This window comes from Amycolatopsis heterodermiae (genome assembly GCF_034929455.1).
GTDB classification, from domain to species: Bacteria; Actinomycetota; Actinomycetes; order Mycobacteriales; family Pseudonocardiaceae; genus Amycolatopsis; species Amycolatopsis heterodermiae.
Genome location: NZ_JAYFSI010000008.1, coordinates 1 through 56,621 on the forward strand (window position 1 = coordinate 1; position 56,621 = coordinate 56,621).

The following is a 56,621-nucleotide window of genomic DNA, read 5'->3' on the forward strand; positions in this document are numbered from 1 at the left end:
ACGGCTCACGGCTCACGGCTCACGGCTCACGGCTCACGGCTCACGGCTCACGGCTCACGGCTCACGGCTCACGGCTCACGGCTCACGGAAGTGGACCACGCGACTCGCCAAACCGACCAGGTGGCGCAAACCGACCTGCGCGGCTTGTCGCGCACCGCGCCAACTTCGCCGTGTGGCTAGCGGGTCTTGGCGAACCGGGCCTTCACGTTCGCTCGCCCGGCCTCCGTCAGGCGGCCGAACAGGCGCAGCCTGGCGAGACCGCCGTCCGGGTAGATGTCCAGGCGAGCTTCCGTCACCTCGGGGCCGTCCGGCAGGGCGAAGCGGTGGCGGGTGTCCGGCTGCAGGCGCGTCTTCGGCAGCAGCTCCACCCACTCTCCGTACGTGTCGCGGCCGCTGATCGAGGCCCAGCCCGGGGCGTTGCCCTTCAAGTTGCTCGTGTCCAGCTCGACAAAACGAACCGTTCCGGCGCCGGCCAGGCGGAGCGTCACCCAGTCGTTGCCGTCGTCGCGGCGGCGGGCTGTCTCCCAGCCCTCGGCCTGATGGGCGGCCAGGCCGGGCGACAACATGTTGTTCGGCGAGGAATAGAACATGTTGCTGCACCCCGTCACCAAGGCGCCGTTCTCCAGGGCCGCCAGGTCCAGGGCGTCGAGATCAAGCAGGTCCGGGTCCGGGATCGGGGCGCCGTGGACGCGCAGGCGGGCGACGCCGCCGTCGGGGTGCTGGGTCAGGCGTACGTGCGTGTACCTGCGGGAACCGTTGACCGTGTAGAAGTTCTCCGTGTGGCCCGCCGCGGGCGCGTGGTCGACCAGGACGTCCCAGTCCGCCGACGTCAGCTCCGCCGCGCTCAGGTAGCCCGGCACCGACGCCGCCTCGACCGAGACGAACGGCGGGTAGTTGCCCTTGAAAAACGCCGTGTCGACGATGACGCCGGTGACCGTGCCCGCCAGGCCGAGGCGCAGGATCGCCTGGTCGTCGCCCGGTTCGCGGTGGCGGCGGGTCTCCCAGCCGTCGTAGACCTGGCCCTTCGGGCCGAACGTCTCGGCGCGGTGCGCCGGCGTCCACGGGTTGACCAGGTTCTCCTTCTCGGCGAACAGCTCGTCGGTCGCCCACATCACGGTCCCGCCGAAGCGGCGTGAGGCGAGGTCGGGCAGCTCTGTCCACTCAGGACGGTCAGACAACACAGCCTCCATTTCAGCAGTTCCCCCGGGTCAGCAACGCGCCAAAGGGCTCGTCACCGGTGATTTCGGTGCCCCGCAGCCAGGTCGAGCGGACCACGCCGGCCAGCGGACGGCGGTCGTAGGCGCTCACCGGGTTGCGGTGCTTCAGTTTCGCGACGTCGACCACGAACGCCTCGTCCGGCGCGAACACGCAGAAGTCGGCGTCGTAGCCCACCGCGAGATGCCCCTTGCGGCGCATTCCCGCCTGTGCGGCCGGGTGCTCGGCCATCCAGCGGACGACGTCGGTGAGCGCGAACCCGCGCTGCCGCGCCTGCGTCCAGATCGCCGGAAGTCCCAGCTGCAGGCTCGAAATCCCGCCCCAGGCCTGACCGAAGTCGCCACTGTCGAAGCGTTTCAGCTCCGGAGTGCACGGCGAATGGTCACTGACGACGCAGTCGATCACACCGTCGGCGAGCCCCTGCCACAGCAGTTCGCGGTTGGCCGCTTCCCGGATCGGCGGGCAGCATTTGAACTGCGTCGCGCCGTCGCGGATCTCCTCGGCGACAAAACTCAGGTAGTGCGGGCAGGTCTCGGCGGTCAGCGCGACGCCGTCGCGGCGGGCTTCCGCCACGAGCGGCAGGGCTTCTGCGGACGACAGGTGCAGGATGTGCGCTCGCGCCGAGTTCCGGCGGGCCGCCTCGATCACGTGCGTCACGGCCAGGTTCTCCGCCGCTCGAGGTCGCGACTGCAGAAAGTCGACATAGCGACCGCCGTGCGGCTCGGGTGCGCCGTCGATTTCGTGCGCGTCTTCGGCGTGAACGATCATCAGCGCGTCCAGGGAACTCAGCTCCCGCAACGCTTCGTCGAGCCCGGCCGGGTCGAGCGGCGGGAACTCGTCGACGCCGGAGTGCAGCAGGAAGCACTTGAACCCGAAGACGCCGGCCTCGTGCAGGCCGCGCAGATCCGAGACGTTGCCGGGGATCGCGCCGCCCCAGAAGCCGACGTCGACGTGCACCCGGCCGGTCGCCGCCTTGCGCTTGACCTCGAGCGCCGCGACGTCGACCGTCGGCGGCAGGCTGTTGAGCGGCATGTCCACGATCGTGGTCACGCCGCCCGCCGCGGCCGCGCGGGTCGCCGTCTCGAAGCCCTCCCACTCGGCGCGACCAGGGTCGTTGACGTGGACGTGCGTGTCGACCAGTCCAGGTAGCAGCACGACGTCGTCGCCGAGTTCGACGACCCGATCGCCGGACAGCTGAGCGCCGCCGGGTTCGACCGCGACGATCCGGCCGCCGTCGACGCCGAGGGTCACCGGGACCTCGCCCTCGGCCGTGACAGCCCGGGCCGCGCGCACCACAAGATCCATCCGAGAACCCTTCGCCGGGAGATTTGTCGCCGCCGATTTCGCAGTACGGAACGACGGTTTCGCACAACGACACTAACCACGGCTCGCGCCGCTCGTCAACGACGGACGTCGCGCGTTACGGTCATCCTCGTGCGGCTTGAAGCGGAGTTCACCAGCGAACCGTTCCACGGCGAGGGTTCGCCGCCCGAGCACGCGCTCGCCGCGCGCGACGCCGCCGAGGAAGCGGGGCTGGACACCGACTTCGGGCCGCTCGGCACCCTCGCCCGCGGTGACGCGAAGGCCCTTCTCGAGGCCTTGCCCGCGATCACGCAAGCGGCGCTCGACGGGGGCGCCACCCAGGTCACGCTGCAGGTGCGCTTGGTGGGCGCCGACGCGGCGACCAAGAGGGAAGATCGACCCGACGGGCCGACCAAAACGACGGTTTCCGCCGGCGAACCGCGCGATCCGACAGGCGCCCGAGCTGCCGAACCACCCACGGCGGGCGATCCGGCAGCCGAACCGCACCCGACGGGCGACTCGGTAGGCGAACCACACAAAAAGGGCGCCCACGCAGGCGAACCACACGACACAAGGCGCCCGGCAGCCGAACGACCCGCGGCAGGCGATCCGGCAGCCGAACCCCACACGTCCGGCAGTCCGGCAGCCGAGTCGCTCACGACCGGAAGCCAGGCGGGAAACCCGCACAGCGCACCGGCCGTCGAACTGAACGATGCGCTTGCCCGGCTCATCGCCGATGTCGAACGTGAACTCGGGGCCGCGCTGGGGGAACTCGACCGTCCTGGGAAGCAGCGCGCAGTGCGATTGCTGCGCGAACGCGGCGCCTTCGGCCTGCGGAAATCCGTCTCCTCGGTGGCCGACGCGCTGGGTGTCACGCGGTTCACCGTCTACAACTACCTCAACCGGGAAGTCGACTGACCAGGGCTTTCAACAAAATGTTGACGGAACTCCGGCGTCGACGTACGGTCAGCGGGACGCCACTCACGAGGAGTTCCCCGTGCCGCTCACCCTCACCGACTTCAACACCGCCGACGCCGGCGACGTACGTCCGGCGCTGACGGCCTGTCTTGCCGTCCCCCGTTGGGCGGACGCGATTCTCGGCCACCGGCCCTACGCAAACCTCGACGCCCTGCGCGCCGCCGCGGACCTGCCGTTGAGCAGTGACGAGATCCGCCAGGCCATGGCCGCGCACCCGCGGATCGGCGAAAAGCCGAAGCAGCAAGGGACCGAGGCCGACTGGTCACGCAGCGAACAGTCCGGCGTGGACAACGCCGACGAGTTCGCCGCCGCGAACGCCCAGTACGAAGCCAAGTTCGGGCACGTCTACCTCGTCTGCGCCAGCGGGCGCAGCGGCGATGAGCTGCTGAAGATCCTTCAGGAGCGGCTCGGCAACGATCCGGCGACCGAACTCGGCGTCGCCGGGCAAGAACTTCTCAAGATCGCCGCACTGCGGCTGGCCAAGGCGGTGACGGCGTGAGCCTGGTGACGACGCACGTGCTCGACACGGCGCAAGGGCGCCCGGCGGCGGGGATCGCCGTCCGGTTCGAGACCGCCGAGGGCAAGCCGATCGCCGACGGGCGCACCGACGACGACGGCCGCATCCGCGAACTCGGCCCCGACACGCTGGAGCCCGGCGTCTACCGGCTCGTCTTCGACACCGGTGCCTATCTCGGCCCGGACAGTTTCTTCCCGGAGGTGGCTCTCACCTTCCGGATCTCCGACGGCACCGCGCACCACCACGTGCCGCTCCTGCTCAGCCCGTTCGCCTATTCGACTTACCGAGGGAGCTGAACCGTGGCCATCACCCTGGGCCCCAACCAGTACGGCAAGGCGGAGGTCCGCCTGGTGACGGTGCGCCGCGACGGCCCCGTCCACCACCTGAAGGACCTCACCGTGTCGACGTCGCTGCGCGGCGAGCTGGCCGCGACGCACCTGACCGGCGACAACGCCGGCGTGCTCGCGACCGACACGCAGAAGAACACCGTGTACGCCTTCGCGAAGGAGGCGCCGGTCGGCGAGATCGAGGACTTCGGCCTGCGCCTCGCCCGGCACTTCACCGGCACGCAGGCCAACATCACCGGCGCCCGGATCAAGATCGACGAGCACGGCTGGGACCGCATCGCCGTCGATGGCGCACCGCACGACCACGCCTTCAGCCGCTCCGGCGACGAGCGGCGCACCACCGCCGTCACGGTCCAGGGCGACCGCGCGTGGGTCGTGTCCGGCATCGACGGCCTGACGCTGCTCAAGTCGACCGGTTCGGAGTTCCACGGCTTCCCCCGCGACGAGTACACGACCCTCGCCGAGACCGACGATCGGATCCTGGCCACCGCCGTCACCGCGCGGTGGCGTTACCAGGGTGAAGGCATCGACTGGGCGGAGAGCCACGGCGAGATCCGGCGCCTGCTGCTGGAGACCTTCGCGACGAAGCACAGCCTTTCCCTGCAGCAGACGCTGTACGCGATGGGCCAGTCGGTGCTCGAGCGGCGGCCCGAGGTCGCCGAGGTGCGGCTGTCGCTGCCGAACAAGCACCACTTCCTGGTGGACCTGAGCCCGTTCGGGCTGAAGAACGACAACGAGGTGTTCTACGCCGCCGACCGCCCGTACGGGCTGATCGAGGGCACGATCCTGCGCGACGACGCCGAGGACCCCGGCCCGGCCTGGGACATCCACTAGTCCAGGTCAAAGAGCAGCCCCCGCCCTCTCCGGGGGACCGGCCCCGCTTCCAGCGTACCGGGGGCCTCCGACGGAAAGCCGGAAAAGGCGGGATTCCGGGCGGCTTGTCCACATCACGGGCAGGGTGTGGACAAGCCGTGTTGATAGAACGCTCTAACGAACGGCGTATCCTCGGATCGTGGCAGGGACCAAGGAACGCATCATGGCCGCCGGCGCCGAGTTGTTCCGGCGCAACGGGTACAGCGGTACCGGGCTCAAGCAGATCGTCGGTGAGGCGAACGCGCCGTTCGGGTCGCTCTACCACTTCTTCCCCGGAGGGAAGGAGCAGCTCGGGACCGAGGTCGTCCGGGAGTCCGGGCTGGCCTACATCCAGCTGTTCGACCTGTTCATCGCTCCCGCACCCGATCTGATCAGCGGGATCGAGGCGTTCTTCGCCGCCGGGATCGCGACGCTCGAGGCCACCGACTACGTCGAGGGCTGCCCGATCGCGACCGTCGCTCTCGAGGTCGCCAGCACGAACGAACCCCTCAGGCAGGCCACCGCGGACGTCTTCACGGCGTGGATTGACGCCGGGACCGAGAAGTTCGCCAAGTTCGGGCTCAGCCAGGAGGCCGCCCGGACGCTCACCATCTCCGTCGTCAACAGCCTCGAAGGCGCCTTCGTGCTCTGCCGGGCGCTGCGGGACACCGAGGCCATGGCCGTCGCGGGGGCAACCAGCGTGGACGTCGCCAAGCGGCTCCAGAGCGAGCAACTTTAGTCGGGAATCCAACAAGAATACTCAACATGGCGCTTGACCGCCCAGCATCGGACATCGAAGCTACGGAGTGGTCTAGTCCTCCTGCCTCAACACCGTCGTTCGGTTGGAGCCGCCATGCGCCGAATCCTCGCCGTCCTCGCCGCCGCCGTAGCCGTCATCGGGATCACCAGCCAGCCCGCGAACGCCCTGGAAAACGGGCTCGCGCGAACCCCGCCGATGGGGTGGAACACCTGGAACACCTTCGAGTGCACCATCAGCGAGACGCTCGTCAAGCAGACCACCGACCTGATGGTCAGCTCCGGGATGCGCGACCGCGGCTACACCTACGTCAACCTCGACGACTGCTGGATGACCAGGAGCCGTGACAGCGCGGGCAACCTCGTCGCCGACCCGGCGAAGTTCCCCAGCGGCCTCAAGGCCCTCGGTGACTACATCCACGCGCGCGGGATGAAGTTCGGCATCTACGAGAGCGCCGGCACCGAGACCTGCCAGCACTACCCCGGCAGCCTCGGCCACGAGCAGGCCGACGCGAACAGCTTCGCGGGCTGGGGCGTCGACTACCTCAAGTACGACAACTGCGGCAGCCCGAGCGGCGAGACCCAGCAGGACTACGTCCGCCGCTACTCCGCGATGCGCGACGCGCTCAAGGCCACCGGCCGCCCGATGGCCTACAGCCTCTGCGAATGGGGCAACTTCTCCCCCTCGACCTGGGCCGCGGACGTCGGCAACCTGTGGCGCACCACCGGGGACATCACCAACAACTGGGGCAGCATCGACTCGATCTACCGCCAGAACGTCGGCCTCGCGTCCGCCGCGAAGCCCGGCGCCTGGAACGACCCGGACATGCTCGAGGTCGGCGACGGCATGGACTTCCAGGAGGACCGCGCGCACTTCACGCTCTGGGCGGCAATGGCCGCGCCGCTGATCGCCGGCGCCGACCTGCGCAGCGCCAGCGTCGCCACCTTCTCGACCTACCTCAACTCGGACGTCATCGGCGTCGACCAGGACCCGCTGGGCAAGCAGGCCACGCGGATCTCGTCGAGCGGCGGGCTGGACGTCCTGAGGAAGCCCCTCCAGGACGGGGACGTCGCCGTCGTGCTGTTCAACGAGAACACCACGACAAAAACCGTCTCGACGACGGCCGCCGCGGCCGGGCTGCCCAGCGCGTCGAACTACCGGCTGACCAACCTGTGGTCGAAGGAACTGACCACCAGCACCGGCACCATCAGCGCGAACGTCCCGTCGCACAGCACCGTGATCTACCGCGTCAAGGCCAACGCGAGTGGCAGCAGCATCAACACCGCCCACCCGCTGCAGGGCGCGTCCTCGTCACGCTGCATCGACATCAACGGCAACGTCACGACACCCGGCACCAAGGTCGACATCTGGGACTGCGACGGCGGGTCCAACCAGTCCTGGACGTTCACCAGCGCCGGTGAGCTCAAGGCCAACGGCCTCTGCCTCGACGCCGACGGCGGCGCCACCGCGGCCGGGACCAAGCTGATCGCCTGGACCTGCCACGGTGGCACCAACCAGCAGTTCAAGCTGAACGCCGACGGCTCCATCACGGGCACGCAATCCGGGCTGTGCGCCGACGTCACCGGCGGCGACCAGCCCGCCGGCAACGTCAACGGCACTCAGCTCGAACTGTGGAACTGCAACGACGACGCCAACCAGAACTGGAGCCTCAAGTAACTCAAGTGCCCGTGAGGTGTTCGGGCCGGACCGGGACGCGCGTGAGCGCGAGCCCGGTCGCGGCCCGGATCGCCGCCACGATCGCCGGGGTCGACGAGATCGTCGGCGGCTCCCCCACCCCGCGCAGGCCGTACGGCGCGTGCGGGTCCGGGCGCTCCAGGACGTCGATGCTCATCGGCGGCATGTCCAGGACGGTCGGGATCAGGTAGTCGGTGAAGGAGGGGTTCCGGATCTTCCCGCCGGAGGTCTGGATCTCCTCCATCACCGCGAGCCCGAGCCCCTGCGCCGAACCGCCCTGGATCTGCCCGAGCACGGCCTGCGGGTTCAGCGCCTTGCCGACGTCCTGGGCGCAGTCCAGTGCGACCACCTTGACCAGGCCCAGCTCGACGTCGACGTCGACAACCGCGCGGTGTGCGGCGAACGCGTACTGCACGTGGGCGGTGCCCTGGCCGGTTTCCGGATCCAGACCGGTGGTGGGCCGGTGCCGCCACTCCACCGTTTCGTCGTAGACGTCGTCGGCGAGGACGTCCACCAGATCGGCGACGACCTGGCCGTCGGCCGCGACGAGCTTGCCGCCAACCACCCGCACTCGCTGGTCGAAGCGGGAAAGCAGCCGCGCGCGCACCGCCGCGCTGGCGGCCTGCACCGCGCCGCCGGTCACGTACGTCTGCCGGGACGCCGACGTCGAGCCGCCGTTGCCGATCGAGGTGTCCATCGGCAGCACCGTCACCTGCTCGACGCCCAGCTCGGTCCGGACGATCTGCTGCATGATCGTCACCAGGCCCTGCCCGACTTCGCAGGCCGCCGTGTGCACGGTCGCCGCGGGCTCGCCGCCGACCAGCCGCAGGCGCACGCGGGCCGTCGAGTAGTCGTCGAAGCCTTCGGAGAAGCAGACGTTCTTGATCCCGACGGCGTACCCGACCCCGCGGACGACCCCTTCGCCGTGCGTCGTGTTGGACACCCCGCCCGGCATGTGCCGCAGGTCGAACGGCCGTTCCGGCGGCATCGGCTTGGCGCGCACCAGGTCCAGCAGCTCGGCGACCGGCGCGGCCGAGTCGACGGCCTGGCCGGTCGGCATCAGCGCGCCTTCGCTCATCGCGTTGCGGACGCGGATCTCGACCGGGTCGAGGCCGCACGCAGCGGCGAGCTTGTCCATCTGCGATTCGTAACCGAACGCCGCCTGCACCGCGCCGAAGCCGCGCATCGCGCCGCACGGCGGGTTGTTCGTGTAGGTGCCCCAGCAGTCGACCGCCACACTGTCCACTGTGTACGGTCCGACGCCGAGCGTGGCGGCGTTTGCGACCACCGCGCCGGTCGAGGACGCGTACGCGCCGCCGTCCAGGAACAACCGCGTCCGGACGTACACCAGACGCCCGTCGCGGGTGGCGCCGTGCTCGTAGTACATCTTCGCCGGGTGACGGTGCACGTGGCCGTAGAAGGACTCTTCGCGGTTGTAGACCATCTTCACCGGCTTGCCGGTGTGCAGGGCCAGCAGGCACGCGTGGACCTGCATCGACAGGTCCTCACGCCCGCCGAACGCTCCCCCGACCCCGCCGAGGGTCAGCCGCACCTTCTCCACGGGCAGGCCCAGGGCGGCGACGATCTGCTGCTGGTCGACGTGCAGCCACTGCGTCGCGACGTACAGGTCGACGCCGCCTTCGGTGTCCGGCACGGCCAGCCCGGACTCCGGCCCGAGGAACGCCTGGTCCTGCATGCCGACTTCGTAAACGCCCGAGACGACGACGTCCGCGGCCAGGTCCTGCGGCCCACGGCGGATCTTCACGTGCCGCACGACGTTGCCGCCTTCGTGCAGCGAAGGGCCTTCGCCCGCGACGGCGGCTTCGGAGTCCGTCACGGGAGAGAGTTCTTCGTAGGAAACGACGATCCGCTTCATCGCGCGGCGCGCGGTCTCCGGGTGATCGGCGGCGACCAGCGCGACCGGCTCCCCCTGGTACCGCACGACGTCGACCGCGAGCACCGGCTGGTCGCTGTGCTCCAGGCCGTAGCGGTTGACGCCGGGGACGTCCTCGTGCGTCAGCACCGCGTAGACCCCGGGCACCTTCAGGGCTTCGGTGAGGTCGATGCCGGTGATCCGCGCGTACGGGTGCGGGCTGCGCAGGGTCACGCCCCACACCATGTCCTCGTGCCACAGGTCCGAGGAGTACGCGAACTCGCCGCGCACCTTGACCGTGCCGTCGGGACGCCGCGGCGAGGTGCCGACGCCGTTGACCGTCTGGGTGCTGACGGAAGTGGTCATCTGTCCTCCCGCAACCGGGCGCTCGCCGCCGCCAGCTCGGACGCGATGTCGGACTCGTCCGCCTCGCGCAAAACCGCGTCCTCGACGACGGCCTTGCCGCCGACGAACAGCCGCCGCACCGGCGGGGTCGTGCCCAGGACCAGCGCCGCGACCGGGTCCGTGATGCCCGCGTAGTTCAGGCCGGTCAGGTCCCAGACCGCGAGGTCGGCGAGCTTGCCGGGCTCGATCGAGCCCAGGTCGTCCGCCCGGCCGAGGCAGCGGGCGCCCCCCATCGTGCCCATCCACAGCGCCTCGCGCGTGGTCAGCCCGCGCGGGCCGCCGCGCTGGCGGGCCTGCAGCAACGCCTGGTGCAGCTCTTCGCCGAGCCCGCCGGACTCGTTGGACGCAGCCCCGTCGGCGCCGAGGCCGACCGCGACCCCCGCGTCGAGCAGGTCGCGGACCGGGGCGATGCCGGCGCCGATGCGGCCGTTGGACGTCGGGCAGTGCGCCGAGCCGGTACCGGTCGCGCCGAAGCGGCGGATCGCGTCGGGCGCCAGGTGGATGGTGTGCGCGAGCCAGACGTCGTCGGCGAGCCAGCCCAGCTTGTCGGCGTACTCGGCGGGCGTGCAGCCCACCTCGGCGAGGCACTGCTGCTCCTCGTCGAGGGTCTCCGCGAGGTGCGTGTGGAGCCGGACGCCTTTGCTGCGGGCCAGTTCGGCCGCGCCCGACATCAGCCGTTCGGTGACAGAGAACGGTGAGCACGGGCCGACGGCGATCTGCAGGTGCGCCCCCGCCGAGTCGTCGTGGAACCGGCCGATCGCCGCTTCGGTGCCGGCCAGCGCGTCTTCGGTCGTCTCGACGAGGTTGTCCGGCGGGAGCCCGCCGTCGGACTCGCTGCGGTCCATCGAGCCGCGCACGACGTGCAGCCGGACACCGATCCGCTGCCGGGCCGAGGCCAGGGCCGCGACCTGGTCGCCGCCGTCGCGGGGGAAGACGTAGTGGTGGTCGGCGACGGTGGTGCAGCCGGTCAGGGCCAGCCGGGCCATCCCGGCGGTGGCGGCGGCGTGCGTGATCTCCGCGTCGAGCCGGCCCCACACCGGGTAGAGCGCGACCAGCCACTGGAAGAGCGTGTGGTCGGCGGCCATCCCGCGTGTGGCCCACTGGTAGAGGTGGTGGTGGGTGTTGATCAGGCCCGGCGTGACCAGGCAGCCCGACGCGTCGACGCGCTCGTCGAACTCGCCGGTGTAGACGCCTTCGCCGACTTCGGCGATCCGGTCGTTCTCGACCACGACGTACCCGTTCGCGTACTCCGCGCCGCTGACGGTCGCGACCGCACCGCCGGTGATGAGCGTCCTCACGCGACCCTGCCCTTCGCCACGGCGCGCACGGCGTCGAGGATCTTCTCGTAACCGGTGCAGCGGCAGAGGTTCCCCGCCAGCGCCTCCCGGATCTCTTCGTCGGACGGATCGGGGACGCGGTTCAGCAGGTCGTGCGCCGCGACGACCAGGCCCGGCGTGCAGAACCCGCACTGGACGGCGCCCTGGTCCACAAAGGACTGCTGGATCGGGTCGAGCTGGTCGCCGTCGGCCAGACCTTCGACCGTGCGTACCACGCGCCCCTCGGCCTGCCCCGCGGCGACCAGGCACGCGCACACCGGGACGCTGTCGAGGTAGACCGTGCAGGAGCCGCATTCGCCCTGCTCACAGGCGTTCTTCGACCCCGGCAGGCCGAGCCGCTCGCGCAGCACGTAGAGCAGGCTCTCCCCCTCCCAGACGTCGTCGGCCTGCCGTTTCTCGCCGTTGATCGTGACGTTCAGGCGCAAACCCGCTCCCCCGTCCGGTGCTCGTCCCAGGCCCACGTCAACGTACGCCGCGCCAGCACCGACAGCGCGTGCTTGCGGTAGGCGGCGCTGCCGCGGACGTCGTCGATCGGTGCCGTCGCCTCGGCCACCAGCTCGCCGAAGCGGCGTTTCAGGGAGTCCGGCAACGCGTCCGACGACCCCCACGGAAGCTCGGCGGCCAGGAACTCCTCGGCTTCACTAGCGCGGCGCGGTGTGGGCGCGGCCGAGCCGATCGCGGCGCCGACCTCGCCGTTTCGCAGGGCCAGCGCGAAGGAGCAGACCGCGATGACCATCGCGTTGCGCGTGCCGACCTTGGCGAACTGCTGCGGCCCGGCGTGCGCGGGCAGATGGACGGCGGTGATCAGCTCGTCGGCTGCCAGCGCGTGGCGTTTCACGCCGACGTAGAACTCCTCCGCCGGGAGGATGCGGGTCCCCCGCACGGAGGCCGCCTCGACGCGCGCGCCGAGGGCCAGCAGCACCGGGTGGGTGTCCCCGGCGGGCGAGGCCGCGCCGAGGTTGCCGCCGACCGTGCCGCGGTTGCGGATCTGCGGCGAGCCGACCGTGCGCGAGGCCATGGCCAGCGCGGGGACGAGTTCACCCACTTCGGCGATGACGCGGGAGTACGGGACGCCGGCGCCGAGCCGGACCGTGCCATCGGATGCGGACCAGTCGGCCAGCTCGCCGATCCGGGTCAGGTCCAGCAGGGCGTCCGGGCGGCGGTGGTCGAAGTTCAGCTCGACCATGACGTCGGTGCCCCCGGCGATGGGCACGGCGTCGGGACGCTCGGCTTTGAGAGCCAGGGCCTCGGCCAGCGTCGCGGGACGCAGGAACTCCACGCTTGCTCCTTCGTGCGGGGCGAATAGACCAGTAGACGCCCAATGGCCGACGGGCGGCAACGGCACGGGCCATGAAACGCACCCGAGCGAACCCCCGGGCGTTTGTGCTTTCCTACAAGCCTGATGACGACCGTGAAAACTCTGCTGGGCCTGCCGGGGCTGCGGCTGCGCCCGCGGGCCGGGACCGACCTGCTCGACCGGCCGGTGACGCGTATCTACGTCACGGAGCTGTCCGACCCCGGACGGTATCTGTCGGCCGGTGAGCTGGTGCTTTCGGGCCTGCTCTGGTGGCGCGAACCGGGGGACGCCGAGCCGTTCGTGGCCGCGCTGGCCCGCTCCGGCGCGGCGGCGCTGGCGGCGTCCGGCGCCGACTCGGACGGCATCCCGGACGACGTCGTCGAGGCCTGCGAGCGGCACCGGATCCCGCTGCTCGAGGTGCCGATCGACCTGTCGTTCTCGGTGGTCACCGAGCAGGTCGTGCTGGCTTTGGCCGCCGCGTCCGACGGGGCCCGCAAACGTTTGCAGGCGGCCGCGGACGCTCCCGTGGAGACGCTGCTGGAGCGCGCGTCGACGGAGCTGGGGCTGCCGTGCTGGGTGCTCTCGGGGCTGGGCCGGGTGGTCGCCGGGGTGACGCCGCTGCCGATGCCCGTCGAGGAGGTCGTCCGGCGGTACGCGGGCCAGGAGCCGGGGCCCCTGACGCTGCTCCCGGTGGAGGGCGGGCACGCGGTGCCGTGGCTGATCGCCGTCGGCGGGGCGCTGAGCACCGCGCAGGCGGAGCTCGCCGAGGAACTAGCGGGACTCGTCGGCGTCACGCGGGCGCGGGCGGCGCGGCCCGAAGGCGAGTTGCCCGGCGAAGTCCGGGTGGTCGCGCTGCGGACCGAAGGCAGCGACGAGAGCCGGGACGTCCTGCGGGAGCTGCTGCCCGGCGGGCTGCTGCTCGAGTCCGCCGGGGAGACCTCGTTCGCGGCGACCGCACACTGGCCAACTGAGGCCGCGACGGAGCTGTCCACTGTGGAACCTTTGCTGCGGGCGAAGCGGATCCTGTGTGGTGTCAGCGCTCCCGCGCCGCGGGACGAGGCGTGGGCGACCGCGCGGTACACGCTGGAGGTGGCGGCCCGGCGCGCGGGCCGCGTCACCGTGGTGCCGTCGAACGAGGTGGACGCCCACACGCTGCTGCTCGCCGGTGCCCCCGCGGGGGTGCGGGCCGCGCTGCGACGGCGGGTCCTCGGGCCCCTGCTGGAGTACGACGCCGAACAGCACACCGACCTGGTGCACACCGTCCGGGTGTTCCTCGAGTGCTCGGGCTCGCCGACGCGGGCGGCGAAGGCCCTGCACGTCCACGTCAACACCCTGCGCTACCGCATCGGCCGGGCCGGCGAGCTGCTCGGCGCGGACCTGACCGAGTTCACCGACCAGCTCGACGTCTACCTGGCGTTGCGCGCGGGAGACCAGCCGGGATGAGCGACGAGATCACTTCGGCCCGGCAGGCGGGGCACGACCCCCGGGTGCCGGCGTTCGGGCGGCGCGCTCTCGAGCAGCAGTGCGGGATCACGCACCTGGTGTACGAGGTGCTGCTGATCGTCGGGCGCGCGGGCGAGGACGGGCTGACCATGCGCTCGATCGCGCAGGAGCAGGTGCTCACCACCGGCGGCGCGACCCGGCTGGTCGACCGGCGCGTCCAGCTGGTGCGGCTGACCGAGCTGGGCGAACGAACGACGGTCCGCGCGAGCCGGCTGCACGTGGCGAACATCGAGCGGTACTTCTTCGCGCCGTTGCCGGAGGAGCACCGCGAGCGGTTCGCCGACGACCTGCGGACGTTGAGCCACGCGGCCAGGGACGCCCTGCCGAAGCTGCGCTGAGCGGCTACCGGGAGACTCGGGCCATGGGCAAGCAGAAGCGCCGGGCGGCCTCCGCCGAGGACGTCCCGGCGCCGCGGACGGCCGAAGAGTTCGCAGGCGCCCTGCTCGCCGCGGCCTACGACGGCACGAAGGCCGCCGCGGTGAAGCGGCTCGCGCCCGGCCTGGAGCTGCCGGATTCCTTGGCGAGAGGCGTGGATCTGGCCGGCCGCCAGGTGATCACCCGGGTTTGCCGGAACGGCTGGCTGCCCGAGGACGTCCACCAGGCGGCGCGGCGCCGGGTCGACGAGTTCGCCGTCTCGTACGTGCTCGACACGCTCGCCGGGTACGCGGGCCAATTCTCTCCCGAGACCGTGCACCCCGGCTGGCGGGAGCAGCTCGACGAGACGGGCGCCGTCCAGTGGTGGTCGGCGGCCGAACCCCATGCGACGCAATGGGCGGCGAAGCACATCCTGACCGCCGCCGAGGCGGTGACGACCGTCGTCGAGGCCCTCGGGCTCCTGGTGTCAATGCCGCCGTTGAATCCCGTTCTGCCCGTGCCGGGGACGCCTCACCGGCCGGCGGCTCACCACGCCGTCGACGAGAAACAGCTGGGCCGGGTGCGCGCGCTGCTGGCCAAGGCCGAGTCGAGTTCGTTCCCGGAGGAGGCCGAAGCCCTCTCCGCGAAGGCGCAGGAGCTCATGACCCGGTACGCCCTCGACCGCGTCCTGGTCGAGAGCGCGGCGCCCGACGTCCCGGCGTCTCGCCGGCTCTGGCTGGACACGCCCTACCTCGACGCGAAGTCGCTGCTGGTCCACGTGGTGGCGACGGCGAACCGCTGCCGCGCCGTCTTCGACGCGCGCTGGGGGTTCGTCACCGTCGTCGGCGACGAGAACGACCTGGACGCCGTCGCGCTGCTGACGACGTCGCTGCTGGTCCAGGCGACGCGGGCGATGATCGCCGACCCGGCCGGGCGGTCACGGGCGTTCCGGCAGTCGTTCCTCGTCTCCTACGCCACCCGGATCGGCGAGCGCCTCGAAAAGGCCGCGGAGACCACCCTCGCGGACGCCCCCGACGCGGACCGCCTGCTGCCGGTGCTGGCGTCCCACGAGCTGAAGGTGCAGGCGGCCTTCACGCAGCTCTTCCCCGACGTGGTCGGCAAGTCCGTGACGGTGCGCGACGTCGACGGCTGGGACGCGGGCCGGTCGGCCGCCGACCGCGCCCGGCTGCGCTGAACGGCTACAGGAAGATCTTCACGAGCTGGTCCCGGCCGTCCTGGTCGCGCACCAGGACCTGCTTGCCCGCCTTGAGCTCGGCGTCGACGAACTCGTAGACCAGCAGCGCCCGGTTGACGAGGTCGACCTTCTTCAGGCCGGTGCGGTCCTGCAGTTTCGCCAGGGCGTCGACCGCCTCGGCGATCAACGCGACATTGACACGATCGACCGCGGCGGGCCGGTTCTCCTCGGGCGAGGGCATGATGCCTCCTTCTTCGCGCCACTCCATCATGGCAGGTTCGACACCGAAATCCCACATTTTTCGCAGCAGAAGTGTGTTGCGATCATGGCGAGCGGTGTTCTACAGTCGATGTCGGCACTTCTGAACCGGGCTTTCCGGGGACCGGTGGGCGGCACACGGGGGTTGGCTGCCAACCGGTAACCGGCCACGGCGCGAGCCGCGGCCCGAAAGTGGTGCTCGGCTGGCCGTGCCGCCACGGACGTCAAGCCGGGCCCGGGAAGGAACGGCATGAGTGCCGAAATCGAGCGCGCGGATTCGTCCGCGCCTCAAGGGACAGAGCACCTCCCGACCCGGTTCGCGCACGTCCGGATCGAGACGTCGGAGGTGAAGGCGGAGCTGGCCGTGCCGTCGAGCCAGGCCCGCCGGCTGCTCACCACCGTCCTGGACGTGCTGGTGGTGCTCGGCGCGGTTCTCGGTCCGACGCTGACGGTGAAAGCGGCTCCGGCCGCTCTTCCGACGTGGGTGACGGCCGGGACGATCGCGGGTCAGCTCGCCGTGCTGACCCTGGTCGCCGTGCTCGCGCACCGGCCGTCCTAGCCGGTGACAGTGGCTGGGCGGATGTTCTCCCCCGGACGTCCGCCCTGCCGCTGCTCACACTTCGCGACGCGCGTACTTCTCCAGCTCCGGCCGCCCGAACGGCAGCTCACCCTCGTCGAGGGCCCCGCAGTCCAGGCCGCGCAGCAGGTACACCGCCAGGGCCTGAGCCGTCGCCGGTTCGTCCAGGACTCCGCCCGCCGTCTTGTCCGCGTACGCGCGCAGGCGCTCCACCGCCGCCGGGAAACCCTCGCGGTAGAACGTGTACGTCGCCGCGAAGCGCGTTGGCAGCTGGTGCGGGTGCAGGTCCCAGCCCTGGTAGAAGCCGCGTTCCAGGGACCGGCGGACCAGGCGGAGGTGCTCGGCCCACGCCGCGGGGAGCGCGTCACCGATGGGCAGGCGGTTGGTCGAGCCGTCCGACAGGCGGACGCCGGTGCCCGCCGCCGAGACCTGCATCAGCTGCTTGGCCAGGTCGGCCGCCGGGTGCTCCATGCTCTGGTACGCCGCCGCGATGCCGAGCCCGGCGCTGTAGTCGTACGTTCCGTAGTGCAGGCCCGAACAGCGGCCGTCCGCGGCGTGCACGATCCGGGCCACCGACAGCGTCCCGTCCGCGTCCACAATGGACTGGGCCGTCTCGATCTGGACCTCGAACCGCAGCGACCGCTCGGGCAGCTCGTACGCGGATTCCAGGCGCGCCAACACCTCCGCGGCGACCGAGACCTGGTCCACCGCCGTCACCTTCGGCAGCGTGACGACGAAACCGGACGGTAGCGGCCCGTGTTCCAGCAGGCTGCCCAGGAACAGGTCCAGCGTGCGGATCCCGCGGCGGCGCGTCAAAGCTTCGAAGCTCTTGAAGCGGATGCCGACGAACGGCGTGCCGCCCGTGGTCGCCAGCGTCTGGCCGGCCGCGCGCGCCGCCGCGTCCTCGACGTCGTCCGGGACACGGCCGAAGCCGTCCTCGAAGTCGATCCGCAGGTCCTCGATCGGCTCGGTCAGCAGCTTGGCCCGGACGCGCTCGTAGACGTCGGCGTCCAGGCCCAGCAGGTCTTCGTGCTCGACGAAGACCCGCATGGCCTGCTTGCCCCAGTCCGCGACCAGCCGCGTCCGGTACGACGACGCCGGGACGTACACCGTGTGCACCGGCTGGCGTCCCGGCCGCTCCCCCGGGTACAACGCCGCGACGCGCGCGTCGGCCTCGGCCAGGCGCGCGTCGGCGGCGTCGTAGACGTCCTGGGACAGCCGCACTACTTGATCCGCTCGTACGCGGGCAGCGTCAGGAAGTCCGGGAACCCGTCGGCCAGCGCGACCTGCTCGAACAGCTCGACGGCCGGCTCCAGCTGCTCCGGCTTGATCTCCGCGGCCAGCTCGCCGCGGACCTCGGCCAGCACGCCGCGCACCAGCTCCGACGTCACGACGTCGCCGGTGTCCAAAGTGGTCCCGTTCTTGACCCACTGCCAGACCTGCGAGCGCGAGATCTCCGCCGTCGCCGCGTCTTCCATCAGGTTGTGGATCGCCGCCGCGCCGTTGCCCGACAGCCAGGAGGCGATGTAGCGGATGCCGACGTCCACGGCCGCGCGCAGGCCGGCCGCCGTCGCGCCGCCCGGCGTCGAGGCGACGTCGAGCAGCTGGTCGGCGGTGACGCTGACCTCGTCGCGGGTGCGGCCGAGCTGGTTCGGCTGGTCGCCGAGGACCTTGTCGAACTCCTCGCGGCAGATGTCGACCATGCCGGGGTGCGCCACCCAGGAGCCGTCGAAGCCGTCGCCGGCCTCGCGGCTCTTGTCGGCGCGGACCTTGTCGAGCGCCGCCTTGGTGACGTCCGGGTCGTTGCGGTTCGGGATGAACGCGGCCATGCCGCCGATCGCGAACGCGCCGCGCTTGTGGCAGGTGCGCACGAGCAGCTCGGTGTAGGCGCGCATGAACGGCGCGGTCATGGTGACGGAGTTGCGGTCCGGCAGCACGAACTTCTCACCCGCGTCACGGAAGTACTTGATGACGCTGAACAGGTAGTCCCAGCGGCCGGCGTTCAGGCCCGAGGCGTGCTCGCGCAGCTCGTAGAGGATCTCCTCCATCTCGAACGCGGCCGGGATGGTCTCGATCAGCACGGTCGCGCGGACGGTGCCGTGCTCGATGCCGAGCGTCTTCTCGGCGTGGGTGAAGACGTCGTTCCAGAGCCGCGCTTCGAGGTGGCTCTCCATCTTCGGGAGGTAGTAGTACGGGCCCTTGCCGCGGCTGAGCGCCTCCTTCGCGTTGTGGAAGAAGTGCAGGCCGAAGTCGACCAACGCGCCGACGGCCTCGCGCCCGCCGAAGGACAGGCCGCGCTCGTCGAGGTGCCAGCCGCGCGGGCGGACCACGATCGTCGCGTGCTCGACGTCGTCCTTCAGCGCGTAGCTCTTGCCGCCGCTCTCCAGTGTGATGTCCTCGCGGACGGCGTCGTACAGGTTGACCTGGCCGGACACGACGTTCGCCCAGTGCGGCGTGTTGGCGTCTTCGAGGTCGGCGAGCCACACCTTCGCACCGGAGTTGAGCGCGTTGATGGTCATCTTGCGGTCGGTCGGCCCGGTGATCTCGACGCGGCGGTCACGCAGCGCGGCCGGCGCCTCGGCGACCTTCCAGTCGCCCTCGCGGATCTCCTTGGTCTCCGGCAGGAAATCCAGCTTGCCGGTGGTGCGGGCCTCCTCGCGGCGCTTGCCGCGCGCCTGCAGCAGCTCGTCGCGGCGGCCGGCGAAGGCGTCGTGCAGGCCGGCGAGGAAGGCGAGCGCCTCCGGCGTCAGGATCTCGTCGCCACGCTCGACCGGGTCGCCCAGCACCTGGACTTCAGAAGACATGCGGAACACCTCGAGGGTTCGGATCTTTGGATAACGGCCCTACGGTTTTCTACCAGCCGGACTATAGTTTCTGCATAGCGGAAGCTCAACGCAGACGTAAGGAGGACCACCGGTGGCAGCGGAGAAGAACGGGCGCGATGGCGGCGTCCAGTCCCTGCAGCGTGCCTTCGAGCTGCTGGAACACCTCGCGGACACCGGCGGTGAGGCCAGCCTGTCCGAGCTCGCGACGCTGTCCGGGCTGCCGATGCCGACGATCCACCGGCTCATCCGCACCCTGGTCGACCTGGGGTACGTCCGGCAGAACACCAACCGCCGGTACGCGCTGGGCGCGCGGCTGATCCGGCTCGGCGAGAACGCGAGCATGCAGTTCGGCGCCTGGGCGCGGCCGCTGCTGGCGGAGCTGGTCGAGGAGGTCGGCGAGACGGCGAACCTGGCGGTCCTGGAGCGCGACGAGGTCGTGTACGTGGCCCAGGTGCCCTCCAAGCACTCGATGCGGATGTTCACCGAGGTCGGCCGGCGGCTGCTGCCGCACGGCACGGGCGTCGGCAAGGCGATGCTGGCGCACCTGCCCGCGGACGACGTGCGTTCGCTGCTCTCGCGGACCGGGATGCCGGCTTATACCGAGCACACGTTCACGGACGCGGATGCGTTGGCGGTGGAGCTTTCGCGGATCGCTTCGCAGGGGTACGCGCTGGACGAGGCGGAGCAGGAGCTGGGGGTCCGGTGCGTCGCGGTGGCGGTGCCGGGCGCGCCGGTGCCCGCGGCGGTGTCGGTGTCGGGCCCGTCCGGACGGCTGACCGCCGAGGCGGTGGCGCACATCGCCCCGGCGGTGCAGCGGGTGGCGGACGCCCTGGGTGCGAGCCTCACCCAGGCACCACTATCAGTGTGACAATGAGTGATATCTAGTGACTTAAAGTGACCCTGATGTCGGGGGCTTCGAGCCCGCCGGTAAAGTACGCGACATGGCAAGTCTCGAAGACCTCGAAGCCCGCGTGACCGCATTGGAAGAAAAAGTGGACCAGACTCGCCAGGATGCAACCGCGGCTCGCGTACTAGCCGGTGCGGCAGACCGCGATGTCTCTGAGTTCAAGCAGACCCTGAACGGGCACACCAAGGTTCTGAATGCCGTCCGTGAAACCCAGGTCGAACAGGACCAGGAGATCAAGAGTCTCAGGGCGGACATGAACAGCGGGTTCACCAAGGTCAACATCGCGATCGAACAGATCGCCCAGCTGCTCCACCAAGCCCTCAAGAAGGACTGACCTACCTCAGCTCTCCCTCCAGCAGGTCCATGAGCAGGCCGTCGCGCCAGGTGCCGTCCGGGGCCTTCTCGTACTGGCGCAGCAGGCCGACCGGGCGGAAGCCCACCTTCGTGTAGACGCCGATGGCCACCTCGTTGGACGCCGACGGGTCGATCGTCAGGCGGTGGTGGCCGTTGTCCAGGAGGTGGCGGGCCAGGGTGCGGAGGGCGTCCGTGCCGTAGCCGCGGCCGTGGAAGTCCGGGTGCAGCGAGATGTCGATCCCGGCGTGGCGGTACTGCGGGTCCAGCTCCTCGCAGCTCTGGATCATGCCGACGACCACGCCGTCGAGTTCGATCACGTAGCAGGTGTAGCCGTCTTCGACCTCGTACAGGTCGTCGACCTGGTGGTCCGGGTCGCCCCACCAGCGGGCGACCTCCGGGGTGGCCAGGATCTCGCGGAGGCGGCCGCGGTCTTTTGCCGAAATGGTACGCAAAAGTACCCGCGCACCGTGGATGATGGGCATGCTTCGGTCCTCTCTCGTAGTGAATGACGGCTTTGGGACGTCTGTTACGAGGAGGGGCACGAGCGGAAGTGCGTCAACCGGGCATGCCCGGATTCTGCGCCGGCGCGCCCCGCCCGTCATCCGAATTTCCGGAGGGACGGTCATGGACTCCCACACCGGCGGCGCGCTCGCCTGGCTCGCTCAGGGCGCCGCCTCGAACCTGCTCGACCGGCTGGTCGACCGCGCGCTCGACGGGCCACCGCCGATGCCCTCGTGGCCGCGGCTCGGCGGATCACCGCCGGGGACGGTCGAGATCTCGGTGCGGCACCAGCTGACGATCCGGACCCGCACGCCGGTGATCCTGACGCTGCAGGAGGACGGCAGCCGCACGGGCACGGTGTTCTCGGTCGTGCTCGGCCACACGACCCGCGTCAACCTGCCAGGCGGCGACTACTTCGGCGCGGCGATGATCGTCGACCCGCTGGGGCGCACGCGATCCGGCCAGACGCTGCAGGGCATCGGCTGGTCCCGCCTGAAGGTGACGTCCCGCCGGACGTCCCCGCTGGTGATCCCGGCCCACCACCCGACGGCGCCGGTGCTGCTGCAGCTGGGGCTGCGCAAGCCGGACGGCACGCCGCTGTTCCGGCTGCCGCGTTCCCGGCTCTAGGCGTATCAACGGGCGCTCTCGTCGCTCCGGAACGCGGAGAGAGGGGGCGCGAAGGTGGAACCGGTCACCGGATCACTCATCTGGCTCGGTCACGCGGCGGCCGCCGCGGCCGTCGGCAGGCTCGCCGAACGCGCCGTGGACCGGGTCTTCGACGGGCCGCGGCGGGCGGTCACGCTGCCGGAGCCCCGGCGCCACCGGATCGGCGAGGTGACCAGCGACGTCGACGTCGACGTGCGGCACGCGCCCGCCGGGCGGCGTCCCGTGCTGCTGGCCTTCCAGACGGCTCCGGCCGGGAACGCCGGGGACCCGCACGGGGTGACGGTGCCGATGCTGCTCGGCGAGACCGCGCACCTGACCCTGGCCCGCGACGACTACCTGATCAGCGCGCTGGTCCTCGACCCGCCCGCGCAGCTCGGCGGAAAGCCGGTGCTGCACGGCGTCGGCTGGGTCCGCCACTGGGTGGCCAGCTCGCGGACCGACCGGCTCACCGTCACCACCGAGGTGCCGACCACGGAGCTGCTCGAGCGGCTCGGCCTGCGCAAGCCGGACGGGACCGGCCCGTTCGAGCTGCCGCCGTCGCGCCCGGCCTGGCGGCAGCTGCCAGGAATGGGCCAGGGCGTGCAGGAGCGGTGCCGCGCGAGCGTTGTGCAGCGCGGCTCACGCTGCACCATGGCGGTGTCCACCCTCGGCACGAACGGGCTGTGCCTGCACCACGACAGCCACCGCAAAGCCGGGGGCACCGTCCACGACTGGGCCACCCGGAAACGGATTCGTTAGCCCAGCAACGCGTCCACGAAGGCGCCCGGCTCGAACGGGGCCAGGTCGTCCGGGCCTTCGCCCAGGCCGACCAGCTTCACCGGGACGCCCAGCTCGCGCTGGACCTGGAACACGATGCCGCCCTTGGCGGTGCCGTCCAGCTTGGTCAGGACGATGCCCGTGACGTCGATGACCTCGGCGAACACCCGCGCCTGCGTCAGGCCGTTCTGGCCCGTGGTCGCGTCGAGGACCAGCAGGACCTCGTCGACCTTCGCCTGCTTCTCGACGACTCGCTTGACCTTGCCCAGCTCGTCCATCAGGCCGGTCTTCGTGTGCAGGCGGCCCGCCGTGTCGACCAGGACGGCGTCGACGCCCGTGTCCACGCCGCGCTTGACCGCGTCGAACGCGACCGCCGCCGGGTCCGCGCCTTCCTTGCCGCGCACGACCTCGGCGCCGACGCGCTCGGCCCACGTCTGCAGCTGATCGGCCGCCGCCGCGCGGAACGTGTCCGCCGCGCCCAGGACCACGGTGGCGCCCTGGGCGACCAGCACCCGCGCGAGCTTGCCCGTGGTCGTCGTCTTGCCCGTGCCGTTGACGCCCGCGACCAGCACCACCGCGGGCTGCTTCTTCCCGTCGACGGTGTGCGGCAGCGCCCGCACCGCGCGGTGGCCGTCCGTCGACAGCTCCGCCGTCAGCACCTCGTGCAGCACCTCGCGGGCCTCGGCCGAGTTCCGCACCGCGCGCCGGGACAGCTCGTCGCGCAGCCGCTCGACGATGTGGTTCGTGGTCGCCGCGCCCAGGTCGGCCATCAGCAACGTGTCCTCGACGTCCTGCCAGGAGTCCTCGTCGAGGTCGCCGGCGCCGAGCAGGCCCAGCAGGCTCTGGCCGAACATCGACCGCGACTTCGTGAGCCGCCCGCGCAGCCGCTCCAGCCGGCCGGCCGCGGGGTCGATCTCCTCGGTGACGGCAGCCGGCTCGACGACCTCGGCGTCCGGCAGCTTGACGTCGCGCACCGTGCGCTGGGCCGAGTCGCGCGGGACCGCGGCGTCGTCGCCGACGGCGGGCTGGCCGTCGGTCTCCGGGCGGTCCTCGACCGGGTGCTCGGCCGGCTCCTCGACCTCGGGCGCCTCGCCACCGGGCGCGAGGGCGATGCCCCCGCTGGCCGCGTAGCTGCCGCCCTTCGGTTTGGCTTCGACCTCACGCTGGGCGTCCAGGCTGATGCGGCGCTTGCGCGCGACCAGCAGGCCGGTCACCAGCAGGGCGACCAGGACGACGACCGCGATGACTACGAAGATGAACCAGGAGCTCGACACCGCACCATCCTTTCATTGGCCCGCCGCCGCCGCGGACTCGCCGTCCACACAGGCAATTCGTAACGACGTACATCCCGATTGGGCCAAGACTTCACGAGGTGGGTTGCGTCACAGGCAACGCTGCACTAAACCCCTCCGGATGGGGAAACGAGCCAGCCACGGCTTCCGGGTGATCGGGCTGATTTCGGGCACGTCGATCGACGGCATCGACGTCGCCGCGGCCGACCTGCACGCCGAAGAGGACACCGTGGTGCTGACCCCGCTCGGCGAGCTCGACGTCCCCTACCCCGAACCGCTGCGCGAGGGCCTGCTCGGCGCGCTGCCGCCGAACCCGTGCACCGCCGGGGAGCTGACCCGGCTCGACACCGGCGTCGGCCAGGCGTTCGCCGACGCCGCGCTGCGCGGCGCCGTCGAGCTGGCGGGCGGCACCGCGGACCTCGTCGCCTCGCTGGGGCAGACGGTGTTCCACTGGGTCGAAGACGGCAGCGTCCGCGGCACCCTGCAGCTCGGCCAGCCCGCGTGGATCGCCGAGCGCACCGGGCTGCCGGTGCTCGCCGACCTGCGCGCCCGCGACGTCGCGGCCGGCGGGCACGGCGCGCCGCTGGCCAGCACGTTCGACCAGCTGTGGCTGCGCGGCCTGGCCGAGGACAGCGGACGCCCGGTCGCCGCGCTCAACCTGGGCGGGATCGCGAACATCACCGTCGTCACCGCGGGCCAACCGGCGATCGCCTACGACACCGGGCCGGCCAACGCCCTGCTCGACCTCGCCGCCCACCGCGTCACCGGCAGTCGCAGCGACCTCGACGGGCGGCTCGCGCTGAGCGGCTCGGTGCGCGCCGACCTCCTCGTGCGGCTGCTCGCCGACCCGTACTTCGCCGCCCCGGCGCCGAAGTCCACCGGCAAGGAATACTTCCACGCGGCTTATCTCGACGCCGCCCTTGACGGCCTGCCGCCGGTCGCCCCCGCCGACCTGCTCGCGACGCTCACCGAGCTCACCGCCGTCTCCGTCGCCGAGCAATGCCACCACCACGGCGTGACGACGGTGATCGCGTCCGGCGGCGGGATCGCCAACCCGGCGCTGATGACGGCGCTGGCCCGGAACCTGCCGTCCGCCGTGCTCAAGACCAGTGACGACCTCGGCCTGCCCGGCGCCGGCAAGGAGGCGTACCTGACCGCGCTGCTGGGCTGGCTCACCTGGTGCGGCGTGCCCGGTACGGTGCCGTCGGCGACCGGTGCGCGGGGCCCGCGCCTGCTCGGCGCCCTCGTCCCGGGTGCCGGGCCCTTGACCCTTCCTGCCCCGCTGGGGGGCGCCGTGACGCGGTTGCGCGTCGCGGAGAAGGCCGGATGAGGAGTAGGAGAAGTCCATGCGGGGTGTCGATCTGGCCATCATCGTGGTCTACCTGGCGGCGATGCCGCTGATAGGCGTGCTGGTCGGGCGGAAACAACGGTCGGCGGCCGACTACTTCGTCGGCGAGCGCAGCCTGCCGTGGGGCGCGGTGATGCTGTCCGTGGTGGCGACCGAGACGTCGACGCTGACCGTGATCAGCACGCCGGGCCTGGTGTTCGGCAACGCGTTCCTGTTCCTGCAGCTGGCCTTCGGCTACATCATCGGCCGGGTCATCGCCGCGTTCGTGCTGCTGCCGCGGTACTTCCGCGGCAACCTCGTGAGCGCGTACGCCTTCCTGGGCAAGCGGTTCGGCTCGGGGCTGCAGGGCACGGCGTCGGTGACGTTCGTGGTGACGCGGCTGCTGGCCGAGGGCGTGCGGCTGTTCGCCGGCGCGATCCCGATCAAGGTGATCCTGGCGCACTACAACATCCACCTGGACTACTGGGTGATCGTGGTGATCCTGACCGCGCTGACGCTGATCTACGCCTACATCGGCGGGATCAAGGCGGTGGTCTGGGTCGACGTCATCCAGCTGACGCTCTACCTGGGCGGCGCGGCGGTGGCGGCGATCGTGCTGCTGAACAAGCTGCCGGGTGACTGGGCGAGCCAGGCTTCGGCGGACGGCAAGTTCATGCTCGTCGACTTCACGAAGAACCTGCTGACCAGCCCGTACGCCTTCGTGACGGCGGTGCTCGGCGGTGCCGCGCTGTCGATGGCCTCGCACGGCGCGGACCAGTTGATCGCGCAGCGGCTGATGGCCACGCGCAGCCTGCGCGACGGCCAGAAGGCGCTCATCGGCAGCGGCATCATCGTCACCATCCAGTTCGCACTGTTCCTGCTGGTCGGGGCGATGCTGTGGGTGTTCAACGGCCGCAAGTCGGTGGCGGCGCTCGGCCTGCAGAGCCCGGACGACGTGTTCTCGAAGTTCATCATCGACGACCTGCCGGTCGGGGTGTCGGGCCTGCTCATCGCCGGGGTGCTCGCCTCGACCATGGGCGCGCTCGCGTCGGCGCTGAACGCGCTCTCGACGTCGACGGTGGCCGACATCTACCAGCGCTTCACCAAGAAGTCGCCCGAGGACTCGAAGCTGCTGCAGCACGGCCGCATGTGGACGCTGATCTGGGCCGTGGTGTTCGCCGTGTTCGCGTCTTTGTTCTCCACCACGAAGAACTCCGTGATCGAGCTCGGCCTGGCCATCACCGGCTACACCTACGGCGCGCTGCTCGGGGCGTTCCTGCTCGGCCTGCTGATCAAGAAGGCGCGACAGGTGGACGCGATCATCGCGTTCGTCGCGACGGTCGTGGTGATGGCGTTCGTGATCCTCGGCCTGAAGTTCAGCGCCAAGACCGGCGGCCTGATCGGGATCGACTTCAGCAAGGCGGCCGGGGACAAGGTCGCGCTCGCCTACCCCTGGTACACGCTGCTGGGCGTGGTGATCACGCTGGTCGTGGGCGGGTTGCTCTCGCTGCGGCACCGTACGCCGGACCCGAAGGCGGTCACCGAGGAAGTCGAGGAAGAAGTGACTCCCGCCTGATTCTTCTGAACCGCTTCCGGCGGGCGCCCGTGTTGGTCATCGGGAGCCCGCCGGAAAGCGGCGGGAGGATACGAAGGTGGGAACATGAAACGGATTTTGGTTGCGCTCGCGGTCGGCTCGCTGGCCCTCGGTGGCGCGGCGACGGCTTCGGCCGCCACGTCGGCCCCGAAGGCCCCGGTGGCGGTCCAGGTCCCGGACGGCAACCGGCCGCTCGCCACGTACTCCGGCGACGGCGTCCAGATCTACGGCTGCACGAACGGCGCGTGGGCGCTGATCCAGCCCGCGGCCGTGCTGTCGAAACACGGCCAGCCGGTCGCGATCCACAGCAAGGGTCCGGTGTGGACGTCCATTGTGGACGGAAGCACGGTCGGCGCGGCCGCGGCGGCGACCTCGCCGCGTGACGGCGCGATCCCGGAGCTGCTCCTCAAGGCGAACCTGAACAGCGGCACCGGGGTGTTCGGCAAGGTCACCTACGTCCAGCGCCTGAACACCCGCGGCGGCCTCGCCCCGGCCGGGGCGTGCACGGAAGGCGCCCAGACCGCGGTCCACTACACGGCCGACTACGCCTTCTGGGTGGCCGCCTGACCGGCGGGAGAAAACCGCTGCCCCCTGTCTCCGCGCCGCCGTAAACTGCGCACGGGGACAGGGGGTTTTCTCATGGGGATCTTCGTCGGTATCGGCGTGGTCATCGTGGTGCTGCTCGTCATCGGCCTGGTGATGGACCGGCTCGACCGCAAGCGCGGGGTCAAGGGCGGCATGCTCCGGCCCAGCGGGCGCCGGCCGCAGCTGGGCGACGCCGGCAGCGTCGGCAACGACCTGAGCACCTACGAGCCGCGCGTCCGCGGCGAAGACCGGCCCGCGCCGCGCGAAGAAGACGTGCGCTAGCCGACCGCGACCGGCTCGTCGTCGGCCGTGCGGAGGCGCTGCGAGATCACCTTCGTGATGCCGTCGCCCTGCATGCTCACGCCGTAGAGGGCGTCGGCGATCTCCATGGTCGGCTTCTGGTGGGTGATGATGATCAGCTGCGACGAGTCGCGCAGCTGCTCCAGCAGCCCGATCAGCCGGCGCATGTTCGTGTCGTCCAGCGCGGCCTCGACCTCGTCCATGACGTAGAAGGGTGAGGGCCGGGCGCGGAAGATCGCGACCAGCATGCCCACCGCGACCAGCGACTTCTCGCCACCCGACAGCAGCGACAGCCGCTTGACCTTCTTGCCCGGCGGGCGCGCCTCGACGTCGACGCCGGTGGCGAGCAGGTCGTCCGGCTGGGTGAGGACCATCCGGCCCTCGCCGCCGGGGAACAGCACGCTGAAGACCGTCTCGAACTCGCGGGCGACGTCCGCGTACGCCCCGGCGAAGACCTCCAGGATCTTCTCGTCGACCTGCTTGATGACGGCTTCGAGGTCCTTGCGGGTGTCTTTGAGGTCCTCGAGCTGCGTGGAGAGGAACTTGTACCGCTCCTCCAGCGCCGCGAACTCCTCCAGGGCCAGGGGGTTCACCTTGCCCAGCAGGGAAAGGTCCTTCTCGGCGCGCTTGGCGCGGCGGGCCTGGGTGTCGCGGTCGTACGGCATCGGCGGCGGCGGGGTGACGTCCTCGCCGCGCTCCTTGGCCGCCTCGTACTCGGCCATCTCGCCCGCGCTCGGCGGCACCGGGTTGTCCGGGCCGTACTCCTGGACGAGGTCGGCGAGCCCGATGCCGAAGTCCTCGGCGATCTTGGCTTCCAGGGTCTCCAGCCGCAGCCGCTGCTCGGCGCGCTGGACCTCGTCGCGGTGCACGGCGTCGGTGAGCTTCTCCAGCTCGCCGGTGAGCTCGCGGACCTTGGCGCGAACGCCGGTCAGCGCGGATTCCCGGCTCTGGCGGCGGGCCTGGACCTGGTCGCGCTCGGTGGCCGCGCGCTGGACCGAGTGCTCGATGCGCTCGAGCGCGATCTCACCGCCGTTGACGACGGCGTTGGCGATCTCGGCGCCGCGCTTGCGGGCCGCGGCGGCGCGCTCGGCGCGTTCGCGGGCCTGCTGCTCGGCGTGCGCGGCGCGGCGGAGGCCTTCGGCCCGGCCCGCGATGCTGCGCGCCCGCTCTTCGGCGGTGCGCTGCGCGAGCCGCGCCTCCATCTCCTCCTGCCGGACGACGGCCAGCTCTTCGACGGCCAGGTCGCGCTCGGCGGTGTCCGGGTCGTCCTCGACCGGCTGCTCGGCCACGGCGGCGAGGCGTTCCTCCAGCTCGGCGAGCTGGGCCAGCGCCTGCACGCGGCTCTGCTCGACCTTCGCGCGCTGGCCGGAGAACCGCTCGACCTCGGCCTGCGCGGCCCGCGCGGCCTGCTGCAGCCGGTTGAGCCGCTCCGAGGAGCGGGCCTTGCGCACCTTGGCGTCGCCGAGGGCGTCCTTGGCCTGGGAGACCTCTTCGCGGCGGGCCTGCTGCTCGGCGCGAGCGCCCTCCAGCTCGGCCGCGTACTGCTCCAGCTGGCGTTCGGCCGTCCGCAGCCGCACGCCGGCCTCGTCGACGGCGGCCTGGACCTCGATCACGCTCTCGCGGGCGCCGGACCCGCCGATCGCCCAGCGGGCCCCGAAGACGTCACCCTCGGCAGTGACCGCGCGGACGTCCGGGTGCGTGGCGACCAGCTGCCGGGCCGATTCGAGGTCACGGACCAGCGCGAGCTTGTCCAGGGCCTGCTCGACGGCGGGCCGCAGCTGCGCCGGCGCGGTGACGACCTCACGGGCCCAGCGCGCGCCGTCCGGCAGCGCGGGCCAGCCGTAGGTGTCCACAGTGGACTCGGGCGCGCCCAGCACGATGCCCGCGCGTCCCGAATCGGTGTCCTTCAGGTACTTCAGGGCACGCAGGGCGTCGTGGCCGCCGGTGACGGCGACGGCGTCGGCGACCGGGCCGAGCGCCGCGGCCAGCGCGACCTCGTGGCCGGGCTCGACGGTCAGCAGCGCGGCGACCGAGCCGAGCAGGCCGGGCAGCTCGTGGGACGCGCCGAGCAGCGCACCCGCGCCGTCCTTGCGCTTGAGCCCCATCGACAGCGCCTCGACGCGGGCCTTCTCCGACGCGATCTCGCGCTCGGCGGTGCGTTCGGCCTTGACCAGCTCTTCGACGCGCGCCTTGGCCGCGTTGTTGGCCTCGACCGCGCGGTCGTGGCGGTCCATCAGGCCGGAGTCGTCGGACTCCTCGACGCCGCCCTCCGCCTTGGCCACTTCGAGCTCTTCGACGGCGATCTCCGCGCGTTCGGCGGACTCCTCGAGGGAGACGCTGAGCCGGTCGATCTCGTCGGAGGTGGCGCCGTTCTTGCTGCGCAGCGCCTCGACCTGGCCGGTCAGCTTGGCCATGCCCTCGCGCCGGTCGGCGATGGCGCGCACGGCGGCCCAGTGCGCGCGCTCGGCGGCCTGGACGCGCTGTTCGAGGTCCTCGCGGCGCAGCACGGTCTGGGCGAGCAGCTCCCGGGCCTCCATGACGGCCTCGTTGAGCTCTTCTTCCTGCTCGGCGACGCGCTCGGCCTCTTCGAGCAGCTCTTCGGGGTCGCGGCCGCCGGTGGCCGTGGCGACGTCGGCGGAGAGGTGGCGCTGGCGCTCGATCGCCAGGCGGACGGTGCCGCGCAGCCGCTCGGCCAGCGCCGAGAGCTTGTACCAGGTCTCCTGGGCGCTCTGCAGCAGCGGCGCGTCCTCGGCCAGCGACGACTCCAGCTCGGTCTCCTCGGCGGAGACGATCTCGAGGGCCTGCTCGACCTCGGCACGGCGCTGGCGGGCGACCTTCTCGTCGGCCTCTTCGCGGGCGATCGAGCCGCGCTGGGTGACCAGGTCGTCGGCGAGCAGGCGCAGCCGGGAGTCGCGCAGCTCGGACTGCACGGACTGGGCCTTGCGGGCGATCTCGGCCTGCTTGCCCAGCGGCTTGAGCTGGCGGCGCAGCTCGGTGGTGAGGTCGCCGAGGCGGTCGAGGTTGCCCTGCATGTTGGCCAGCTTGCGCAGGGTCTGTTCCTTGCGCTTGCGGTGCTTGAGGACGCCGGCGGCCTCTTCGATGAAGGCGCGGCGCTCCTCGGGCTTGGACTCGAGGATGGCCGAGAGCTGGCCCTGCCCGACGATGACGTGCATCTCGCGGCCGATGCCGGAGTCCGACAGCAGCTCCTGGACGTCCATCAGGCGGCAGCGGTCGCCGTTGATCTCGTACTCGCTGGCGCCGTCGCGGAACATCCGGCGGGTGATCGACACCTCGGCGTACTCGATCGGGAGCGCGCCGTCGGCGTTGTCGATGGTGAGGGTGACCTCGGCGCGGCCGAGCGGGGCGCGGCCCGCGGTGCCGGCGAAGATGACGTCCTCCATCTTGCCGCCGCGCAGGTCCTTGGCGCCCTGGGTGCCCATGACCCAGCGCAGCGCGTCCAGGACGTTCGACTTGCCGGAGCCGTTCGGGCCGACCACGCAGGTGATCCCCGGCTCGAAGCGCAGCGTGGTGGCCGAGGCGAAGGACTTGAAGCCCTTCAGCGTCAAGCTTTTCAGGTGCACTGGGTGCTGACCCCTCTGGCTGCCGGTACTGGCGTTTCAATCGTCCCAGGTTACCTGGGGGCGTCCGGGGACCGCCGGACGTGCCCCCTCACCGGCGCGCCTTAGCACAGCGTTCGCGTGCTCAGCAACCTCGTGCGCCACACCCGCCCCGGAAGTACCAAGGCCGGGCTACCGTTCGGCGAACCCGCTGAGCCCCCCTTTCGGGTCGGACCAGCGCTCTACGACAGTCTCCACACTTCCGGGTGATTCTCCGGACCGAAGGGCGATCAACAGCCGCTCACAGTGGTTTCGATCACCCTCCGCTATGACCTCGACACGACCGTCCGGCATGTTGCGCGCGCTGCCGACCAAGCCGAGCTCGAGCGCCCGGCTGCGCGTCCACCAGCGGAAACCGACACCCTGCACCCGCCCGCGGACCCACGCCGTCAACCGGGTGTTCGTTTCTTGCTCACTCACGCGTTCATCCTTTCCGGACAGATTGACTGCGCACCGTGATCACTCAGGCTCCCTACCTGGGCGAATGCGGCACGGACGGTGATAATCTCCCCGCCGAGGTCGCCCTCCCGGGTTCCCCCGCCCGGGGCAAGCAGTGATCGTTTGACGACCTCCGAGCCGCTTCCCGATCTACTAGGAGCCTGTATGCCCCGCCCCGACGGGTCAGATTCGAGCTCACGCATCACGAGGATCGACACCACCGCACCGCCGAAGAGCAGCAAACCGAACCGCGCCGGGTACGTCGTACTCGGGGTGGCCGGGCTGGTCGTCGCGACGGCGTTCGCCGCCGTCGCCGAGCTCGCCGGCCCGGCCCCCGCGACCACCGCGGGCGGCACCGGCGCCCCCGGCGGCCAGGGCACCTCGCCCGCCGGCGTCCAGTCGGTGCCGGCCACGCCGACCCCGGGCGGCCCGTCCACCCTCGGCGGCCCGCCGTCGCCGACGGACACCCCCTCTTCGAGCGCGCCGACGACGGTGGTCTCGGTCAGCCCGGACGGCAAGACGACCACCACGGTCGTCACCCAGGCCCCGCCGCCCCCGCGCAACGACACCGGGGGCAGCACCCCGCCGCCGCATTCCGACCCGCCCAGCCACACCACGACGCCGACCACCACCACGACGACGCCGACGACCACCACGACGTCCCCGCGGACGGACCCGCCCACCGACACGTCGACCCCGCCGGCGGGCGGCGGCGGCAGCTCGCCGGGCGCCCCGCCGGTCAGCACGACCGGCACCGCGCCGACGGCCAAGTAAGGCGCTCCGCAGGCAATCCGGCCAGGCGTCAGGCCTCGAAGCGGTAGCCCATGCCCGGCTCGGTCAGCAGGTGCCGGGGCCGCGAGGGCTCCGGCTCCAGCTTGCGCCGCAGCTGGGCCAGGTACACCCGCAGGTAGTGGGACTCCGTCTCGTACGACGGGCCCCACACCTCGTGCAGCAGCTGCTTCTGCGCGACCAGCCGGCCGCGGTTGCGGACCAGCAGCTCCAGCACGCCCCACTCGGTCTTGGTCAAGTGGACTTCGCGGCCGTCGCGGCGGACCTTCTTCGCCGCCAAATCAATGCTGAACGACTCCGTGTCCACCACCGCGTCCACGTCGTCGGCGCCGACGACGGCCGAGCGGCGGACCGCGGCGCGCAACCGCGCCAGCAGCTCGTCCATCCCGAACGGCTTGGTGACGTAGTCGTCGGCGCCCGCGTCGAGGGCCTGGACCTTGTCGGCCGAGTCGCCGCGCGCGGACAGGACGATGATCGGGACGGTCGTCCAGCCGCGCAGGCCGGCGATCACCTCGGTGCCGTCGAGGTCGGGCAGGCCGAGGTCGAGCACGACGACGTCCGGCTTGGTCTCGGCGACGGCCTTGAGCGCGGCCGTGCCGTCGTGCGCGGTGATCACCTTGTAGCCGCGGGCGTTGAGGTTGATCCGCAGCGCCCGCACGATCTGCGGCTCGTCGTCCACCACCAGCACGGTGGCCCCGGTGTCGCTCATCGCACCCCCTCTTCGACTTCGTGGTACGTAACGCTTTCGGCGGGCAGGGACACGACGACCGTGAGCCCGCCGCCCGGGGTGTCCTCGGCGCGGATCGTGCCGCCCATCGCCTCGGTGAACCCCTTCGCCACCGACAGCCCGAGCCCGACCCCCGGCGTCGCGTCCCGGTCGCCGCCGAGGCGCTGGAACGGCGCGAACGCCGAGTCCGCGGTGCCCTTGCGCAGGCCCTTGCCGTGGTCGACGATCCGCAGCTCGACGTGGCCGGAGTGGGCGCTGGCCCGCGCCGACACCTTGCCCCCGCCGTGCCGCAGCGCGTTGTCGAGGACGTTCGCCACGACTCGTTCCAGCAGGCCGGGATCGGCGAGCACGGACGGCAGCTGGTCGTCGACCGCGACGACCACCGCGTCCGAGGCGTCCACATTGGACAGCGCGTGCGCGACGACCTCGTCGTAGCCCACCGGGCGCAGGTGCGGTCGCACCGCGCCGGTGGCCAGCCGCGAGGAGTCGAGCAGGTTGTCGATCAGGCCGGCCAGCCGGTCCGCCGACAGCTCGATGGCCTCCATCAGCTCCGCGGTGTCCTCTTCGGACAGGTGCAGGTCCGGCGCGCGCAGGCTGCCGATGGACGCCTTGATCGACGTCAACGGCGTCCGGAGATCGTGCCCGACGGCCGAAAGCAGCGTCGTCCGCAGCTCGGTGGCCTCGGCCTTGCGCTCGGCCTTCAACGCGGCGTCGGCACTGCGTTGCTGGCGCAGGGAAAGCAACGCCTGCCCGGCAACGGCTTCCAGCACCCGACGGTCGGCCGCCGGCAACGCACGCCCGCGCAGCGTGAGGTGGACGTCGGCGGTGACCGCGATGTCGACGTCGGCCTCGTCCGGGTCGGCGCACGGCTGCTCGCCGGCGGTCGCGACGCGGTGCCACTCGCCTTCTCGCTTCTCCAGCAGCGTCACCGACGTCAGCGCGAAGTTCTCGCGGACCTTCTCCAGCAGCCGCTCGATCGGGTTCGCGTGGGTCAGGACCGTCCGCGCGTAGGACGCGAGCAGCGAGGCTTCCGTCCGCGCCCGCGCCGCCTGCGTGGCCCGCCGCGCGGCCTGGTCGACGACCAGCGCGACTAGCACCGCGACCACGACCATCGCGATCAGCGTCACCAGGTTCTGCGGCGTGTGCACGGTCAGCGTGTAGAGCGGCGGCGTGAAGAAGAAGTTGAGCAGCCCGGCGCCGAGCACGGCCGCGACCAGCGCCGGGCCGAGGCCGCCGACCAGGGCGACCACGACCGTGGCCAGCACGTACGAAATGACGTCGGTGGCGAAGTCGAGCCCGGCGGGCACGAACAGGCCGATGACGGTCACCAGCACCGGCAGCACGACGCTCAGCACCCAGCCCGCGACCAGCCGCGAGAACCCCAGCGGGCTCGCGCCGAGGCGGGCCCGCAGCCGGCCGCCCGCCTCGGAGTGGGTGACCATGTGGACGTCGATCGGCCCGGACTGGCGGACCACGGTGGCGCCGATGCCCTCGTCGAACAGCCGCGCCACGCGGGACCGGCGTGAGGTGCCGATCACCAGCTGCGTCGCGTTGACGCCGCGGGCGAAGTCCAGCAGCGCGGTCGGGACGTCGTCGCCGACGACGGTGTGGAAGGTCGCGCCGACCTCCTCGGCCAGCGTGCGGCAGCGGGCGATCGCGGTCGGGCCGAGCCCGGACAGGCCGTCCCCGCGCAGGATGTGGACGACCTGCAGCTCGGCGCCGGCCCGCCCGGCGATCCGGCTGGCGCGGCGGATGAGCGTCTCGCTCTCCGGCCCGCCGGTGATGGAGACGACGACGCGTTCGCGCGCCTCCCAGGTGTCGGTGATCTTCTGCTCGGCGCGGTAGCGCTGCAGCGCGACGTCGACCTGGTCGGCCACCCACAGCAGGGCCAGCTCGCGCAGGGCGGTGAGGTTGCCGGGGCGGAAGTAGTTGCCGAGCGCGGCGTCGATCCGCTCGGCCGGGTAGACGTTGCCGTGCGCGAGCCGCCGCCGCAGCGCCTCGGGCGTGATGTCGACGAGCTCGAGCTGCTCGGCGCGGCGGACGACCTCGTCGGGCACGGTCTCGTGCTGGGTGACGCCGGTGATCCGCTCGACGACGTCGTTGAGGCTCTGCAGGTGCTGCACGTTGACCGTGGACAGGACGTCGATCCCGGCTTCGAGCAGTTCCTCGACGTCCTGCCAGCGCTTGGCGTTGCGCGAGCCCGGCACGTTGGTGTGCGCGAGCTCGTCGACGACGGCGACTTCGGGGGCGCGGGCCAGGATGGCGTCGACGTCCATCTCCTCGAACGCGCGGCCGCGGTGCACGGCGTGCCGGCGCGGCACGGTTTCGAGGCCTTCGAGCAGCACCGCGGTCTTCTCGCGGCCGTGCGTCTCCACCAGCCCGGCGACGACGTCGGTGCCGCGGTCGAGGCGGCGCCGGGCCTCGCCGAGCATGGCGAAGGTCTTGCCGACACCCGGAGCCGCGCCGAGGTAGATCCTCAGCTCCCCCCGGCGCGGCTTCGTGTTCTGCGTGGTCACGCTGTCAGTGTGCCCCTCCGGCCGCACCTTGCACGGCCAAGTTGAGCTGGAGCACATTCACCCCGGGGATGCCGATCCCGGCGCCCGACGTGTTCGCCTCGACGAGCTGCTTCACCCGGTCCGCCGGCACCCCGGTCACCCGGGCGACCCGGGCGATCTGGAGGTCGGCGTAGGCCACGCTGATCGACGGGTCGAGCCCGGAGCCCGACGCCGTCACCGCGTCCGGTGGTACCTGATCGGGCGACACCCCTTCGCGCTTCGCGATGGCGTCCTTGCGTTCGCCGATGGTCTTCACGAGGTCCTCGTTGTACGGGCCCTTGTTGGACGCGCCGGACGTCGACGGGTCGCCGGGGCCGAGCGCGTCCTTCGAGAGCGCCGAGGGCCGGTTGTGGAACCAGGGGTCCTTCGCCGGGTCGGCGGGCACCGGGTCTACGCCGATCAGCGACGACCCGACGGCTTGGCCGTTCTGCGTGACGACCGAGCCTTCGGCGTGGCCCTCCAGCCCCGGAATGCGGGCGATGGCCCACACCGCCAGGGGGTAGAGCACGCCGAGCAGGACGGTCATGACGACCAGCACGCGCAGCCCGGCCCAGGTCTGCTTGACGAGAGTGTTCACGAGTTCACCCGATTCCAGGGATGAGGCGCACGAGCAGGTCGATCAGCCAGATCCCGAGGAAGGGGCTGACGATGCCGCCGAGGCCGTAGACGAGCAGGTTGCGGCGCAGCAGCGCGGAGGCCGACGACGGCTTGTACCGCACGCCGCGCAGGGCCAGCGGGATCAGCACGACGATGATCAGCGCGTTGAAGATGACCGCGGAGAGGATCGCCGACCTCGGCGTGGCCAGGTGCATGATGTTGAGCGCGCCGAGCTGGGCGAAGATGCCGGTGAACATCGCCGGCAGGATCGCGAAGTACTTCGCGAGGTCGTTCGCCACGCTGAACGTCGTCAGCGCGCCGCGCGTGATCAGCAGCTGCTTGCCGATCTCGACGATCTCGATCAGCTTCGTCGGGTCGCTGTCGAGGTCGACCATGTTGCCGGCCTCCTTCGCGGCCGACGTGCCGGTGTTCATCGCGACACCGACGTCGGACTGCGCGAGCGCGGGGGCGTCGTTGGTGCCGTCGCCGGTCATCGCGACCAGGCGCCCGCCCTCCTGCTCCTTCTTGATGAGCGCCATCTTGTCTTCGGGCTTGGCCTCGGCGAGGTAGTCGTCGACGCCCGCGTCCGCGGCGATGGCCTTGGCGGTGAGCGGGTTGTCGCCGGTGATCATCACCGTCTTGATGCCCATCGCCCGCAGTTCCTTGAAGCGCTCCTTCATGCCGGGCTTGACGACGTCCGACAGCCGGATCACGCCGTGCACCACGGTGTCCTCGGCGACGACCAGCGGCGTGCCACCCTGGGCGCTGATCTCGTCGACCACCCGCTCGGTCTCGTCGGGGAACTGCCCGCCGTTGTCACGCACCCACGCGCGCACGGCGGAAGCGGCGCCCTTGCGGATCCGCCGGTCGCCGACGTCGAGCCCGCTCATCCGGGTCTGCGCGGTGAAGGGGACGAACTCGCCGTGCACGTCGTCACCCGCGTGGGCCTCGGTCAGCTCGACGACGCTGCGTCCTTCGGGCGTCTCGTCGGCGAGGCTGGCCAGCCGGGCGGCCCGCGCGAGCTGGTCCGGCGTGGACGTGCCCACGGGGATCAGCTCGGTGGCGCGGCGGTTGCCGAAGGTGATCGTGCCGGTCTTGTCGAGCAGCAGCGTCGAGACGTCGCCCGCGGCTTCAACTGCGCGGCCGGACGTCGCGAGGACGTTGCGCTGCACCAGCCGGTCCATGCCCGCGATGCCGATGGCGCTCAGCAGCGCGCCGATCGTCGTCGGGATCAGGCAGACCAGCAGCGCGGTCAGCACGATCACCGACTGCTCGCTGCCCGAGTAGCCGGCCATCGGCTGCAGCGCCACGACGGCGAGCAGGAAGATGATGGTCAGCGTGGCCAGCAGGATGGTCAGCGCGATCTCGTTCGGCGTCTTCTGCCGGGAAGCGCCTTCCACCAGAGCGATCATGCGGTCCACAAAGGACTCACCCGGCTTGGTCGTGATCTTCACGACGATCCGGTCGCTCAGCACGGTCGTGCCGCCGGTGACGGCGCTGCGGTCACCCCCCGACTCGCGGATGACCGGCGCGGACTCGCCGGTGATCGCCGACTCGTCGACGGTCGCGATGCCCTCGACGACGTCACCGTCACCCGGGATCACCTGGCCGGCCTCGACGACCACGAGGTCGCCGATCTTCAGCTCGACGCCCGGTACCTGCTCTTCGCCGTTCGCGGTGAGACGCCGCGCGACGGTCTCCTTCTTCGACCGCCGCAGGCTTTCCGCCTGCGCCTTGCCGCGTCCTTCGGCGACGGCTTCGGCGAGGTTCGCGAAGAGGACCGTGAACCACAGCCAGATCGCGATCAGGATGGTGAACACGCTCGGGTCGGTCACCGCGAAGACGGTGGTCAGCGCCGAGCCGACCCACACCACGAACATCACCGGGTTGGCGAGCTGGTGCTTGGGGTTGAGCTTCCGGAAGGCGTCCGGCAGCGACGTCCAGAGCTGGCGGGGGCTGAAGACCCCGGCGCCGACGCGACCGGTGTGTTCTTCCTGGGTCACCTGAGGTCGTTCTTCGGTGACGGTCATGCGAGTGCCTCCGCGATGGGCCCGAGCGCGAGCGCCGGGATGAACGTGAGGGCCGCGACGAGCACCACCGTGCCGGTGAGCATGGTGGCGAACAGCGGCCCGGTGGTGGGCAGCGTCCCCGCGGTCTCGGGGACCTTCTTCTGCGCGGCCAGGGAACCGGCCAGGCAGAGCACGGCGACGATCGGGATGAACCGGCCCAGCGCCATGGCGACGCCGAACGACGACTGGAACCAGTCGCTCGTCGCGGTCAGGCCGCCGAACGCGCTGCCGTTGTTGTTGCCGGTCGAGGCGTAGCCGTAGAGGATTTCGGACAGGCCGTGCGCGCCGCTGTTGCCGAGCGCGCCCGCGGTGCCCGGCAGCATCAGCGCGATGCCCGCGCCGAGGAGCACGACCGTCGGCATGGCCAGCATCGAGATCGCCGCGCAGGTGACCTCGCGCTTGCCGAGCTTCTTGCCCAGGTACTCCGGCGTCCGCCCGACCATCAGGCCGGCCAGGAACATCGCGATGATCGCCATCACGAGGATGCCGTAGAGGCCGGTGCCGACGCCGCCCGGCGAGATCTCGCCGTAGAGCATGTTCAGCAGCGGACCACCGCCGCCGAGCCCCGAGAGACTGTCGTGGGCGCCGTTGATCGCGCCCGTGGACGTGCCGGTCGTGGTGTCGGCGAAGATCGACGTGCCCGAGATGCCGAACCGCTGTTCCTTGCCCTCCATGCTCGCCCCCGCGGCCAGCGCGGCCGGGTTGCTCGCCTTGGCCTCGGAGAACCAGATGATCGCCAGCGAGGCGGCCCAGAGCAGGCTCATCACGCCGAGCAGGACGTACCCCTGCTTGGGCTTACCGACGAGCTTGCCGAACGTGCGGGTCAGGCTGACCGGGATCACCAGGATCAGGAACAGCTCGATCAGGTTCGTCCACGCGTTGGGGTTCTCGAACGGGTGCGCCGAGTTGGCGTTGAGGATGCCGCCGCCGTTGGTGCCGAGCTCCTTGATCGCCTCCTGGCTCGCCGCCGGGGCCAGCGCGATGGTGCTCCGGCTGCCGTCGGGGTTCGTGACGGCGACACCCGCCTTGAGGCTCTGGACGACGCCCAGCGCCACGAGCACGAGCGCGAACACGAAGGCCATCGGCAGCAGTACGCGGACGGTGCCGCGCGTGAGGTCCACCCAGAAGTTGCCGAGCCGGTCGGTCCGCGAGCGGATGAACCCGCGGGTCAGCGCGATGGCGACGGCCAGGCCGACCCCCGCGGACAGGAAGTTCTGCACGGTGAGCCCGGCCATCTGCACGAAGTGGCCCATCGTCGTCTCGGGGACGTAGGACTGCCAGTTCGTGTTGGTGACGAAGGAGATCGCCGTGTTGAACGCGACGCCGGGGCTCACCGAGCCGCGGCCCAGGCCCCACGGCAGGATCGGCTGCAGCCGCTGCAGCAGGTAGAGCAGGACGACCGAGACGAACGAGAAGCCGAGCACGCCGGCGGCGTAGGTCGGCCACCGCTGCTCGGCGTCCGGGTTGACCCGGAAGAGCTTGTAGAGCCCCTTCTCGAGCTTCAGGTGCTTCCCGGTGGAGAAGACGCGCGCCATGTAGTCGCCGAGCGGCCGGTAGACCACGGCGAGGGCGACGAGGAGGAGGCCGAGCTGGACGAGCCCGGCCGTGGTGTCGGACATCAGAATTTCTCCGGCCTGATCAAGGCGACGAACAGGTAGACGAGAAGGCCCAGCGCCAGCAGTCCGCCGACGACGTTGGCCACGGTGCCCGCGCCACTCACAGCTTCTCCAAGCCACGCAGGGCCAGCGCGATAACTACGAAGATGCCGATCATCAGAACGGCGTAGAGCAAGTCGGCCACTAGGCACCTCTCAGGACAGGTCACCGCTTTCGGTGACCAGGGACGACGCCACTGTGCGGCTGCGAGAGGCCGGTGCGGAGGCCGGCTGACGGCGCGTTAACGCCGTCCTGATGCGCATTTACGCCGTCTTTATGGCGGGTGGCGCCGGTCACGCAAGCGTTTGCCTTCGCCACGGCGCCGTCGCGGTTGGTGAGTGACTCACGGCACAGTGGGTGACCGAATGAGTGCGGAACGTGCAATTCGGGCAGACAAGATCTTCGCGCCGTGTTACACCTGTGTTACCGATAGTTGTACTAGCTAAGTATCTGTTTGGGAGGGGTACACATGTGCGGTATCGCCGGCTGGGTTTCCTACGACGCCGACCTCACCCGCCGTCAGGACGTGGTCGACGCGATGACGGAGACCATGGCCTGCCGCGGCCCGGACGACGTGGGCACCTGGGTGCGCACGCACGTCGCGCTGGGACACCGGCGGCTGGCCATCATCGACCTGCCCGGTGGCCGGCAGCCGATGTCCGTGCACACGCCGAACGGTGACGTCGCGATGGTCTACAGCGGTGAGACCTACAACTTCACCGAGCTGAAGGACGAGCTCACGAAGCTCGGCCACAAGTGGGAGACCGACAGCGACACCGAAGTGGTGCTGCACGGCTACCTGCAGTGGGGCGACGCGGTCGTCGACCACCTCAACGGCATGTACGCCTTCGCGATCTGGGACGAGCGCGACGACCGGCTCGTGATGATCCGCGACCGGATGGGCATCAAGCCGTTCTACTACTACCCCACCCGGGACGGCGTGCTGTTCGGGTCGGAGCCGAAGGCGATCCTGGCCAACCCGCTCGCCAGCAAGGTCGTCGACACCGACGGCCTGCGCGAGCTGCTGGCGTTCACCAAGCGTCCCGGCTGGTCGCTGTGGAAGGACATGGAGGAGGTCCAGCCCGGCACCATCGTCACCGTGTCGCGCGAGGGCGTCCGCACCCGCACGTACTGGAAGCTCGACGCGAAGCAGCACACGGACGACCAGGAGACCACGGTCGAGCGCGTCCGCGAGCTGATGACCGACATCGTGCACCGCCAGATGGTCGCCGACGTCCCGCGCTGCGTGCTGCTGTCCGGCGGGCTCGACTCGAGCGCCGTCACCGGCCTGGCCGCCGCGCGGCTGGCCGAGCAGGGTGAGCAGCTGCGCACGTTCTCCGTCGACTTCTTCGGCCAGGAGGAGAACTTCAAGCCGGACGAGATGCGGGACACCGCGGACTCGCCGTTCATCCGCGACGTCGCGGACCTGGTCGGCTCCGCGCACCAGGACGTCATGCTCAACCCGGCGGAGCTGAGCGACCCGGCGGTGCGGCGCGCGGTGCTGAAGGCCCGCGACATCCCGGCCGGGCTCGGCGACATGGACACGTCGCTGTACCTGCTGTTCAAGGCGATCCGCGGCGAGTCGACGGTGGCCCTGTCGGGCGAGTCGGCCGACGAGGTGTTCGGCGGCTACCGCTGGTTCCACGACGAGAAGGCCGTCAACGCGGACACGTTCCCGTGGCTGGCCTTCCGGTCGTCGATGATGGACGAGCGGGCATCGCTGTACACGCCGGAGCTGGTCCGCAAGCTGAACCTCGAGGCCTACGTCGCGGACCAGTACGCGACGGCGGTCGCCGGGGTCGAGCACCTCGACGGCGAGTCCGAGCGCGAGGCGCGGATGCGGACGATCTGCAACCTGCACCTGACCCGGTTCGTGCGGATGCTGCTCGACCGCAAGGACCGCGCGTCGATGGCGGTGGGCCTGGAGGTCCGCGTGCCGTTCTGCGACCACCGGCTGGTCGAGTACGTCTACAACACGCCGTGGTCGCTGAAGACGTTCGACGGCCGGGAGAAGAGCCTGCTGCGGCACGCGACCAAGCACGTGCTGCCGGACTCGGTGCGGGACCGCGTGAAGAGCCCGTACCCCTCGACGCAGGACCCGGGTTACGCGGCGGCGTTGCAGCAGCAGGTCAAGGAGGTCCTCGCGGAGCCGAACCACTCGGTGTTCGGGCTGGTCGACAAGGCGTGGGCGCACCGGGTGTCCGAAGTGGACCCGGCGACCATGGACCCGGCGGCCCGGATCGGCCTGGACCGGCTGCTCGACCTGTACCACTGGATCGACATGTACCACCCGACGCTCGAACTCGCTTGACCTCGAGTCCTCTTGAGGTACCAGGCTGGGTGGCATGAAGGTGCTGCTGTTCGGCCGCAACCCGGCCACGGTCTCGAGGGTGACGGCGGCGCTGTCCGCGGCGGGTCTCGCCGCGGACGGCGTCGCTTCGGAGCAGGCGGCGCTGTCCCGGCTGGGCCTGGTGGACGCGCTGGTGCTGGGCGCGGGAGTGGTGGGCCCGCTGCGCGAGCGCCTGACGGCGGCCGCGGTGCGGCACGGGGTGCGGTGGGTGCAGGGGCCGCACATCCTGCCCGAGCGGGACGCGCTGGAGTACGTCCGCACGGAGATCCTGCCGAAGCTGACCCGCTGATCCGGCCCGAGGCGGGGACCCGGGCCGGGCCCGCGTCCCCGCCAGGTCAAATCAGGTCGACGGAACCGGGACGAGGTCCCAGACCTGGTCGGTGAACTGCGGCAGGCAGTCGAACTGCGCGGCCGGCGAGCCGTTGCGGTTGTCCGACCCGAACACCACCGCGCACCGGTTGGTGCCCAGGTTGCGCAGCTGGACACCGCCGGTCACGCTGACCACGTCCCACCGCTGGTCGGCGAACTGCGGCAGGCAGTCGTACTGCGTGAGCGCCGCGCCGTTGGTGTTGTCCGACGCGTGCGCGATCAGGCACCGCTTGGTGGCGTGGTCGCGCAGCAGGAAACCGCCCGCGGGCTGCGGGTCGAGCTCCCACGCCTGGTCCGCGAAGCTCGCCGTGCAGTCGTACTGGAACGCCGGTGCGTCGTTGACGTTGTTCGACCCCTGAACGGCCAGGCAGCGCTGCGAGAACTTGTTGACCGCCTGGACCGTGTCCGGCCGGCCGGAGACCTCCCAGACCTGGTCCGCGAACTGGGGCAGGCAGTCGAACTGCGCGGCCGGCGAGCCGTTGCGGTCGTCCGACCCGAACACCACCGCGCACCGGTTCGTCACGCGGTTGCGCAGCTGGACGCCGCCGTCGACCGGGACGACGTCCCACAGCTGGTCGGCGAACTGCGGCAGGCAGTCGAACTGGACCAGCGGCGCGCCGTTGACGTTGTTCGCGCTGTGCACGATCAGGCAGCGCTTCGTGAAGTGGTTGCGCAGCAGCACGCCACCCGCGGGCTGCGGCTCGAGCTCCCACGCCTGGTCCTCGTAGGCGCCCGGGCAGTCGTGCTGGAACGCGGGCGCGTCGTTGACGTTGTTCGCGCCCTGCACGGCCAGGCACCGGTGGGAGAAGTGGTTGGCGAACCGGACGATCCGGGGCGCGACCTGGTCGGCGATCCAGCCGGCGATGTCGTCCGTGCGGGCCGCGACCGAACCCTGCCGCGTCCCGGTGACGGCCAGGCAGTTGTGCTGCCACGACCCGGTCGCGACGCCCGCGAGCTCGACCCGGCCGTTCGGCGAACGCAGCAGCGGGCCGCCGGCGTCGCCGAGGCACGGGTCGTCGCCGGTCGGGCTGGTCAGCGGGATCGTCGTCGCGGTGGCGGCACCGGTCGTGAACGGCGCGGTCGCCAGGCGGTCGGGGGCCCATTCCGTGGTGGTGCGGCCGAAGCCGTCCAGCCGCAGGGTTTCCGCGGCCGCCGGGGCCGCGGACCCGATCGGCAGCGGCGTGACGCCGGGCACCGGGTAGGAGAGCTTGGCCAGCGCGACGTCCCGGTCGGCGCGGGCGACCACCGACGTGACCCGCAGGACCTGGCCGGCGTTCGTGCGGAGGTCGGCCCGCCCGACGACCACCGTGGCGGGCTTCGCGGGCGGGGCGGGCTGCGCGCCGGCACCGGGCAGGCACCCCGCGGCCGTGACTATCCACTGTGGAGCGACGAGCGCGGCGGAGCAGGACGCCGTGTCCGTCGTGATCTTGGCGGCGAACCGGTCGGCGCCGTCCTGGACCGGCTGACCGCCCGCCAGTGCCGAAGCGGACGCCGGGACGAGGAGCGCACCGGCGGCGGCGAGGACCGCGGCGAACAGGACTCTGTGTCTTCGCATGCTGAACTACCCCTGGGTCGCGTGGAACTACCGGACACGACCGGGCATCGGCACACGGCGTCGGTCGGGACGCCCCTCGGCGTTCCCGGTCCCCCTCGTCGTGCGGCCCTCCCCGGCCGCTGCGCCGAGACTAGCGGTCCCGGACATCGGGACATCAACGTCACGAACCGCCCTTACCGGCCCTGACCTGCCCGAACACCCGGTGAGGCCCCACGATTCGGCCATTCCGGGGACAGTTCGTGACCCGGGCCATAGCGGGGGCGCTCCGCCGGGCGCCAGTGACACCACGTCACCGGCGCTCGTGACGCCGGCACACTGCCCGGATCGCGTCCGGCCCGCTGGAATCGGGGCATGTCCACGACACCGATGAAGAAGATCCTGCTGGCGGCCGCCGTCGTCGCGGTCGCCGCGACGGCGGTGGTGCCCGCCGCCTCGGCCGCGCCGGCCGCGGGCGGGCTGAAGTGGGGGCCCTGTCCGGCGGGTGCCTTCCCCACGCCCGATCTCGAGTGCACCACACTGCCGGTTCCACTGGACTACCGCGACCCCGGCGGCCGCAAGATCGACATCGCCGTCTCGCGCCTGCCGAGCAAGCACCCCGAAAAGCGGCGCGGCGTGCTGTTCACGAACCCCGGCGGCCCCGGCGTCGAAGGCCTGGACTACCCGCAGCTGCTGGCCATTCCGAGCCTGCCGGCGCCGCTGCCGCAGAGCGTGCGGGACCAGTACGACGTCATCGGCTTCGACCCGCGCGGCATCGGGCACAGTGCGCCCGTCACCTGCGACCTGACGCCGGAGCAGCAGGCGGTCGGCAACCTGCCCTACCCCGAGAACCCCGCCGACGTCGTCGAGCAGGCGCAGATCTCGAAGGCCGTGGCCCGGCAGTGCGCGACGTCCTCGACCGGCTGGATGCTGCCGCACGTGACCACGGCGAACACCGCGCGGGACATGGACCGCATCCGGGAGGCACTGGGCGAGCCCACGCTCTCCTACCTGGGCGCGTCCTACGGCACGTACCTGGGCGCGGTGTACACGACGATGTTCCCGCGTAACGGCGACAAGATCGTGCTCGACAGCAACCTCGGGCCCGGCGGCTACGACATCGACGCGATGCACGCGTTCTCCCGGGGCCTGCAGGACCGGTTCCCGGACTTCGCGAAGTTCGCCGCGGCGCACCCGGAGTACGGGCTGGGCACCACCCCCGCCCAGGTGACCGCCAAGTTCTTCGAGCTGGCCGCCCGCCTGGAGAAGGCGCCGGTCGCGGGGATCGACGGCTCGGCCTTCCGCGGGCTGGCGTTCAGCTACTCCTACGGCGACGCGCAGTTCCCGGACCTCGCGGCGGCGTGGCAGGCGCTGGACAAGGGCGAGACGCCGAAGCTCACGGGCGAGATCACCGAGAACATGCTGGCCGCCCGGCTCGCCGTGGTCTGCACCGACTCGCGCTGGCCGCGGTCGCTGGCGAGCTACCAGGCCGACGTCGCGATCGACCGGATCCGCTACCCGATGCTCGGCGCGGCCACGGCGAACATCTCGGCGTGCGCGTACTGGCAGACCCCGGCCACCGAGCCGAAGGTGCGGATCACCGGGAACGGCCCGTCGAACGTGCTCCTGGTGCAGAACCAGCGTGACCCGGGCACCCCGCTGGTGAACGCCCGCAAGCTGCGCGCGGCCTTCGGGAACCGGGCCCGGATGGTGACCGCCGACGAGGGCGGCCACGGCGTCTACGTGGTGGCGGGCAACCAGTGCGCCAACACCGCGGTGACGAACTTCCTGGTGACGGGCGAACGTCCGGCGCGGGACACCTTCTGCGCGGCGGAAACGCACTGACCGAGGGCCCGGCCGATCAGGCGTGATCGGCCGGACTCAGCCGTCCGGCGCGCATAGTGGCCAGCGTGCGGAGGAACCGGACGTACGGCGACCAGCGCACCGGCCGGGCGACCCGGCCGGTCACCGCCAGTTCGGCGCGGTCCAGGAGCTGTTCCAGGAGCGCGTCGTGCAGGGGGCGGAACACCAGTGGCCAGCTCAGCCGGGCCCAGCCGTGGAGCGTCCCGGCCAGGACGTGGGTCAGCGTTCCGTCGTCGGCGGTGAATTCGTGGTAGCCGTGCAGGCCTTTCGGCGCGGTGAACCGGAACCGCAGGCGATCGGGTTCGACCTCCTCGAGCACGTACCGGACGGGGCCGTGGCCCGCGGTCGTGCCGGGGACCGGCGGGCCGTCGAGGCGGGTGGGCGGCCAGTCGGCGACCGGCCAGAGCCGGTCGTCCGGGGTGCCGAGGCCGGCCAGCAGCTCGGGTGGCACAGGGTGCGGGAACCGCCGGGTGTGGACGTTGCGGACCATGGCGCAAACCTCCGTTCTGGAGACTGTCCTCCAGAACGTATCAGAGGATAGTCTCCAGAACCATGGGCAGGCCCGCGACGCACACCCCGGCACAGTTCCTCGACGCCGCCACGGCGTTGTTCGCCGAAGGCGGCGCCCGCGCGGTCACGATGGCCGCGACGGCCAAGGCCGCGGGCGCGCCGAACGGCTCGATCTACCACCGTTTCCCGGACCGCCCGGCGCTGCTGGCCGCGCTCTGGCTCCGCACCCTGCGCGACTTCCAGGACCTGTTCGTCGAGACGCTGGGCGACGCGGCTTCGGTGGACGCGGCGGTCGAGGCCGCGACGAGCGTCGTCCGCTGGTGCCGCAAGCACCCCGACGGCGCGCGCGTACTCGACGCGGGCAAGCAGGCCTTCGGCCCCGCCGACTGGTCACCCGAGGCCGTCACCGCCGTGACTGCGGCGGAGGAGGAACTCCGCAAGGTCCTGAAACGCGCGACGATCGCCCTGCCCCCGCTCACCGGCTGCACCGACGAGGACGTGGTCCTGGCCCTGGTCGAGATCCCCCGCGCGGTGGTCCACCGCTACCTCTCGACCGGCCGCACACCCCCGCCTAAAGCCGCCGACCTGGTGGAACGCACAGTCCGCAAACTCCTCCGCCCGTGATCACAAGGTCGACACACGTGATTGGCGGGTCGACACGCGTGATGGGCGCGACGACACGACCGGCCCGCGGCGTGTCGTCCCTCTGATCACGCGTGTCGACTCCGCAATCACGCGTGTCGACCTCTCCGTCACGGAGTCAGCGGCGGACCTCCGCCAGCTTCACCGGGCGGCGCTCCCGCCGGGAGACCTCGCAGGCTTCGGCGATGTAGAACGCTTCGAGCGCATCGGCCGCGACGCACGGCGAAGGGGCTCGACCGGCTACGACGTCGAGGAACGCTTTCAGTTCCGTGGTGTACGCCGGGCGGAAGCGCTCCATGAAACCCGGGTACGGCGGGCCCGGCAGCAGCGGGACGCCTGGTTCGACCGACCGCAGCGGCGCCCGGTCGTCCATGCCGACCACGACGTTCGCGGCCGAGCCCAGCACGTCCAGCCGGACGTCGTACCCCGCGCCGTTGTAGCGGGTCAGCGACACCGTTGCCAAGGTGCCGTCGTCCAGGGTGAGGGTCGCCGCCGCCGTGTCGACGTCGCCCGCGTCGGCGAAGAACCGCTCACCGCGGTTGGCGCCGATCGCGTAGACCTCCTCGATCTCACGGCCGCTCACCCAGCGGATGACGTCGAAGTCGTGGACGCCGCAGTCGCGGAACAGCCCGCCCGAGTGCGCGACGTACTCCGCCGGCGGGGGCGCCGGGTCGAACGTCGTCGCGCGCAGCGTGTGCAGCCAGCCCAGCTCACCCGACTCGACGGCCGCCCGGGCCGCCGCGTACCCCGCGTCGAACCGGCGCTGGAAGCCGATCTGGACCGGGACGTCCGACGCGCCGATCCGGTCGATCACCGCCAGGGTGCCCGGGATGTCGGCCGCGACCGGCTTCTCGCAGAACACCGGCAGGCCCGCGTCGACGGCCGCGATGATCAGCCCCGGGTGGGCGTCGGTGGCCGCGGTGACGACCAGGCCGTCGAGTCCCGCGGCGAACAGCCCCTCGATGCTCGCCGCGACCTCCACTCCCAGCTTCGCCCCCGCCGCGGTGGCGCGCGCGTGATCGACGTCGGCCACCACGACCGACTCGACCTCGTCGAACCCCTTGAGCGTCTCCGCGTGCGCGGTGCCGATCCGCCCGGTGCCCGCCAGTCCCAACCTCATCGTCGTAAACCCTCCTGTGTCTGCGAAGTTCAGCCGTGCGTGGGGAAGCCCAGGTCGACGCCCCGTGCCTGACGCGGCCAGCGTGACGTGACGGCTTTCGCCCGGGTGTAGAAGCGGACGCCCTCGGCGCCGTGGACGTGGGTGTCGCCGAACAGCGAGTCCTTCCAGCCGCCGAAGGAGTAGTAGGCCATCGGGACCGGGATCGGGACGTTGATGCCGACCATGCCCACCTGCACGCGGCGCTCGAACTCGCGCGCGGCCAGGCCGTCGGTGGTGAAGATGGCCGTGCCGTTGCCGTACGGGTTGGCGTTCACCAGCGCGAGGGCCTCCTCGAAGCTGTCGGCGCGGACGACCACCAGCACCGGGCCGAAGATCTCGTCGGTGTAGACGGACATGTCGGTCGTGACGTGGTCGAACAGCGTCGGCCCGACCCAGAACCCGGCGCCGGGCCCGTCGAACGTCCGGCCGTCGACGACCAGGGACGCGCCCGCCTTCTCCCCTGCGTCCACATAGGACACGATCCGGTCGCGCGCGGCGCCGGTGACCACCGGCCCCATCTGCGACGACGAGTCCGTACCCGGCCCGGTCTTCAGCTCGCGGGTCCGTGACGCGATCGCCTCGACCAGCTCGTCACCGCGGTCGCCGACCGCCACGACGACCGAGATCGCCATGCACCGCTCCCCCGCGCTGCCGTAGCCCGCGGACACCGCCGCATCGGCCGCGCCGTCGAGGTCGGCATCCGGGAGCACGATCATGTGGTTCTTCGCACCGCCGAGGGCCTGCACGCGCTTGCCCGCGGCCGTGCCGGTTTCGTAGACGTGGCGGGCAATCGGCGTCGACCCGACGAACGACACCCCGGCGATGTCGGGGTGCACCAGCAGCGCGTTGACGGCCTCGGCGTCCCCCTGGACGACGTTGAGCACGCCCGGCGGCAGCCCGGCCTCGTCGAACAGCTCGGCGAGCCGGACCGACGCCGACGGGTCGCGGTCGGACGGCTTGAGCACGAACGTGTTGCCGCAGGCGATGGCGATCGGGAACATCCACATCGGCACCATCACCGGGAAGTTGAACGGCGTGATGCCGGCGACGACACCGAGCGGCTGGCGCAGCGAGTACGCGTCGATGCCGCGGGAGACCTGGTCGGAGCGCTCACCCTTGAGGACCTGGGCGATGCCGCAGGCGAACTCGACGACCTCGAGACCGCGCTGCACCTCACCGGCGGCGTCCGACAGCACCTTGCCGTGTTCCGCGGTGATCAGCGCGGCGAGCTCGTCGCGGTGCGCGTCGACCAGTTCGCGGAACTTGAACAGGATGCGGGTGCGGGCCGACAGCGAGCTGTCGGACCAGTCGAGCGACGCCTTGACCGCCGACGCGACCGCGGCGTCCACGTCGTCCTGGCCGGCCAGCACGACCTGCCGGGCCACCTCGCCGGTCGCGGGCTGGAAGACGTCGCCCCGGCGGGGCGACACCCCGGGGGTGCGGGCGCCGTCGATCCAGTGGTGGACGAGTTCGGGCACGATCGCTCCTAAGCTCGGGCGGTGGTCGCGCGGACCACCAGTGACGGGTGCAGCAGGTGCCGGACCGGTTCGGTGCGCTCCCCGCGCACGCGCTCGATCAGGGCTTCGAAGGCCAGCCGGGCCATGTCCTTGCGCGACTGGTCGATCGTGGTCAGCGAAAGGTGCCGCAACGCGGCGAGCGACGTGTTGTCGTAGCCGACGACGGAAACGTCCTCCGGCACGCGCAACCCGGCTTCCTCGAGCGCCGAGATCGCCCCCACGGCGTTGAAGTCGTTGCCGGAGACCAGGCCCGTGGGCAGGTCCGGGCGCGAGTACGTGGCCAGCAGTTCCCGCACGGCGTTCTCCCCGCCGACGTCGGTGTGCTCGCTGCGCACCACGATCGGCTCGAGCCCGTGGCCGCGCATGGCGGTCTCGAAGCCGCGCCGCCGCTGCGCCGCCCCGGCCGCGCCCCCGCCGTCGAGGTGGGCGATGCGCCGGTGGCCGAGGCCGACCAGGTGGTCGACGGCCAGCGCGGAGCCCGCCTCGCCGTCGTCGTTCACCGTGTCCACTGTGGACGCGCGGGCCGTGCGCGAGACCAGCACGACCGGGCACTGCTTGGCCGCGACCTGGATCGCCGAGGCCGGCACGACCGGCGACAGCAGGACGATGCCGGCCGGGCGGAAGGACAGGAGGTTGTGCAGGGCGTTCCACTCGCGCGTGGGACTGCGGCCGCCCGTGTTGAGGATCAGGTCGAAGCCCGCGGCCTGCGCGGCGGTGTCCAGCTCTTCGACGATGTCGGCGAAGAACGCGTTGCGCAGGTCGTTCACCATCACGCCGAGCACCGTCGACGTCCGGCTCGCCAGCGACCGCGCCATGAGGTGCGGCTGGTACCCGAGCTCCTCGGCCGCGCGCAGCACGGCGGCCCGGCGCGTGTCGGACACCTTCGGTGAATTCCTCATCACCAGCGAGACCAGTGCGCGGGAAACTCCCGCTCGCGCGGCGACGTCCTCCATCGTCGGGCGCATGACCGCACCTCCCCTGATCTCGGAAAACTCGGGCCTTGACTTGCTGTGACGGACGCTACAAGATTAGAGCGCTCTAATCAATAGAGCGCTCCAACGGACCAACGGAGGCCCTCTGTGTCAGCGACGATCCGAGTAGCCGCCGCCCCGATCTCCTGGGGTGTCTGCGAAGTCCCGGGCTGGGGCCGGATGCTGGACGCGCCGACCGTGCTGGGCGAGATGGCCGAACTCGGCGTCCAGGCCACCGAGCTGGGCCCGCCGGGGTACCTCCCCCGCGACCCGGCCGAGCTGCGGGCGCTCCTCGGGAAGTACGACCTCAAGCTCGTGGGCGGCTTCCTGGCCGTCGTGCTGCACACCGAACAAGAGAAAGCCCTGGCCGAAGCCGAAGAGTCCGCCGCGTTGTTCGCCGCGTGCGGGGGTGACGTCCTCGTGCTCGCCGCCGCCACCGGGCTCGACGGGTACGACGCGCGCCCGCAGCTCAGCGGCACCGAATGGGCGACGCTCGTCGAGACCGCCGGCCAGATCCGGGACATCGCGCGCGGCCACGGCCTGCGCACGGTGCTGCACCCGCACGTCGGGACCCACGTGGAGCAGCAGGCCGAGGTCGAGCGCTTCCTCGCCGACTCCGATCTGGGGTTGTGCCTGGACACCGGGCACCTGATGATCGGCGGGACCGATCCGGTCGAGCTGGCGAAGCGTTTCCCCGAACGGGTGGAGCACGTGCATCTGAAGGACGTCCGCGAAGACCTCGCCGCCGAGGTGCGCGCGGGAAGCCTCGGCTACACCGAGGCGGTCGGGCGGGGGCTCTACGTGCCGCTCGGCGAGGGCGACGTGGACGTGGCGTCGATGGTGCGCTCCGTCCAGGCCGCGGGCTACGACGGCTGGTACGTCCTCGAACAGGACACCGCCCTCGGCGCGGCGAGCCCCGACGACGTGCCTCGCCGCGACACCGAGCGGAGCCTGGCCGAACTCGCGAAGATCGTGGAATCCCTCTAACTGGTCCCAAAGGAGTGACTGTGTTTTCGTTCAAGAGAAGCTTCGCCGTGGTGGCGGCCGTCGCCGCCACCGGACTGGTGCTCGCCGCCTGCAGCGGGCCGAGTGCCGACAACTCGAGCAGCAGCTCCAGCGCCAATTCCTCGGCCGCCGCGCCCCCGAGCTCGAGCGGCCCGCTCAAGATCGCAGTGGTCACCCACGGGAGTGCAGGCGACGCGTTCTGGAACGTCGTGAAGAACGGCGCCGAGCAGGCGGGCAAGGACCTCAACGTCGGCGTCGACTACTACTCCGACGGCGACCCCGGCAACCAGGCCAAGCTGATCGACAACGCCGTCGCGCAGAAGGTCGGCGGCCTGGTCGTCTCGATGGCGAACCCGCAGGCGCTGCAGACCTCGATCCAGAACGCGGTCAAGGCCGGCATCCCGGTCGTGACGATCAACTCCGGCGAGGACCAGAGCGCGTCGTTCGGCGCGATCGCGCACGTCGGGCAGAGCGAGGGCCTCGCGGGCCAGGGCGCCGGGCAGCGGCTCAAGGCGGCCGGCAAGACCAAGCTGCTCTGCGTGATCCACGAGGCCGGCAACATCGGCCAGAACCAGCGTTGTGACGGCGCGAAGCAGACCTTCGGCAACGTCTCCACGCTGCAGGTCGACATCTCCAACCCGACCGACGCGCAGGCGCGGATCCGCGGCGCGCTGCAGGCCGACCCGTCGATCGACGCGGTCCTGGCGCTGAACTCGCAGGTCGCGGCCCGCGCGGTGGACGCGGCGAAGGAGGCCAGCTCGAAGGCGCAGGTGGCGACGTTCGACCTGAACGCCGACGTCGTGGCCGCCATCAAGGCGGGCACCATCCTGTTCGCCGTCGACCAGCAGCAGTACGAGCAGGGCTACCTGCCGATCGTGTTCCTCAAGCTGTACAAGGAGAACGGCAACACCATCGGGGGCGGCCACCCGGTGCAGACCGGACCGGGCTTCGTCGACAAGACCAACATCGACACCGTGGCCCCGTACGCGCAGCGCGGCACCCGATAAGGGGACAGTGAAATGACCGCAGCGATCCAGGCACAACCCGACGAACGAATAGCGAAGAAGAGCCTGACGGACCGCCTGGTGGTCCGCCCGGAGATCGGGGCGCTGCTGGGCGCCGTACTGGTGTTCGTCTTCTTCTCGGTCGTCACCGGCCAGTTCCTCAGCCCGCTCGGCGTGGCGACCTGGCTCGACGACTCGTCGACGCTGGGCATCATGGCCGTGGTGGTCGCCCTGCTGATGGTCGGCGGCGAGTTCGACCTCTCGGCGGGTGTGATGACGGCGTCGACGTCGCTGGTCACCGCGATCCTGGCGACGCAGGCGGGCTGGAACGTCTGGCTCGCGCTGCTGGTCTCGCTGGTGTTCGCGCTCGGCGTCGGCGCGTTCAACGGGTGGCTGGTCATGAAGACCGGCCTGCCCAGCTTCATCGTCACGCTGGGGTCGTTCCTGGCCCTGCAGGGGCTGAACCTCGGCGTGACGCGGCTGGTCACCGACACCGTCCAGGTGTCGGGGATGCGCTCGACCAGCGGGTACGAGTCGGCCGGCGGGCTGTTCGCCTCGACGTTCGACATCGGCGGCACCGAGTTCCAGTCGTCGATCGTGTGGTGGATCGTCGTGACGGCGATCGCCGCGTGGCTGCTGCTGCGGACCCGGTTCGGCAACTGGATCTTCGCGGTCGGCGGGTCGCAGGTGTCGGCCCGCTCGGTCGGCGTGCCGGTGGTGCGCACGAAGATCCTGCTGTTCATGGGCACCGCCGTCGGCGCGTGGCTGGTCGGCTCGATCAACATCCTGCGCTTCGCCAGCGTGCAGGCCAACCAGGGCATCGGGCTCGAGTTCCAGTACATCATCGCCGCGGTGATCGGCGGCTGCCTGCTCACCGGCGGCTTCGGCTCGGCGGTGGGCGCGGCGATCGGCGCGCTGATCTTCGGCATGGCGCGCCAGGGCATCGTGTTCGCCCAGTGGAACAGCGACTGGTTCATGCTGTTCCTCGGGATCATGCTGCTGGCCGCGGTGCTGGTCAACAACGCCTTCCGGCGGCGCGCGGAAAGGGTGCGGCGATGAGTCCTCTGCTCGAAGTACGCGACATCGGCAAGACCTACGGCAGTGTCATCGCGCTGCGGGACGTGTCCACTGTGGTCAACGCGGGCGAGGTGACCTGCGTGCTCGGCGACAACGGCGCCGGGAAGTCCACGCTGATCAAGATCCTGGCCGGGGTGCACCAGCACGACCGCGGCGAGTTCCTGGTCGAGGACACGCCGGTGAAGTTCGCTTCGCCGCGCGAGGCGCTGGACCACGGCATCGCGACCGTGTACCAGGACCTCGCGGTGGTGCCGCTGATGAGCGTCTGGCGGAACTTCTTCCTCGGCTCCGAGCCGACGATCGGGTTCGGCCCGTTCAAGGCGCTCGACCGCAGGAAGGGCCGCGAGACGACCAAGCAGGCGCTGTCCGACATGGGCATCGACCTGCGGGACGTCGAGCAGCCGGTCGGGACGCTGTCCGGTGGTGAGCGCCAGTGCGTCGCGATCGCGCGGGCGGTGTACTTCGGCGCGAAGGTGCTGATCCTCGACGAGCCGACGGCGGCGCTGGGCGTCAAGCAGGCCGGCGTCGTGCTCAAGTACGTCGCCCAGGCCCGCGACCGCGGGCTCGGCGTCGTGCTGATCACGCACAACCCGCACCACGCGTTCCCGGTCGCCGACCGGTTCCTGCTGCTCAAGCGGGGTGCGCCGCTCGGCTCGTACGAGAAGAAGGACATCGACATCAACGAGCTGACCCGGCAGATGGCGGGCGGCGCGGAACTCGAAGCCCTGGAACACGAGCTGCGGCAGGTGGAAAAGACGCCATGAGTCTCGAAGCGCTGACGATCGGCCGGGTGGGTGTCGACCTCTACCCCGAGCAGAGCGGCGTCCCCTTGGCCGAGGTCAGCACCTTCGCCAAGTCGCTCGGCGGGACCGCGACCAACGTCGCGGTCGCCGCCGCGCGGCTCGGGCGGTCGGCGGCGGTGCTGACCAAGGTCGGCCCGGACGGCTTCGGCGACTACGTCCGGCAGGCGCTCGAGGGCTTCGACGTCTCACCGTCCTATGTGGGCACTTCGCCGGACCTGCAGACGCCGGTGGTGTTCTGCGAGCTGAACCCGCCCGCGGACCCGCCGCTGCTGTTCTACCGCTCCCCCGTCGCGCCCGACCTCACGCTCACCGAGGCGGACGTGCCGTGGGACGTCGTCGAGTCGGTGCCGCTGCTGTGGGTCACCGGCACGGGCGTTTCCGTCGAACCGGCCCGGGCGACCCAGCGGAAGATCCTCGCAACCCGGGGACGCCGCGAGCACACCGTGCTGGACCTGGACTACCGGCCGATGTTCTGGACGTCCGTCGAGCAGGCCCGCGAGGAGATCGGCGGGATGCTGGACCACGTCACGGTCGCGGTCGGCAACCGGACCGAGGCCGAGGTCGCCGTCGGCACCGCGGACCCCGACACGGCGGCCGATCGGATGCTGGAGCGCGGGCTGCGGCTCGCGGTGATCAAGAAGGGCGCGGACGGCGTGCTCGTCGCCACGCCGGACGGCCGCTGGACGGTGCCGCCGCAGCGGGTCGAGGTCGTCTGCGGCCTCGGCGCCGGTGACGGCTTCGGCGGCGCCCTGATCCACGGGCTGCTGTCCGGCTGGGACCCGGTGCGGATCGCGGAGTACGCGAACGCCGCGGGCGCGCTGGTCGCGTCCCGGCTGGCCTGCGCCGACGCGATGCCGACCGCCGCCGAGATCGAGGAACTGCTGTGACGTCCTTGCTGACCGACGACCGCTGGCGCGAGCTGCTGCACACCCGGGCCACCCACCCGGGCGCGGTCCGCCAGGCCTACGCGACGCGCAAACGCCGTTCGAAGCTGCTGTCCGACTCCGGGACGTTGTTCCTGGTCGCGGCCGACCACCCGGCCCGTGGGGCGCTGGGGGTCGGCGAGGACCCCCTCGCCATGGCCGACCGCCGGACCCTGCTGGACAGGCTGCTCGTCGCGCTGGCCAACCCGGCGGTCGACGGGCTGCTCGGCACCCCGGACGTCGTCGAGGAGCTGCTGCTGCTCGGCGCGCTGCACGACAAGGTCGTGATCGGCTCGATGAACCGCGGCGGCCTGGCCGGCGCGGACTGGGAGATCGACGACCGGTTCACCGGCTACGACGCCGCGAGCCTGATCGACTGCGGGCTCGACGGCGGCAAGATGCTGCTGCGCCTGGTCGACTCCGACCCGGGCACGATCCCGACGCTGCAGGCGTGCGCGACCGCCGTCACCGAGCTGGCCGCGTACGGGCTGATGGCGATGGTCGAGCCGCTGCCCTACACCCGCGAGGGCGGGAAACTGGTGCTGCAGAAGGATCCCGCGTCGCTGGCCCGGGCCGTCACGGTGGCATCCGGCATCGGCACGACGTCGGCGCACACCTGGCTGAAGCTGCCCTCGACCGACTCGCCCGAGGTCCTCGGCGCGACGACGCTCCCGGTCGTCATCCTCGGCGGGGTGCCCTCGGGTGACCCGGCCGGCGACCTCGTGTCGTGGGGCCGGACGCTGCGCCACGACGTCGTGCGCGGCCTGGTCGTCGGCCGCACCCTGCTCTACCCGCCCGACGGTGACGTCGGCGCGGCCGTCGATGCCGCCGCGAAGGTTCTGGAGGCCGCGAAGTGAGCACGCTGCACCGTCCACACGGGA

53 protein-coding genes and 2 pseudogenes (1 of these 55 running past the window's edge) are annotated in these 56,621 nt (G+C 71.3%); 31 read left to right on the forward strand and 24 right to left on the reverse strand.

Annotation, left to right across the window (positions count from 1 at the left end; all coding sequences use genetic code 11):
• Positions 1-176: 176 nt before the first annotated feature.
• Complete coding sequence (alc, locus tag VA596_RS30465) at positions 177-1,190, reverse strand: allantoicase (RefSeq protein WP_323331649.1); 1,014 nt, start codon at positions 1,188-1,190, stop codon at positions 177-179.
• 1 nt (position 1,191) lies between these two features.
• Positions 1,192-2,520, reverse strand: coding sequence for an allantoinase AllB (gene allB, locus VA596_RS30470; protein ID WP_323331650.1), 1,329 nt, complete (start codon positions 2,518-2,520; stop codon positions 1,192-1,194).
• Between the two features lie 129 nt (positions 2,521-2,649).
• Here allB and VA596_RS30475 point away from each other — a divergent pair.
• The 7 genes and pseudogenes from VA596_RS30475 to VA596_RS30505 all read left to right on the forward strand — a co-directional run.
• Positions 2,650-2,877 (forward strand): annotated as a pseudogene (locus VA596_RS30475) (helix-turn-helix domain-containing protein); the annotation flags it as partial.
• 330 nt (positions 2,878-3,207) lie between these two features.
• Positions 3,208-3,435: pseudogene (locus VA596_RS30480) on the forward strand (helix-turn-helix domain-containing protein); the annotation flags it as partial.
• A gap of 79 nt (positions 3,436-3,514) precedes the next feature.
• Entirely contained in the window at positions 3,515-3,994 is a 480-nt protein-coding gene (gene uraD, locus VA596_RS30485; protein ID WP_323331651.1) for a 2-oxo-4-hydroxy-4-carboxy-5-ureidoimidazoline decarboxylase, read from the forward strand.
• On the forward strand, positions 3,991-4,308 hold the full coding sequence (uraH, locus tag VA596_RS30490; RefSeq protein ID WP_323331652.1) for a hydroxyisourate hydrolase: 318 nt from the start codon (positions 3,991-3,993) through the stop codon (positions 4,306-4,308). Before uraD ends, uraH begins: the two co-directional genes overlap by 4 nt.
• 3 nt (positions 4,309-4,311) lie before the next feature.
• Positions 4,312-5,193, forward strand: coding sequence for a factor-independent urate hydroxylase (gene pucL / locus VA596_RS30495; protein WP_323331653.1), 882 nt, complete (start codon positions 4,312-4,314; stop codon positions 5,191-5,193).
• A gap of 178 nt (positions 5,194-5,371) precedes the next feature.
• Positions 5,372-5,950, forward strand: coding sequence for a TetR/AcrR family transcriptional regulator (locus VA596_RS30500; RefSeq protein WP_458364022.1), 579 nt, complete (start codon positions 5,372-5,374; stop codon positions 5,948-5,950).
• A 114-nt stretch (positions 5,951-6,064) separates the two neighbouring features.
• On the forward strand, positions 6,065-7,645 hold the full coding sequence (locus tag VA596_RS30505; RefSeq protein ID WP_323331654.1) for a glycoside hydrolase family 27 protein: 1,581 nt from the start codon (positions 6,065-6,067) through the stop codon (positions 7,643-7,645).
• 1 nt (position 7,646) lies between these two features.
• Here VA596_RS30505 and pucD read toward each other — a convergent pair whose 3' ends face one another.
• From pucD to VA596_RS30525, 4 genes are read right to left on the reverse strand one after another with little or no spacing between them, the layout of a single operon-like run.
• Positions 7,647-9,902, reverse strand: coding sequence for a xanthine dehydrogenase subunit D (gene pucD / locus VA596_RS30510; RefSeq protein ID WP_323331655.1), 2,256 nt, complete (start codon positions 9,900-9,902; stop codon positions 7,647-7,649).
• On the reverse strand, positions 9,899-11,239 hold the full coding sequence (locus VA596_RS30515; RefSeq protein WP_323331656.1) for an 8-oxoguanine deaminase: 1,341 nt from the start codon (positions 11,237-11,239) through the stop codon (positions 9,899-9,901). The genes pucD and VA596_RS30515 overlap by 4 nt, the downstream gene beginning before the upstream one ends.
• Entirely contained in the window at positions 11,236-11,703 is a 468-nt protein-coding gene (locus VA596_RS30520; RefSeq protein WP_323331657.1) for a (2Fe-2S)-binding protein, read from the reverse strand. The genes VA596_RS30515 and VA596_RS30520 overlap by 4 nt, the downstream gene beginning before the upstream one ends.
• Positions 11,694-12,557 (reverse strand): FAD binding domain-containing protein, encoded by an 864-nt coding sequence (locus VA596_RS30525; protein ID WP_323331658.1) that lies wholly within the window; start codon positions 12,555-12,557, stop codon positions 11,694-11,696. Before VA596_RS30525 ends, VA596_RS30520 begins: the two co-directional genes overlap by 10 nt.
• A gap of 123 nt (positions 12,558-12,680) precedes the next feature.
• Between VA596_RS30525 and VA596_RS30530 the strand changes: the two genes are divergently transcribed.
• The 3 genes from VA596_RS30530 to VA596_RS30540 are packed head-to-tail and all read left to right on the forward strand — an operon-like array spanning position 12,681 to position 15,627.
• Positions 12,681-14,018, forward strand: coding sequence for a PucR family transcriptional regulator (locus VA596_RS30530; protein WP_323331659.1), 1,338 nt, complete (start codon positions 12,681-12,683; stop codon positions 14,016-14,018).
• On the forward strand, positions 14,015-14,416 hold the full coding sequence (locus VA596_RS30535; protein ID WP_323331660.1) for a MarR family winged helix-turn-helix transcriptional regulator: 402 nt from the start codon (positions 14,015-14,017) through the stop codon (positions 14,414-14,416). Before VA596_RS30530 ends, VA596_RS30535 begins: the two co-directional genes overlap by 4 nt.
• A 23-nt stretch (positions 14,417-14,439) precedes the next feature.
• Entirely contained in the window at positions 14,440-15,627 is a 1,188-nt protein-coding gene (locus VA596_RS30540; RefSeq protein WP_323331661.1) for a DUF2786 domain-containing protein, read from the forward strand.
• A gap of 4 nt (positions 15,628-15,631) precedes the next feature.
• Here VA596_RS30540 and VA596_RS30545 read toward each other — a convergent pair whose 3' ends face one another.
• A complete protein-coding gene (locus tag VA596_RS30545; RefSeq protein ID WP_323331662.1) occupies positions 15,632-15,868 on the reverse strand; it encodes a hypothetical protein in 237 nt (78 codons plus the stop codon).
• 267 nt (positions 15,869-16,135) lie between these two features.
• On the opposite strand from VA596_RS30545, the gene VA596_RS30550 reads away from it, so the two are divergent.
• Positions 16,136-16,444: a hypothetical protein gene (locus VA596_RS30550; protein WP_323331663.1), complete on the forward strand. Its 309-nt coding sequence runs from the start codon at positions 16,136-16,138 to the stop codon at positions 16,442-16,444.
• Between the two features lie 54 nt (positions 16,445-16,498).
• On the opposite strand, the gene VA596_RS30555 is transcribed toward VA596_RS30550, so the two are convergent.
• Positions 16,499-17,686 (reverse strand): DUF6986 family protein, encoded by a 1,188-nt coding sequence (locus VA596_RS30555; protein WP_323331664.1) that lies wholly within the window; start codon positions 17,684-17,686, stop codon positions 16,499-16,501.
• Positions 17,686-19,266, reverse strand: a complete 1,581-nt coding sequence (gene aceB, locus VA596_RS30560; RefSeq protein ID WP_323331665.1) for a malate synthase A — start codon at positions 19,264-19,266, stop codon at positions 17,686-17,688. The genes VA596_RS30555 and aceB overlap by 1 nt, the downstream gene beginning before the upstream one ends.
• Positions 19,267-19,378: 112 nt before the next feature.
• Between aceB and VA596_RS30565 the strand changes: the two genes are divergently transcribed.
• Positions 19,379-20,155, forward strand: coding sequence for an IclR family transcriptional regulator (locus VA596_RS30565; RefSeq protein ID WP_323331666.1), 777 nt, complete (start codon positions 19,379-19,381; stop codon positions 20,153-20,155).
• Positions 20,156-20,228: 73 nt separating this feature from the next.
• Positions 20,229-20,528 (forward strand): hypothetical protein, encoded by a 300-nt coding sequence (locus tag VA596_RS30570; protein ID WP_323331667.1) that lies wholly within the window; start codon positions 20,229-20,231, stop codon positions 20,526-20,528.
• A gap of 1 nt (position 20,529) precedes the next feature.
• On the opposite strand, the gene VA596_RS30575 is transcribed toward VA596_RS30570, so the two are convergent.
• Entirely contained in the window at positions 20,530-21,030 is a 501-nt protein-coding gene (locus VA596_RS30575) for a GNAT family N-acetyltransferase (protein WP_323331668.1), read from the reverse strand.
• Between the two features lie 142 nt (positions 21,031-21,172).
• Here VA596_RS30575 and VA596_RS30580 point away from each other — a divergent pair, with 142 nt between their 5' ends.
• Together VA596_RS30580 and VA596_RS30585 are read left to right on the forward strand one after the other, a co-directional pair.
• Positions 21,173-21,676, forward strand: a complete 504-nt coding sequence (locus tag VA596_RS30580) for a hypothetical protein (protein ID WP_323331669.1) — start codon at positions 21,173-21,175, stop codon at positions 21,674-21,676.
• 54 nt (positions 21,677-21,730) lie between these two features.
• The gene (locus VA596_RS30585) at positions 21,731-22,453 is read left to right on the forward strand and encodes a hypothetical protein (protein ID WP_323331670.1); all 723 of its coding nucleotides are present in this window, start codon (positions 21,731-21,733) and stop codon (positions 22,451-22,453) included.
• Here the strand turns inward: VA596_RS30585 and ftsY are convergent.
• Entirely contained in the window at positions 22,450-23,745 is a 1,296-nt protein-coding gene (gene ftsY / locus VA596_RS30590; protein WP_323331671.1) for a signal recognition particle-docking protein FtsY, read from the reverse strand. The two genes, VA596_RS30585 and ftsY, sit on opposite strands and share 4 nt — an antisense overlap.
• Positions 23,746-23,884: 139 nt before the next feature.
• Between ftsY and VA596_RS30595 the strand changes: the two genes are divergently transcribed.
• The 4 genes from VA596_RS30595 to VA596_RS30610 all read left to right on the forward strand — a co-directional run bounded on the left by VA596_RS30595 (position 23,885) and on the right by VA596_RS30610 (position 27,551).
• A complete protein-coding gene (locus VA596_RS30595; protein ID WP_323331672.1) occupies positions 23,885-25,093 on the forward strand; it encodes an anhydro-N-acetylmuramic acid kinase in 1,209 nt (402 codons plus the stop codon).
• Between the two features lie 16 nt (positions 25,094-25,109).
• The gene (locus VA596_RS30600; RefSeq protein WP_323331673.1) at positions 25,110-26,666 is read left to right on the forward strand and encodes a sodium:solute symporter; all 1,557 of its coding nucleotides are present in this window, start codon (positions 25,110-25,112) and stop codon (positions 26,664-26,666) included.
• 84 nt (positions 26,667-26,750) lie between these two features.
• Positions 26,751-27,251, forward strand: a complete 501-nt coding sequence (locus tag VA596_RS30605; protein ID WP_323331674.1) for a DUF3455 domain-containing protein — start codon at positions 26,751-26,753, stop codon at positions 27,249-27,251.
• A gap of 72 nt (positions 27,252-27,323) precedes the next feature.
• Positions 27,324-27,551: a hypothetical protein gene (locus VA596_RS30610; RefSeq protein WP_323331675.1), complete on the forward strand. Its 228-nt coding sequence runs from the start codon at positions 27,324-27,326 to the stop codon at positions 27,549-27,551.
• Here VA596_RS30610 and smc read toward each other — a convergent pair.
• Positions 27,548-31,150 carry a chromosome segregation protein SMC gene (gene smc / locus VA596_RS30615; RefSeq protein ID WP_323331676.1) on the reverse strand — a complete coding sequence of 1,201 codons (3,603 nt, stop codon included), beginning with the start codon at positions 31,148-31,150 and terminating at the stop codon, positions 27,548-27,550. The genes VA596_RS30610 and smc overlap by 4 nt on opposite strands.
• 168 nt (positions 31,151-31,318) lie before the next feature.
• Positions 31,319-31,606 carry an acylphosphatase gene (locus VA596_RS30620; protein ID WP_323331677.1) on the reverse strand — a complete coding sequence of 96 codons (288 nt, stop codon included), beginning with the start codon at positions 31,604-31,606 and terminating at the stop codon, positions 31,319-31,321.
• Positions 31,607-31,789: 183 nt separating this feature from the next.
• Between VA596_RS30620 and VA596_RS30625 the strand changes: the two genes are divergently transcribed.
• Positions 31,790-32,398 carry a hypothetical protein gene (locus VA596_RS30625; RefSeq protein ID WP_323331678.1) on the forward strand — a complete coding sequence of 203 codons (609 nt, stop codon included), beginning with the start codon at positions 31,790-31,792 and terminating at the stop codon, positions 32,396-32,398.
• Between the two features lie 28 nt (positions 32,399-32,426).
• Here the strand turns inward: VA596_RS30625 and VA596_RS30630 are convergent, their stop codons facing one another.
• From VA596_RS30630 to kdpF, 6 genes are read right to left on the reverse strand one after another with little or no spacing between them, the layout of a single operon-like run.
• Positions 32,427-33,122, reverse strand: coding sequence for a response regulator (locus tag VA596_RS30630; protein WP_323331679.1), 696 nt, complete (start codon positions 33,120-33,122; stop codon positions 32,427-32,429).
• Positions 33,119-35,656: a sensor histidine kinase gene (locus VA596_RS30635; RefSeq protein ID WP_323331680.1), complete on the reverse strand. Its 2,538-nt coding sequence runs from the start codon at positions 35,654-35,656 to the stop codon at positions 33,119-33,121. The genes VA596_RS30630 and VA596_RS30635 overlap by 4 nt, the downstream gene beginning before the upstream one ends.
• Positions 35,657-35,660: 4 nt before the next feature.
• Complete coding sequence (locus VA596_RS30640; protein WP_323331681.1) at positions 35,661-36,272, reverse strand: potassium-transporting ATPase subunit C; 612 nt, start codon at positions 36,270-36,272, stop codon at positions 35,661-35,663.
• Between the two features lie 4 nt (positions 36,273-36,276).
• A complete protein-coding gene (gene kdpB / locus VA596_RS30645) occupies positions 36,277-38,322 on the reverse strand; it encodes a potassium-transporting ATPase subunit KdpB (RefSeq protein ID WP_323331682.1) in 2,046 nt (681 codons plus the stop codon).
• Positions 38,319-39,980, reverse strand: coding sequence for a potassium-transporting ATPase subunit KdpA (gene kdpA, locus VA596_RS30650; RefSeq protein ID WP_323331683.1), 1,662 nt, complete (start codon positions 39,978-39,980; stop codon positions 38,319-38,321). Before kdpA ends, kdpB begins: the two co-directional genes overlap by 4 nt.
• Positions 39,980-40,081, reverse strand: a complete 102-nt coding sequence (gene kdpF / locus VA596_RS30655; RefSeq protein ID WP_247062298.1) for a K(+)-transporting ATPase subunit F — start codon at positions 40,079-40,081, stop codon at positions 39,980-39,982. Before kdpF ends, kdpA begins: the two co-directional genes overlap by 1 nt.
• Positions 40,082-40,485: 404 nt before the next feature.
• On the opposite strand from kdpF, the gene asnB reads away from it, so the two are divergent.
• On the forward strand, positions 40,486-42,327 hold the full coding sequence (gene asnB, locus VA596_RS30660) for an asparagine synthase (glutamine-hydrolyzing) (RefSeq protein WP_323331684.1): 1,842 nt from the start codon (positions 40,486-40,488) through the stop codon (positions 42,325-42,327).
• A gap of 34 nt (positions 42,328-42,361) precedes the next feature.
• Positions 42,362-42,655, forward strand: coding sequence for a hypothetical protein (locus tag VA596_RS30665; RefSeq protein WP_323331685.1), 294 nt, complete (start codon positions 42,362-42,364; stop codon positions 42,653-42,655).
• Positions 42,656-42,706: 51 nt separating this feature from the next.
• Here the strand turns inward: VA596_RS30665 and VA596_RS30670 are convergent, their stop codons facing one another.
• Positions 42,707-44,290, reverse strand: a complete 1,584-nt coding sequence (locus VA596_RS30670) for an RICIN domain-containing protein (RefSeq protein WP_323331686.1) — start codon at positions 44,288-44,290, stop codon at positions 42,707-42,709.
• A 366-nt stretch (positions 44,291-44,656) separates the two neighbouring features.
• Here VA596_RS30670 and VA596_RS30675 point away from each other — a divergent pair, with 366 nt between their 5' ends.
• Positions 44,657-46,111 carry an alpha/beta hydrolase gene (locus VA596_RS30675; RefSeq protein ID WP_323331970.1) on the forward strand — a complete coding sequence of 485 codons (1,455 nt, stop codon included), beginning with the start codon at positions 44,657-44,659 and terminating at the stop codon, positions 46,109-46,111.
• A gap of 16 nt (positions 46,112-46,127) precedes the next feature.
• On the opposite strand, the gene VA596_RS30680 is transcribed toward VA596_RS30675, so the two are convergent.
• On the reverse strand, positions 46,128-46,619 hold the full coding sequence (locus VA596_RS30680; protein WP_323331687.1) for an SRPBCC family protein: 492 nt from the start codon (positions 46,617-46,619) through the stop codon (positions 46,128-46,130).
• Positions 46,620-46,681: 62 nt separating this feature from the next.
• On the opposite strand from VA596_RS30680, the gene VA596_RS30685 reads away from it, so the two are divergent.
• Entirely contained in the window at positions 46,682-47,263 is a 582-nt protein-coding gene (locus tag VA596_RS30685) for a TetR/AcrR family transcriptional regulator (RefSeq protein WP_323331688.1), read from the forward strand.
• 136 nt (positions 47,264-47,399) lie between these two features.
• Here the strand turns inward: VA596_RS30685 and VA596_RS30690 are convergent, their stop codons facing one another.
• The 3 genes from VA596_RS30690 to VA596_RS30700 are packed head-to-tail and all read right to left on the reverse strand — an operon-like array spanning position 47,400 to position 50,922.
• Complete coding sequence (locus VA596_RS30690) at positions 47,400-48,401, reverse strand: Gfo/Idh/MocA family protein (protein ID WP_323331689.1); 1,002 nt, start codon at positions 48,399-48,401, stop codon at positions 47,400-47,402.
• A 29-nt stretch (positions 48,402-48,430) separates the two neighbouring features.
• Positions 48,431-49,918 (reverse strand): CoA-acylating methylmalonate-semialdehyde dehydrogenase, encoded by a 1,488-nt coding sequence (locus VA596_RS30695; RefSeq protein ID WP_323331690.1) that lies wholly within the window; start codon positions 49,916-49,918, stop codon positions 48,431-48,433.
• Positions 49,919-49,926: 8 nt separating this feature from the next.
• Positions 49,927-50,922: a LacI family DNA-binding transcriptional regulator gene (locus VA596_RS30700; RefSeq protein WP_323331691.1), complete on the reverse strand. Its 996-nt coding sequence runs from the start codon at positions 50,920-50,922 to the stop codon at positions 49,927-49,929.
• A gap of 114 nt (positions 50,923-51,036) precedes the next feature.
• Here VA596_RS30700 and VA596_RS30705 point away from each other — a divergent pair, with 114 nt between their 5' ends.
• The 7 genes in view from VA596_RS30705 to iolB are tightly spaced (at most 20 nt apart) and all read left to right on the forward strand, a layout consistent with a single transcriptional unit that may run on beyond the window.
• The gene (locus VA596_RS30705; RefSeq protein ID WP_323331692.1) at positions 51,037-51,915 is read left to right on the forward strand and encodes a TIM barrel protein; all 879 of its coding nucleotides are present in this window, start codon (positions 51,037-51,039) and stop codon (positions 51,913-51,915) included.
• A 20-nt stretch (positions 51,916-51,935) separates the two neighbouring features.
• Positions 51,936-52,940, forward strand: a complete 1,005-nt coding sequence (locus VA596_RS30710; RefSeq protein ID WP_323331693.1) for a sugar ABC transporter substrate-binding protein — start codon at positions 51,936-51,938, stop codon at positions 52,938-52,940.
• A 12-nt stretch (positions 52,941-52,952) separates the two neighbouring features.
• Positions 52,953-53,996, forward strand: coding sequence for an ABC transporter permease (locus tag VA596_RS30715; RefSeq protein ID WP_323331694.1), 1,044 nt, complete (start codon positions 52,953-52,955; stop codon positions 53,994-53,996).
• Positions 53,993-54,778 carry an ATP-binding cassette domain-containing protein gene (locus tag VA596_RS30720; RefSeq protein WP_323331695.1) on the forward strand — a complete coding sequence of 262 codons (786 nt, stop codon included), beginning with the start codon at positions 53,993-53,995 and terminating at the stop codon, positions 54,776-54,778. Before VA596_RS30715 ends, VA596_RS30720 begins: the two co-directional genes overlap by 4 nt.
• Positions 54,775-55,704 (forward strand): 5-dehydro-2-deoxygluconokinase, encoded by a 930-nt coding sequence (gene iolC / locus VA596_RS30725; protein ID WP_323331696.1) that lies wholly within the window; start codon positions 54,775-54,777, stop codon positions 55,702-55,704. The genes VA596_RS30720 and iolC overlap by 4 nt, the downstream gene beginning before the upstream one ends.
• Positions 55,701-56,597, forward strand: a complete 897-nt coding sequence (locus VA596_RS30730; RefSeq protein ID WP_323331697.1) for a Cgl0159 family (beta/alpha)8-fold protein — start codon at positions 55,701-55,703, stop codon at positions 56,595-56,597. The genes iolC and VA596_RS30730 overlap by 4 nt, the downstream gene beginning before the upstream one ends.
• Positions 56,594-56,621, forward strand: partial view of a 5-deoxy-glucuronate isomerase gene (gene iolB, locus VA596_RS30735; RefSeq protein WP_323331698.1) — the 5' end (the start) only. It continues 863 nt past the right edge of the window; only the first 28 of its 891 coding nucleotides appear in the window; its start codon is at positions 56,594-56,596; its stop codon lies beyond the right edge, outside the window. The genes VA596_RS30730 and iolB overlap by 4 nt, the downstream gene beginning before the upstream one ends.

Bases quoted from the DNA above. Each gene is read 5' to 3' on its own strand.
- VA596_RS30530 (WP_323331659.1), top strand. From the start codon at position 12,681: ATGACGACCGTGAAAACTCTGCTGGGCCTGCCGGGGCTGCGGCTGCGC.
- VA596_RS30690 (WP_323331689.1), bottom strand. From the start codon at position 48,401: ATGAGGTTGGGACTGGCGGGCACCGGGCGGATCGGCACCGCGCACGCG.
- VA596_RS30600 (WP_323331673.1), top strand. From the start codon at position 25,110: ATGCGGGGTGTCGATCTGGCCATCATCGTGGTCTACCTGGCGGCGATG.
- allB (WP_323331650.1), bottom strand. From the start codon at position 2,520: ATGGATCTTGTGGTGCGCGCGGCCCGGGCTGTCACGGCCGAGGGCGAG.
- VA596_RS30535 (WP_323331660.1), top strand. From the start codon at position 14,015: ATGAGCGACGAGATCACTTCGGCCCGGCAGGCGGGGCACGACCCCCGG.
- VA596_RS30630 (WP_323331679.1), bottom strand. From the start codon at position 33,122: ATGAGCGACACCGGGGCCACCGTGCTGGTGGTGGACGACGAGCCGCAG.
- alc (WP_323331649.1), bottom strand. From the start codon at position 1,190: ATGGAGGCTGTGTTGTCTGACCGTCCTGAGTGGACAGAGCTGCCCGAC.
- kdpA (WP_323331683.1), bottom strand. From the start codon at position 39,980: ATGTCCGACACCACGGCCGGGCTCGTCCAGCTCGGCCTCCTCCTCGTC.
- VA596_RS30625 (WP_323331678.1), top strand. From the start codon at position 31,790: ATGCCCCGCCCCGACGGGTCAGATTCGAGCTCACGCATCACGAGGATC.
- VA596_RS30700 (WP_323331691.1), bottom strand. From the start codon at position 50,922: ATGCGCCCGACGATGGAGGACGTCGCCGCGCGAGCGGGAGTTTCCCGC.
- VA596_RS30545 (WP_323331662.1), bottom strand. From the start codon at position 15,868: ATGCCCTCGCCCGAGGAGAACCGGCCCGCCGCGGTCGATCGTGTCAAT.
- VA596_RS30505 (WP_323331654.1), top strand. From the start codon at position 6,065: ATGCGCCGAATCCTCGCCGTCCTCGCCGCCGCCGTAGCCGTCATCGGG.
- asnB (WP_323331684.1), top strand. From the start codon at position 40,486: ATGTGCGGTATCGCCGGCTGGGTTTCCTACGACGCCGACCTCACCCGC.
- iolC (WP_323331696.1), top strand. From the start codon at position 54,775: ATGAGTCTCGAAGCGCTGACGATCGGCCGGGTGGGTGTCGACCTCTAC.
- VA596_RS30540 (WP_323331661.1), top strand. From the start codon at position 14,440: ATGGGCAAGCAGAAGCGCCGGGCGGCCTCCGCCGAGGACGTCCCGGCG.
- VA596_RS30580 (WP_323331669.1), top strand. From the start codon at position 21,173: ATGGACTCCCACACCGGCGGCGCGCTCGCCTGGCTCGCTCAGGGCGCC.
- VA596_RS30605 (WP_323331674.1), top strand. From the start codon at position 26,751: ATGAAACGGATTTTGGTTGCGCTCGCGGTCGGCTCGCTGGCCCTCGGT.
- VA596_RS30720 (WP_323331695.1), top strand. From the start codon at position 53,993: ATGAGTCCTCTGCTCGAAGTACGCGACATCGGCAAGACCTACGGCAGT.
- VA596_RS30715 (WP_323331694.1), top strand. From the start codon at position 52,953: ATGACCGCAGCGATCCAGGCACAACCCGACGAACGAATAGCGAAGAAG.
- VA596_RS30610 (WP_323331675.1), top strand. From the start codon at position 27,324: ATGGGGATCTTCGTCGGTATCGGCGTGGTCATCGTGGTGCTGCTCGTC.
- kdpB (WP_323331682.1), bottom strand. From the start codon at position 38,322: ATGACCGTCACCGAAGAACGACCTCAGGTGACCCAGGAAGAACACACC.
- VA596_RS30670 (WP_323331686.1), bottom strand. From the start codon at position 44,290: ATGCGAAGACACAGAGTCCTGTTCGCCGCGGTCCTCGCCGCCGCCGGT.
- VA596_RS30675 (WP_323331970.1), top strand. From the start codon at position 44,657: ATGAAGAAGATCCTGCTGGCGGCCGCCGTCGTCGCGGTCGCCGCGACG.
- VA596_RS30665 (WP_323331685.1), top strand. From the start codon at position 42,362: ATGAAGGTGCTGCTGTTCGGCCGCAACCCGGCCACGGTCTCGAGGGTG.
- VA596_RS30550 (WP_323331663.1), top strand. From the start codon at position 16,136: ATGAGTGCCGAAATCGAGCGCGCGGATTCGTCCGCGCCTCAAGGGACA.
- VA596_RS30575 (WP_323331668.1), bottom strand. From the start codon at position 21,030: ATGCCCATCATCCACGGTGCGCGGGTACTTTTGCGTACCATTTCGGCA.
- VA596_RS30685 (WP_323331688.1), top strand. From the start codon at position 46,682: ATGGGCAGGCCCGCGACGCACACCCCGGCACAGTTCCTCGACGCCGCC.
- VA596_RS30570 (WP_323331667.1), top strand. From the start codon at position 20,229: ATGGCAAGTCTCGAAGACCTCGAAGCCCGCGTGACCGCATTGGAAGAA.
- VA596_RS30595 (WP_323331672.1), top strand. From the start codon at position 23,885: ATGGGGAAACGAGCCAGCCACGGCTTCCGGGTGATCGGGCTGATTTCG.
- aceB (WP_323331665.1), bottom strand. From the start codon at position 19,266: ATGTCTTCTGAAGTCCAGGTGCTGGGCGACCCGGTCGAGCGTGGCGAC.
- VA596_RS30680 (WP_323331687.1), bottom strand. From the start codon at position 46,619: ATGGTCCGCAACGTCCACACCCGGCGGTTCCCGCACCCTGTGCCACCC.
- pucD (WP_323331655.1), bottom strand. From the start codon at position 9,902: ATGACCACTTCCGTCAGCACCCAGACGGTCAACGGCGTCGGCACCTCG.